This is a genomic window from Micromonospora sp. NPDC049679 (assembly GCF_040659735.1).
In the GTDB taxonomy this organism is placed as follows: Bacteria; Actinomycetota; Actinomycetes; order Mycobacteriales; family Micromonosporaceae; genus Micromonospora_I.
Window position 1 is genome coordinate 1 of the sequence record NZ_JBFANZ010000030.1, and the last position, 57,671, is coordinate 57,671.

General features: G+C 72.1%; 47 protein-coding genes, 1 tRNA gene and 2 pseudogenes (1 of these 50 running past the window's edge). 28 read left to right on the top strand and 22 right to left on the bottom strand.

Features of this window, described 5'->3' with window-relative positions; translation table 11 throughout:
• The 12 genes and pseudogenes from AB0J06_RS19175 to AB0J06_RS19230 all read left to right on the top strand — a co-directional run.
• Nucleotides 1-666, top strand: a 666-nt coding sequence (locus AB0J06_RS19175; protein ID WP_357430284.1) for a VWA domain-containing protein, incomplete at its 5' end; no start/stop codon positions are given.
• Nucleotides 666-1,268 carry a cob(I)yrinic acid a,c-diamide adenosyltransferase gene (gene cobO, locus AB0J06_RS19180; RefSeq protein ID WP_357430285.1) on the top strand — a complete coding sequence of 201 codons (603 nt, stop codon included), beginning with the start codon at nucleotides 666-668 and terminating at the stop codon, nucleotides 1,266-1,268. The genes AB0J06_RS19175 and cobO, both read left to right, overlap by 1 nt.
• 8 nt (nucleotides 1,269-1,276) lie before the next feature.
• A complete protein-coding gene (locus tag AB0J06_RS19185; RefSeq protein WP_357430286.1) occupies nucleotides 1,277-2,608 on the top strand; it encodes a cobyrinate a,c-diamide synthase in 1,332 nt (443 codons plus the stop codon).
• Nucleotides 2,599-3,315: a precorrin-2 C(20)-methyltransferase gene (cobI, locus tag AB0J06_RS19190; protein ID WP_357430287.1), complete on the top strand. Its 717-nt coding sequence runs from the start codon at nucleotides 2,599-2,601 to the stop codon at nucleotides 3,313-3,315. The genes AB0J06_RS19185 and cobI overlap by 10 nt, the downstream gene beginning before the upstream one ends.
• Entirely contained in the window at nucleotides 3,312-4,118 is an 807-nt protein-coding gene (gene cobM, locus AB0J06_RS19195) for a precorrin-4 C(11)-methyltransferase (RefSeq protein WP_357430288.1), read from the top strand. Before cobI ends, cobM begins: the two co-directional genes overlap by 4 nt.
• A gap of 70 nt (nucleotides 4,119-4,188) precedes the next feature.
• The gene (locus AB0J06_RS19200; protein ID WP_357430289.1) at nucleotides 4,189-5,340 is read left to right on the top strand and encodes a cobalt-precorrin-5B (C(1))-methyltransferase; all 1,152 of its coding nucleotides are present in this window, start codon (nucleotides 4,189-4,191) and stop codon (nucleotides 5,338-5,340) included.
• The gene (cbiE, locus tag AB0J06_RS19205; protein ID WP_357430290.1) at nucleotides 5,334-6,617 is read left to right on the top strand and encodes a precorrin-6y C5,15-methyltransferase (decarboxylating) subunit CbiE; all 1,284 of its coding nucleotides are present in this window, start codon (nucleotides 5,334-5,336) and stop codon (nucleotides 6,615-6,617) included. Before AB0J06_RS19200 ends, cbiE begins: the two co-directional genes overlap by 7 nt.
• Before the next feature lie 26 nt (nucleotides 6,618-6,643).
• Nucleotides 6,644-8,341 (top strand): precorrin-3B C(17)-methyltransferase, encoded by a 1,698-nt coding sequence (gene cobJ / locus AB0J06_RS19210; RefSeq protein ID WP_357430291.1) that lies wholly within the window; start codon nucleotides 6,644-6,646, stop codon nucleotides 8,339-8,341.
• Nucleotides 8,329-8,535, top strand: a complete 207-nt coding sequence (locus AB0J06_RS19215) for a 4Fe-4S binding protein (RefSeq protein ID WP_357430292.1) — start codon at nucleotides 8,329-8,331, stop codon at nucleotides 8,533-8,535. Before cobJ ends, AB0J06_RS19215 begins: the two co-directional genes overlap by 13 nt.
• A complete protein-coding gene (locus tag AB0J06_RS19220; RefSeq protein ID WP_357430293.1) occupies nucleotides 8,532-9,620 on the top strand; it encodes a HoxN/HupN/NixA family nickel/cobalt transporter in 1,089 nt (362 codons plus the stop codon). Before AB0J06_RS19215 ends, AB0J06_RS19220 begins: the two co-directional genes overlap by 4 nt.
• Nucleotides 9,617-10,219 (top strand): precorrin-8X methylmutase, encoded by a 603-nt coding sequence (locus AB0J06_RS19225; RefSeq protein WP_357430294.1) that lies wholly within the window; start codon nucleotides 9,617-9,619, stop codon nucleotides 10,217-10,219. Before AB0J06_RS19220 ends, AB0J06_RS19225 begins: the two co-directional genes overlap by 4 nt.
• A pseudogene (locus AB0J06_RS19230) lies at nucleotides 10,216-11,073 on the top strand (sirohydrochlorin chelatase); the annotation flags it as partial. The gene AB0J06_RS19225 and the pseudogene AB0J06_RS19230, both read left to right, overlap by 4 nt.
• Nucleotides 11,074-11,164: 91 nt before the next feature.
• Here the strand turns inward: AB0J06_RS19230 and AB0J06_RS19235 are convergent.
• Nucleotides 11,165-11,842, bottom strand: a complete 678-nt coding sequence (locus tag AB0J06_RS19235; RefSeq protein ID WP_357430295.1) for a lipase — start codon at nucleotides 11,840-11,842, stop codon at nucleotides 11,165-11,167.
• A 129-nt stretch (nucleotides 11,843-11,971) separates the two neighbouring features.
• Between AB0J06_RS19235 and AB0J06_RS19240 the strand changes: the two genes are divergently transcribed.
• On the top strand, nucleotides 11,972-14,743 hold the full coding sequence (locus AB0J06_RS19240) for a LuxR C-terminal-related transcriptional regulator (RefSeq protein ID WP_357430296.1): 2,772 nt from the start codon (nucleotides 11,972-11,974) through the stop codon (nucleotides 14,741-14,743).
• Between the two features lie 117 nt (nucleotides 14,744-14,860).
• On the opposite strand, the gene AB0J06_RS19245 is transcribed toward AB0J06_RS19240, so the two are convergent.
• Nucleotides 14,861-15,592, bottom strand: a complete 732-nt coding sequence (locus AB0J06_RS19245; RefSeq protein ID WP_357430297.1) for a DUF4142 domain-containing protein — start codon at nucleotides 15,590-15,592, stop codon at nucleotides 14,861-14,863.
• Nucleotides 15,593-15,959: 367 nt separating this feature from the next.
• On the opposite strand from AB0J06_RS19245, the gene AB0J06_RS19250 reads away from it, so the two are divergent.
• Nucleotides 15,960-17,390: an OFA family MFS transporter gene (locus AB0J06_RS19250; RefSeq protein ID WP_357430332.1), complete on the top strand. Its 1,431-nt coding sequence runs from the start codon at nucleotides 15,960-15,962 to the stop codon at nucleotides 17,388-17,390.
• Nucleotides 17,391-17,569: 179 nt separating this feature from the next.
• Here the strand turns inward: AB0J06_RS19250 and AB0J06_RS19255 are convergent, their stop codons facing one another.
• The 3 genes from AB0J06_RS19255 to AB0J06_RS19265 all read right to left on the bottom strand — a co-directional run bounded on the left by AB0J06_RS19255 (nucleotide 17,570) and on the right by AB0J06_RS19265 (nucleotide 18,844).
• Nucleotides 17,570-17,743, bottom strand: coding sequence for a hypothetical protein (locus tag AB0J06_RS19255; protein WP_357430298.1), 174 nt, complete (start codon nucleotides 17,741-17,743; stop codon nucleotides 17,570-17,572).
• Between the two features lie 21 nt (nucleotides 17,744-17,764).
• Nucleotides 17,765-17,995, bottom strand: a complete 231-nt coding sequence (locus AB0J06_RS19260) for a hypothetical protein (RefSeq protein ID WP_357430299.1) — start codon at nucleotides 17,993-17,995, stop codon at nucleotides 17,765-17,767.
• A 192-nt stretch (nucleotides 17,996-18,187) separates the two neighbouring features.
• Nucleotides 18,188-18,844 carry a class I SAM-dependent methyltransferase gene (locus AB0J06_RS19265; RefSeq protein ID WP_357430300.1) on the bottom strand — a complete coding sequence of 219 codons (657 nt, stop codon included), beginning with the start codon at nucleotides 18,842-18,844 and terminating at the stop codon, nucleotides 18,188-18,190.
• Nucleotides 18,845-18,998: 154 nt separating this feature from the next.
• On the opposite strand from AB0J06_RS19265, the gene AB0J06_RS19270 reads away from it, so the two are divergent.
• Together AB0J06_RS19270 and AB0J06_RS19275 are read left to right on the top strand one after the other, a co-directional pair.
• The gene (locus tag AB0J06_RS19270; protein WP_357430301.1) at nucleotides 18,999-20,642 is read left to right on the top strand and encodes a methyl-accepting chemotaxis protein; all 1,644 of its coding nucleotides are present in this window, start codon (nucleotides 18,999-19,001) and stop codon (nucleotides 20,640-20,642) included.
• A gap of 205 nt (nucleotides 20,643-20,847) precedes the next feature.
• Nucleotides 20,848-21,912 carry a maleylacetate reductase gene (locus tag AB0J06_RS19275; RefSeq protein WP_357430302.1) on the top strand — a complete coding sequence of 355 codons (1,065 nt, stop codon included), beginning with the start codon at nucleotides 20,848-20,850 and terminating at the stop codon, nucleotides 21,910-21,912.
• A gap of 9 nt (nucleotides 21,913-21,921) precedes the next feature.
• On the opposite strand, the gene AB0J06_RS19280 is transcribed toward AB0J06_RS19275, so the two are convergent.
• On the bottom strand, nucleotides 21,922-22,449 hold the full coding sequence (locus AB0J06_RS19280) for a VOC family protein (RefSeq protein WP_357430303.1): 528 nt from the start codon (nucleotides 22,447-22,449) through the stop codon (nucleotides 21,922-21,924).
• A 308-nt stretch (nucleotides 22,450-22,757) separates the two neighbouring features.
• Between AB0J06_RS19280 and AB0J06_RS19285 the strand changes: the two are divergent.
• Nucleotides 22,758-24,968: pseudogene (locus AB0J06_RS19285) on the top strand (AAA family ATPase); the annotation flags it as partial.
• Between the two features lie 157 nt (nucleotides 24,969-25,125).
• Here AB0J06_RS19285 and AB0J06_RS19290 read toward each other — a convergent pair.
• From AB0J06_RS19290 to AB0J06_RS19335, 10 genes are all read right to left on the bottom strand, one after another.
• Nucleotides 25,126-25,800 carry a response regulator transcription factor gene (locus AB0J06_RS19290; protein WP_357430304.1) on the bottom strand — a complete coding sequence of 225 codons (675 nt, stop codon included), beginning with the start codon at nucleotides 25,798-25,800 and terminating at the stop codon, nucleotides 25,126-25,128.
• Nucleotides 25,797-26,591, bottom strand: a complete 795-nt coding sequence (locus tag AB0J06_RS19295) for a sensor histidine kinase (protein WP_357430305.1) — start codon at nucleotides 26,589-26,591, stop codon at nucleotides 25,797-25,799. Before AB0J06_RS19295 ends, AB0J06_RS19290 begins: the two co-directional genes overlap by 4 nt.
• A gap of 325 nt (nucleotides 26,592-26,916) precedes the next feature.
• Entirely contained in the window at nucleotides 26,917-28,233 is a 1,317-nt protein-coding gene (locus AB0J06_RS19300) for a hypothetical protein (RefSeq protein ID WP_357430306.1), read from the bottom strand.
• A 53-nt stretch (nucleotides 28,234-28,286) separates the two neighbouring features.
• Nucleotides 28,287-29,387: a GNAT family N-acetyltransferase gene (locus tag AB0J06_RS19305; RefSeq protein ID WP_357430307.1), complete on the bottom strand. Its 1,101-nt coding sequence runs from the start codon at nucleotides 29,385-29,387 to the stop codon at nucleotides 28,287-28,289.
• Nucleotides 29,384-30,700, bottom strand: a complete 1,317-nt coding sequence (locus tag AB0J06_RS19310) for a hypothetical protein (protein WP_357430308.1) — start codon at nucleotides 30,698-30,700, stop codon at nucleotides 29,384-29,386. Before AB0J06_RS19310 ends, AB0J06_RS19305 begins: the two co-directional genes overlap by 4 nt.
• Nucleotides 30,697-31,539 (bottom strand): glycosyltransferase family 2 protein, encoded by an 843-nt coding sequence (locus AB0J06_RS19315; RefSeq protein WP_357430309.1) that lies wholly within the window; start codon nucleotides 31,537-31,539, stop codon nucleotides 30,697-30,699. Before AB0J06_RS19315 ends, AB0J06_RS19310 begins: the two co-directional genes overlap by 4 nt.
• Before the next feature lie 639 nt (nucleotides 31,540-32,178).
• The gene (locus tag AB0J06_RS19320; RefSeq protein ID WP_357430310.1) at nucleotides 32,179-32,910 is read right to left on the bottom strand and encodes a response regulator transcription factor; all 732 of its coding nucleotides are present in this window, start codon (nucleotides 32,908-32,910) and stop codon (nucleotides 32,179-32,181) included.
• Nucleotides 32,911-33,081: 171 nt separating this feature from the next.
• Nucleotides 33,082-34,419 carry an NADP-specific glutamate dehydrogenase gene (gdhA, locus tag AB0J06_RS19325; protein WP_357430333.1) on the bottom strand — a complete coding sequence of 446 codons (1,338 nt, stop codon included), beginning with the start codon at nucleotides 34,417-34,419 and terminating at the stop codon, nucleotides 33,082-33,084.
• A 379-nt stretch (nucleotides 34,420-34,798) separates the two neighbouring features.
• A complete protein-coding gene (locus AB0J06_RS19330; protein ID WP_357430311.1) occupies nucleotides 34,799-35,536 on the bottom strand; it encodes a lysophospholipid acyltransferase family protein in 738 nt (245 codons plus the stop codon).
• A 115-nt stretch (nucleotides 35,537-35,651) separates the two neighbouring features.
• Nucleotides 35,652-35,807, bottom strand: coding sequence for a hypothetical protein (locus AB0J06_RS19335; protein WP_357430312.1), 156 nt, complete (start codon nucleotides 35,805-35,807; stop codon nucleotides 35,652-35,654).
• Nucleotides 35,808-36,037: 230 nt separating this feature from the next.
• Between AB0J06_RS19335 and AB0J06_RS19340 the strand changes: the two genes are divergently transcribed.
• Nucleotides 36,038-36,943 (top strand): squalene/phytoene synthase family protein, encoded by a 906-nt coding sequence (locus AB0J06_RS19340; RefSeq protein ID WP_357430313.1) that lies wholly within the window; start codon nucleotides 36,038-36,040, stop codon nucleotides 36,941-36,943.
• On the top strand, nucleotides 36,940-38,454 hold the full coding sequence (gene ispH, locus AB0J06_RS19345; RefSeq protein WP_357430314.1) for a 4-hydroxy-3-methylbut-2-enyl diphosphate reductase: 1,515 nt from the start codon (nucleotides 36,940-36,942) through the stop codon (nucleotides 38,452-38,454). The genes AB0J06_RS19340 and ispH overlap by 4 nt, the downstream gene beginning before the upstream one ends.
• Before the next feature lie 58 nt (nucleotides 38,455-38,512).
• Here the strand turns inward: ispH and AB0J06_RS19350 are convergent, their stop codons facing one another.
• Together AB0J06_RS19350 and AB0J06_RS19355 are read right to left on the bottom strand one after the other, a co-directional pair.
• A complete protein-coding gene (locus tag AB0J06_RS19350) occupies nucleotides 38,513-39,334 on the bottom strand; it encodes an MOSC N-terminal beta barrel domain-containing protein (RefSeq protein WP_357430315.1) in 822 nt (273 codons plus the stop codon).
• Nucleotides 39,331-40,104 carry a polysaccharide deacetylase family protein gene (locus AB0J06_RS19355; RefSeq protein WP_357430316.1) on the bottom strand — a complete coding sequence of 258 codons (774 nt, stop codon included), beginning with the start codon at nucleotides 40,102-40,104 and terminating at the stop codon, nucleotides 39,331-39,333. Before AB0J06_RS19355 ends, AB0J06_RS19350 begins: the two co-directional genes overlap by 4 nt.
• Nucleotides 40,105-40,245: 141 nt before the next feature.
• Between AB0J06_RS19355 and fdh the strand changes: the two genes are divergently transcribed.
• From fdh to nrfD, 3 genes are read left to right on the top strand one after another with little or no spacing between them, the layout of a single operon-like run.
• A complete protein-coding gene (gene fdh, locus AB0J06_RS19360; protein WP_357430317.1) occupies nucleotides 40,246-43,524 on the top strand; it encodes a formate dehydrogenase in 3,279 nt (1,092 codons plus the stop codon).
• A gap of 2 nt (nucleotides 43,525-43,526) precedes the next feature.
• Complete coding sequence (locus AB0J06_RS19365; protein ID WP_357430318.1) at nucleotides 43,527-44,567, top strand: 4Fe-4S dicluster domain-containing protein; 1,041 nt, start codon at nucleotides 43,527-43,529, stop codon at nucleotides 44,565-44,567.
• Nucleotides 44,567-45,745, top strand: a complete 1,179-nt coding sequence (gene nrfD / locus AB0J06_RS19370) for an NrfD/PsrC family molybdoenzyme membrane anchor subunit (protein WP_357430319.1) — start codon at nucleotides 44,567-44,569, stop codon at nucleotides 45,743-45,745. The genes AB0J06_RS19365 and nrfD overlap by 1 nt, the downstream gene beginning before the upstream one ends.
• A gap of 41 nt (nucleotides 45,746-45,786) precedes the next feature.
• Here nrfD and AB0J06_RS19375 read toward each other — a convergent pair whose 3' ends face one another.
• The 4 genes from AB0J06_RS19375 to AB0J06_RS19390 form a co-directional block, all read right to left on the bottom strand.
• Nucleotides 45,787-47,334 carry an OFA family MFS transporter gene (locus AB0J06_RS19375; protein WP_357430320.1) on the bottom strand — a complete coding sequence of 516 codons (1,548 nt, stop codon included), beginning with the start codon at nucleotides 47,332-47,334 and terminating at the stop codon, nucleotides 45,787-45,789.
• A gap of 279 nt (nucleotides 47,335-47,613) precedes the next feature.
• Nucleotides 47,614-48,624, bottom strand: coding sequence for a selenide, water dikinase SelD (gene selD / locus AB0J06_RS19380; RefSeq protein WP_357430321.1), 1,011 nt, complete (start codon nucleotides 48,622-48,624; stop codon nucleotides 47,614-47,616).
• Between the two features lie 87 nt (nucleotides 48,625-48,711).
• Nucleotides 48,712-49,050 carry a hypothetical protein gene (locus tag AB0J06_RS19385; protein ID WP_357430322.1) on the bottom strand — a complete coding sequence of 113 codons (339 nt, stop codon included), beginning with the start codon at nucleotides 49,048-49,050 and terminating at the stop codon, nucleotides 48,712-48,714.
• A gap of 25 nt (nucleotides 49,051-49,075) precedes the next feature.
• On the bottom strand, nucleotides 49,076-49,354 hold the full coding sequence (locus AB0J06_RS19390; RefSeq protein ID WP_357430323.1) for a hypothetical protein: 279 nt from the start codon (nucleotides 49,352-49,354) through the stop codon (nucleotides 49,076-49,078).
• Between the two features lie 106 nt (nucleotides 49,355-49,460).
• Here AB0J06_RS19390 and AB0J06_RS19395 point away from each other — a divergent pair, with 106 nt between their 5' ends.
• From AB0J06_RS19395 to AB0J06_RS19420, 6 genes are all read left to right on the top strand, one after another.
• Nucleotides 49,461-51,611, top strand: a complete 2,151-nt coding sequence (locus AB0J06_RS19395; RefSeq protein ID WP_357430324.1) for a glycoside hydrolase domain-containing protein — start codon at nucleotides 49,461-49,463, stop codon at nucleotides 51,609-51,611.
• A gap of 14 nt (nucleotides 51,612-51,625) precedes the next feature.
• Nucleotides 51,626-52,285: a hypothetical protein gene (locus AB0J06_RS19400; RefSeq protein ID WP_357430325.1), complete on the top strand. Its 660-nt coding sequence runs from the start codon at nucleotides 51,626-51,628 to the stop codon at nucleotides 52,283-52,285.
• Nucleotides 52,286-52,888: 603 nt separating this feature from the next.
• Nucleotides 52,889-52,981 (top strand) — tRNA-Sec (locus AB0J06_RS19405).
• 24 nt (nucleotides 52,982-53,005) lie between these two features.
• Nucleotides 53,006-54,325, top strand: a complete 1,320-nt coding sequence (gene selA / locus AB0J06_RS19410; RefSeq protein WP_357430326.1) for an L-seryl-tRNA(Sec) selenium transferase — start codon at nucleotides 53,006-53,008, stop codon at nucleotides 54,323-54,325.
• A gap of 1 nt (nucleotide 54,326) precedes the next feature.
• A complete protein-coding gene (gene selB / locus AB0J06_RS19415; RefSeq protein WP_357430327.1) occupies nucleotides 54,327-56,117 on the top strand; it encodes a selenocysteine-specific translation elongation factor in 1,791 nt (596 codons plus the stop codon).
• Between the two features lie 171 nt (nucleotides 56,118-56,288).
• Nucleotides 56,289-57,671, top strand: the 5' portion of a protein-coding gene (locus AB0J06_RS19420; RefSeq protein ID WP_357430328.1) for an EAL domain-containing protein. It continues 927 nt past the right edge of the window; the window shows 1,383 of its 2,310 coding nt (coding positions 1-1,383); its start codon is at nucleotides 56,289-56,291; the stop codon falls past the right edge of the window.

Consider the following 57,671-nt stretch of genomic DNA (forward strand, 5'->3'; position numbering starts at 1 on the left):
GCCGTGCTGGGACGCGGGGGTCGCGCGCAGCACCGCGGTCGGGCGGTGGGCGCCCTGCACCTGCCGGCGACACTGCGCGCCGCCGCCGCGCGGGGCGCCCGCGGCGTCGACGCTGTCGACCTGCGGGAGGCGGTGCACGTGGGGCGGGAGGCGAACCTGGTCCTCTTCGTGGTCGACGCCTCCGGGTCGATGGCGGCCCGTGCCCGCATGCGCACGGTGAAGACCGCCGTGCTGTCACTGCTGCGCGACGCCTACCAACGCCGGGACCGGATCGGCATGATCACCTTCCGGGGCGCGGGCGCCGACGTCGTCCTGCCGCCCACCTCGAGCCACGAGGTCGGCGTGGCCCGCCTCGCCGCGCTGCGCACCGGTGGCCGTACGCCGCTCGCCGCCGGTCTGGCCACCGCCGCCCGTACGCTGCTCGCCGAGCGCCGCCGCGATCCGCGACGCCGTCCGCTCCTCGTCGTCGTCACCGACGGTCGGGCCACCGCCGGACCCGACCCGCGCACCGTCGCCCCGGCGCTGGCCGGTATCGCCACCGTGGTCATCGACTGCGAGTCCGGACCGGTCCGGCTCGGTCTCGCCCGAACCCTGGCCACCACCCTGCACGCCGACTGTCTGCCGTTGGCGCAGCTCTCGGCCGCCACCGTGAGGAGCGCCGCCTGATGCCCCAGGGCCGACCCGAAACCGTGCCCGATGACGGTCTGACCACCCGCGAGCGGCGTCGCCAGCCGATCCTCGCCGTCCACACCGGACAGGGCAAAGGCAAGTCGACCGCCGCCTTCGGGATGGCGCTGCGCGCCTGGAGCGCCGGCTGGCCGATCGCCGTCTTCCAGTTCGTGAAGAGCCCGAAGTGGCGGGTCGGCGAGGAGGGTGCGCTGCGCACCCTCGGCGAATCCGGCAAAGGCGCGTCGGTCACCTGGCACAAGATGGGGGAGGGCTGGTCGTGGATCCAGCGCCCCGGCACCGAGCGGGACCACGCGGCGGAGGCGGCCGAGGGCTGGGCGCAGATCAAGCGGGACCTGGCCGCGGAGCGTTACCGCTTCTACGTGCTCGACGAGTTCACCTACCCGATCACGTGGGGTTGGGTCGACATCGCCGACGTCGTCGCGACGCTGGCGGCGCGCCCGGGCAACCAGCACGTCGTGATCACCGGTCGGGACGCCCATCCCGACCTGGTCGCCGTCGCCGACCTCGTCACCGAGATGACGAAGGTCAAGCACCCGATGGACGCCGGCCGCAAGGGCCAGCAGGGCATCGAGTGGTAGCCGGTACGGTGGCCGTCCCGCGCGTCGTGGTCGGGGCGCCCGCCTCTGGACACGGCAAGACGACGGTCGCCACCGGTCTGCTCGCCGCGTTCGCGGCCCGCGGCACGACGGTGGCCGGCTTCAAGGTGGGACCCGACTACATCGACCCCGGCTACCACACCCTGGCCGCCGGACGACCCGGCCGTAACCTCGACCCCGTACTGGTCGGCGAGGAGCGGATCGCGCCGCTCTTCGCGCACGGCGCGGCGGGCGCCGAACTCGCCGTGGTCGAGGGCGTGATGGGGCTCTACGACGGCCGGGTCGGCGCCGGCGACGTCGGGTCCACCGCGCACGTCGCCGCCCTGCTCGCCGCCCCCGTCCTGCTCGTCGTGGACGTCGCCGCGCAGGGCCGGTCGGTCGCCGCGCTGGTGCACGGGTTCCGCTCCTTCGGCACCGTGCGTATCGGCGGCGTCATCCTCAACCGGGTCGGTTCCGACCGGCACGAGGCGCTGCTGCGTGACGCCTGCGAGGAGGTCGGCGCGCCCGTACTCGGGGTGCTCCGCCGGCACGACGCGGTCGCCGCGCCCGCGCGGCATCTCGGCCTGGTCCCGGTGGTCGAGCGGGCCGCCGAGGCGGCCGCGTCGGTGACCGCGCTCGCCGCGCTGATCGCCGGATCGGTCGACCTCGACGCGGTCCTGGCCGTCGCCCGGAGCGCGCCCGCCCTGGCCACGACGCCCTGGTCGCCGCAGAGCCCCGACCCGGTCACCGGCCGTCCGCTGGTCGCGGTCGCCGGCGGACCGGCCTTCAGCTTCGGGTACGCCGAGACCGTCGAGCTGCTGCGCGGCGCCGGCGCCGAGGTCGCCACCGTGGACCCGCTGCGCGACGAGGCGCTCCCCGCCGGCACCCGCGCCCTCGTCGTCGGCGGCGGTTTCCCCGAGGTGTACGCCGCCGAGCTCGGCGCGAACGCCCCGCTGCGCGCCGCGGTCGCCGCGCTGGCCCGCTCGGGCGCGCCGATCGCCGCCGAGTGCGCCGGGCTGCTCTGGCTCTGCCGGACCCTCGACGGCGCCCCGATGTGCGGGGTGCTGGACGCCGACGCCACCATGACCGATCAGCTCACCCTCGGCTACCGCGACGCCGTCGCGCTCACCGACAGCCCGCTGCACCCCGCAGGCAGCCGGGTGAGCGGACACGAGTTCCACCGCACCACCGTGACCCCGCGCGCCGGTGCGGCCCCCGCGTGGGGGTGGCGCGGCGCGCCGCCGGAGGGCTTCGCGGGCGACCGGGTGCACGCCTCCTACCTGCACCTGCACTGGGCCGGTCAGCCCGGTGTCGCGCGGCGGTTGGTGGCGGCATGCGGCTGATCGGAGTGGGGGTCGGCCCCGGAGACCCGGAGCTCGCCACCGTCAAGGCCGTCCGGGTGCTCGCCACCGCCGGCCGGGTCTTCGTGCCGGTCCTCGACCACCGCGACACCGGGCGGGCGGAGGCGACCGTGCGGGCGCACGCCGCGCACGAGCGGATCGAGCGGCTGGTCTTCGCGCTCAACGAGCGGGAGGACCGGCAGCGGCGCGAGCGTTACTGGGACGCGGCCGGGGCCCGGGTCGCCGGCTGGCTGCGCGAGAGCGGCGGAACCGCCGCCTTCGCCACCATCGGCGACCCCAACGTCTACTCCACCTTCGGCTACCTGGCCGAGACCGTCCGCGCCCTGCTACCGCAGGTCAGGGTCGACACGGTGCCCGGGATCACCGCCATGCAGGCGCTCGCCGCGGCCAGCGGAACCCCGCTGGTCGAGGGGAGTGAGGCGCTCACCCTGCTGCCGCTGGCCCGCGGTGTCGACGGCCTCGCCGAGGCGCTGCGCGGCGACGGGACCGTGGTGGTCTACAAGGGCGGGCGGCATCTGCAACAGGTCGCCGACACCGTCCACGCCGCCGGCCGGGCCGGCGTCTACGGCGAGCATCTCGGGCTCGCCGCGCAACGGGTCGAGCCGCTGTCCGACATGGAGGGCGCCGCCCCCTACCTGGCCACCGTGATCGTCCCGGCGCACCGGGACCGCCGAGGAGGAAAACTATGACCGGACGCGTGACGTTCGTCGGGGCGGGTCCGGGCGCGGCCGACCTCATCACCGTGCGCGGCGTACGGGCCATGGAATCCGCCGACATCGTGGTGTGGGCGGCGAGCCTCGTCGCGCCCGAGATGCTCGACCACGCCCGGGTCGGCGCGGAGATCGTCGACTCGGCCGCGCTGACCCTGGAGTCCACGGTCGAGATCTACCGCCGCGCCGCCGCCGAGGAGCTGCATGTCGTGCGGCTGCACTCCGGCGACCCGGCGCTGTGGGGCGCGATGCAGGAGCAGCTCGAACACTGTGCGGGGCTGGGCCTCGCCGTCGAGGTCGTGCCCGGCGTCTCCGCGTACGCGGCGCTCGCCGCGACCGTGGGGCGTGAGCTGACCGTGCCCGAGGTCGCCCAGTCGGTGATCCTCACCCGACTCGAGGGGGGCAAGACCCCGATGCCGGCGGGCGAGACGATCGCCGGGTTCGCCGCCCACGGCGCGACCATGGCGGTCTTCCTCTCCGCGGCCCGGGCCCGCCAGCTCGCCGACGAACTGCTCGCCGGTGGCTACGTCCCGCAGACGCCGGTCGTCGTCGGCTACCGGGTGACCTGGCCCGACGAGCTGGTGCTGCACTGCACGGTGGCGACCCTGGCCGCGACCGTCCGCGAGCACAAGCTCTGGAAGCACACTCTCTTCCTGGTCGGACCGGCACTGGCCGCCACCGGCACCCGCAGCCACCTCTACCACCCCGGCCACTTCCACGGCTTCCGCCGGGCCGACCCGGCCGCCCGGGTGGCGCTGCGCGGCGGCGGTCATGCCGGCTGACCACCCGCCCTCCCACATTGATCATGGGCAGACTCGCGACAATTCGGGCTCGGCTGCCGCGCGTATGCCCATGATCAACGGAAGTGGGGAGCTGCCGCCGTTGCGTGAGCCGGATCTGCCCCGCACCGCAAAGGACCGGCCGAAGGCCCTGCGGACGGGGTGGACCACCGGCACCTGCGCCTCGGCGGCGGCCAAGGCGGCCGCCCAACTCCTCACCACCGGCGTCGCGCCGCGTTGGGTCGAGGTCGGGCTCCCCTCCGGCCGCCGGGTCACCTTCGCGGTGCAGCGCGCGGAGCGGAGCGGGGCGACGGCCGAGGCAGTGGTCGTGAAGGATGCCGGCGACGACCCGGACGTGACGAACGGCGCGCACCTCACCGCGACGGTCGGCTGGCACGACGGGCCCGGTGTACGGCTCGCCGGCGGCGAGGGGGTCGGCACCGTCACCCGTCCCGGCCTCGGCCTCGACGTCGGCGGCCCCGCGATCAACCCGGTGCCCCGCGAGATGATCACGCAGGCCGTGACGGAAGTTGTCGGCGAACGCGGCGCCCACGTCGTGATCAGCGTGCCGGACGGGGAGCGGATGGCGCGCAAGACCACCAACCGCCGCCTCGGCATCCTCGGGGGCATCTCCATTCTCGGCACCACCGGCATCGTCCGACCCTTCTCCACCGCGTCATGGCGGGCGAGTGTGATGCAGGCGGTGCAGGTCGCGGCCGCCCAGGGCGAGTCGACGATCGTGCTCTGCACGGGCGGGCGCACCGAGAAGGGCGCGATAACGCTCCTGCCCGAACTGCCGGAGGTCTGTTTCGTCGAGGTGGGCGACTTCACCGGCGCGGCGCTGCGCACCGCGACGGAGCACGGCATGCGCCGCGTCGTCTTCGTCGGCATGGTCGGCAAGCTCACCAAGCTCGCCGCCGGGATCCTGATGACGCACTACACCCGGTCCAAGGTGGACACCGGCCTGCTCGGCCGGCTGACCCGCGAGGTCGGCGGCGACGCCGCGCTCGCCGCCGAGGTCGACGCCGCCAACACCGCCCGGCACGCGTACGAGCTGTGGGAGTCCGCCGGCCTTCTGTCCGCCGCCGGGCACACCCTCTGCGTCCGGGCCCGCGACGTGCTGACCGCGTTCACCCGCGGCGCGCTCGCAACCGACGTCGCCATGGTCGACTTCACCGGCCGTACGGTCGTCGCCGCCACCCGGCCGGAGTGGTTGCCGTGCTGACCGTCGTCGGCTGCGACGGCGGTCCCTTCCCGGCGGGCGCGGATGCCGCCCTGCGCGAGGCGACCCTGCTGGTCGGCGCAGCCCGGCACCTGGCGCGGGTCGAGAGCGCGGGCGAGCGGGTCGTCCTCGGCGACGTGCACGCGGCGGGTCCTCCCGGCCGGATTGAGACCGCCGCGGAGCGGGTCGTCCTCGGCGACGTGCACGCGGCGGGTCCCCCCGGCCGGATTGAGACCGCCGCGGAGCGGGTCGTCCTCGGCGACGTGCACGCGGCGGTCGCCCGGCTCGTCGCCCATCCGGGCCCCGCCGTCGTGCTGGCCAGCGGTGACCCCGGCTTCTTCGGCATCGTCCGGGCGCTGCGCCGCGCCGGCCTCAGCCCGGCGGTGCTCCCCGCCCCGTCCTCGGTGGCACACGCCTTCGCCCGCCTCGGCGAGCCGTGGGACGACGCGCTGGTGGTCTCCGCGCACGGGCGCGACCTGCGCCGCGCGGTCAACGCCTGCCGCGCCCACCGCAAGGTCGCCGTCCTCACCGCGCCGGGCGCCGGTCCGCGCGAGCTGGCCGCGGCGCTGCGCGGGTTGCCCCGGCGCATTGTGGTCGCCTCCCGGCTCGGCACCCCGGACGAGCGGATCACCGGCCCGGACGACGCGCGCGATCCCAACGTCGCGCTCGTTCTCGGTGACACCGCGCCGGACGGGGCGCCCCGGTGGCGCGCCGGTGGTGATCCGGGGGCGGCCGGGTGGGCGCTACCCGAATCCGCGTTCCAGCACCGGAACTCGATGATCACCAAAGCCGAGGTGCGTGCCCTGGTGCTCGCCCGGCTCGGTCCGCGCCTCGGCGACCTGGTCTGGGACGTCGGGGCGGGCAGCGGATCGGTCGCGGTGGAGTGTGTCCGGCTCGGCTCCGCGGCGATCGCGGTGGAACGGAACGCCGACGCCGCCGCGACCATCGCCGAGAACGCCGCGCGGCACGGGGTTGACGTCCAGGTCGTGCCGGGCGCCGCACCCGAGGCGCTCGCGGAGCTACCCGAGCCGGACGCGATCTTCGTCGGTGGGGGCGGCGTCGACGTGTTCGCCGCCTGCCTGCGGCACCGCCCGGCGCGACTGGTTGCGGCGTTCGCCGCGGTCGAGCGTGTCGGGCCCGCACTCGCGGCGCTCGCCGCGGCCGGCTACCGGGCGTCCGGGACCCAGCTGCAGGCCAACCGGCTCGTGCCGCTCCCCGGCGGAGCGCACCGGCTGGCGGCCACCAACCCCGTCCACGTCGTCTGGGGCGAACTCCCTTGACGCGATATCGAAAGGCAGTTCCGCCAGTGATCGGACTCGTCGCGGCCACCGTCGCCGGTCGGGCGGCCGCCCGGCGCCTCGCGGACGCGTGGCCCGGAGAGACCCGGGTCCACGAGGGGACGGTCGCCGAGCAGGTCCGCGCGGCGTGGACCGGCTCGGACGCCGTGGTCTGCTTTCTCGCCGTACCCGCCACCGTCCGGCTCACCGCGCCACTGTTGCGGGACAAGCACACCGACCCCGGCGTGGTCTGCGTCGACGAGGCGGGACGTTTCGCGGTGGCCCTGCTCGGTGGGCACGGTGGGGGCGCCAACGCGCTCGCCGTCCGGGTCGCCGAGGTGCTCGGCGCGGAGCCGGTGGTCACCACCGGCACCGACACGGCTGGGCTGACGCCGCTCGACACGTACGGCGCGGACCTCGGATTCCGCCTGGCCGAGCCGGGTCCGGTCGCCGCGGTGACCCGCGCGGTGCTCGACGGTGCCGCGCTGCGCGTCGACGCCGACGCGGTCTGGCCGGTGCCGCCGCTGGCCACCGCGGACAGCGGCGGCCACACGGTCGCGGTCAGCGACCGCCGGGACGCGGTCGGCGACCTCGTCTATCGGCCGCCGTCGCTGGTCGTCGGGGTGGGCGCCAGTCGGGGGGTACCGGCCGACGAGCTCGACGAGCTGATCGATTCCGGACTTGCCGACGCGGGTCTCGCCCGGGAGTCGGTACGCGCGCTGGCCACCGCGGACGTGAAGGCCGACGAGGCCGGCATCCTCGAGGTGGCGCGTCGGCGAGGCTGGCCGCTGCTGACCTATCCGGCAGCGGAACTCGCCGCCGAGGCGGTGCCCAATCCGTCCGAGGTCGTCCGCGCCGCAGTCGGGACGCCGAGCGTCGCGGAGGCCGCCGCGCTGCGGGCGGCCCGCGATGCCGGGCGCGCCGCCGACCTCGTGCTCGAGAAGCGGGCGAGCCCGATGGCGACGGTCGCGGTGGCCCGACTTTCCCCGCGCGGGCGGCTCACCATCGTCGGCCTCGGCCCCGGCGCGCCGGATCTGCGGACCCCGCGGGCCACCGCGGCACTGCGTCGCGCCTCGATCATCGTCGGCCTCGACCAGTACGTCGACCAGATCCGCCCGCTCCTCACGCCCGGCACCACGGTGATCGAGAGCGGACTCGGCGCGGAGGAAGAACGGGCCCGGACCGCGGTGGCGTTCGCCACGGAGGGGCACGCCGTCGCGCTCATCGGGTCCGGCGACGCCGGCGTCTACGCGATGGCCTCGCCGGCTCTGCAGGTCGCGGGCGCCGACATCGAGGTGGCCGTGGTGCCCGGCATCACCGCGGCGCTGGCCGCCGCGGCGCTGCTCGGCGCGCCGCTCGGTCACGACCACGTCTACCTGTCCCTGTCCGACCTGCACACCCCGTGGCCGGTCATCGCGGAGCGGGTGCGCGCCTGCGCCGCGGCCGATCTGGTCGTCTCCCTCTACAACCCGCGCAGCCGTCGCCGCACCGCGCAGTTCGACGAGGCGCTGGCCATTCTCGGCACGCACCGACCGGCCGGGACGCCCGTGGGCGTGGTCCGCGACGCGACCCGGCCGGGTCAGCGCATCGTCCGGACCACGCTGCAGGCCCTCGCGGCCGATCCATCCATCGTGGACATGCTCTCGATCGTCATCGTCGGCTCCAGCCGGACCGCGACGGTCGCCGGCCGGATGGTCACGCCGCGGGAATACCGATGGCTGACCTGAGCTTCACCGGCGCCTGCACCGGATGCGGCGCCTGCCTGCTGACCTGCCCCACCCACGCCATCCGACCCTCGGGCGGGCGGCTGCACGTCCGCGAGGAGCGCTGCACGGGCTGCGGCGAGTGCGTCGAGATCTGCCCCGTCGACGCGATCCGGCTCGACCGCGACCACCACAACCACAACGAGGAGGCCGGATGACGCAGTCAGCGATTCCCAGCGGAGCGTGGACACGGGCCGAACGGATACGCCTCTCCGGCATCGTTGCCGTCGTCGTCGCGCTGCATGTCGTCGGCTGGTCGCTCTACCTCTACTACACCTCCAGCCCCACCGCGGCGAGCACCTTCGCGAGCGCCGGTGCACTCGCCTATCTGCTCGGCATCCGGCACGCCTTCGACGCCGACCACATCGCGGCGATCGACGACACCACCCGGCTCATGCTGTTGCGCGGACGTCGCCCGGTCGGCGTCGGCTTCTTCTTCGCGATGGGGCACTCCGCGGTCGTCCTCGTGCTCTCGCTGCTCGTCGCCTTCGCCGCCCAGGCCGCGACCGAGGCGAACCTGGCGGCGGTGCAGGAGATCGGGGGGCTCGTCGCGCTCGTCGTCGCGGTCTGCTTCCTGCTGCTCGTCGGGGTCCTCAACGCTGTCGTGCTCACCGCGATGGTGCGGCTGTGGCGCCGGCTGCGGCGCGGCGAGGTCGACCAGGCGGCGATCGACCGGGAACTGGCCAACCGCGGGCTGATGAACCGGCTGCTCGGCGGCCGTGCCCGCGGCATGATCCGCAACAGTTGGCACATGTTCGCCGTCGGCCTTCTCTTCGGCCTCGGCCTGGAAACGGCCAGCGAGGTCACCCTGTTGTCCCTGCAGGCATCCGCGGCGAGTGCGGGGAGCATGCCGGCGCTCGCCGTGATCACCCTGCCGCTCCTCTTCGCCGCCGGGATGTCGGCGATGGACACCGCCGACTCGCTGCTGATGAGCCGCGCCTACTCGTGGGCCTACCGGCACCCCGCCCGCCGGCTGTACTACAACCTCGCCACCACCTCGATGACGGTGGCGGTCGCCTTCTTCGTCGCGTCGGTCTACCTCGCCGACCTGCTCGGTCGGGCGATCGATGGCGGGGGACCGCTCGCCGGCTACGCCGGGCTCGCGGGGCATTTCGAACTTCTCGGCTATTTCGTGGTCGGCGCGTTCGTGCTTGCCTGGGGCGGCGCCGGGATCGCGTGGCGGTTGGGCCGCTTCGACCAGCGTTTCACGGCCGCCGAGCCCGAGCCGGAGCGTGCGGTATGAGCCGGACCGTCCACCCGATCGAGGCCGAGTCCTACCGCATCATCCGCTCCGTCGTGGACACGACCGCCCTGCCGCGGCGCAGCCGGGACGTCGTCGAGCGGATCATCCACACCACCGCCGACCCGTCGTGGCGCGATGATCTCGTGCTCGACGAGGTGTCGCTCGACGCCGCGGCGCAATCCCTCGGCGGCGGTGCGCCCCTCGTCGTCGACGTGATGATGCTCGCGGCCGGCGTCACCACGTACCCGTCGATCTGCCTGGTCGGCACGAGGGAGGTGCGCGATCTCGCGGCGTCGGTCGGGCTCACCCGCTCCGCCGCAGCCGTGCGGCTCGCCGCCGAGCGGGTCGGCGACGGCGCGGTCTGGGCGATCGGCAACGCGCCGACCGCCCTGTTCGAACTGCTGCGCCTGGCCGAGACCGGCGCGGTGCGTCCGGCCCTGGTCGTCGGGCTGCCCGTCGGCTACGTCGGCGCGGCCGAATCCAAGGCCGCGCTCCGCGCCACCGCGCTGCCCCACCTGTCCAACGTCAGCGCCCGTGGCGGCTCCGCCGTCGCGGCCGCCGCCGTCAACGCCCTGCTGTATGGAGACCCGCTCGCATGACCACATCCCTGTTGATCGCCGGGCACGGCACCGCCGACGCCGAGGGCGCGGAGCAGTTCCGGCGCTTCGTCGCCCGGGTCGCCGCCCGGCACGCGGCCCCGGTCGCCGGCGGCTTCATCGAGCTCTCCCCGCCGCCGCTCGGCGAGGCCGTCGCCGCGCTGGTCGCCGCGGGGGAGCGGCGCATCGCCGCCGTGCCCCTGATGCTGGTCACCGCCGGGCACGCCAAGGGCGACATCCCGGCGGCGCTCGCCCGCGAGCGGGTCCGGCACCCGGGGCTGGCCATCGCGTACGGGCGGCCGCTCGGACCGCACCCGACGGTCCTGGCGCTGCTCCGCGAACGACTGTCCGACATGGGTGCCGGCCCGGAGACCACCGTCCTGCTCGTCGGGCGGGGCTCCACGGACCCCGACGCCAACGCCGACGTGGCGCGCGCCGCCCGGTTGCTGGCCGAGACGACACCGGTCGCCGGTGTCGAGTACGCCTTCGTCTCCCTCGCCGAGCCGGGCGTGCCCGCCGCGCTCGACCGCTGCCGCTTGCTGGGTGCGCGACGGATCGCGGTCCTGCCGTACTTCCTCTTCACCGGGGTGTTGCCGCGTCGGGTGGCGGCGCAGTCGCGCGCGTGGGCAGCCGGGGCGGACGTGCCGCTCGGCGTGGCCGAGGTGATCGGCGACTGTGACGGCCTCGCCGACCTGGTGCTGGAGCGCGCCGCCGAGGCGGTGCGGGGCGGTGTGCTGGCCAACTGCGACGCCTGTGTCTACCGGGTGGCGCTCCCCGGCCACGAGCACCGGCTCGGCGCTCCGCAGTTGCCGCACCACCACCCCGATGAGCCCGGTCAGCACCATCATCACCACCACGAGGTGCTGGGCGGCTGATGTCGGGGCGCGCCGGACGCGCTGCCGCGAGGACCCTTGCGTGGGCCCTCCCGGCAGCCGGTGTCGCGTGGCGTCAGTCGAGCCAGCCGATCACCTGCTCGCCGACGGTGCCGTTCGTGAGGAACGCGAGGTGGTTGACGCATCCCACGTTGGTGTTGACCGCGCCGTTGAGCTGGGTGCTCTGGTAGGGGTTGATGACCCCGTCGCAGGAGGAGTACCAGGTGCGGTACGCGACCGAGCCGGGTGTCTCGTCGCCGGAGTTGAGCTGCTGGAGGAAGGACGAGTTCGGGGCCATCTGCTGGCAGGACGCGAAGATGATGCAGGCGTACGCGCTGGTGGTGCCGTGGTTCGCCCCGGCCAGCGAGCCCCACTGGTCGACGGTCGAGGTGCCGCCCAGGTTCTTCACGTAGTAGCGGGTGACCAGCCCGCCCATGGAGTGGTTGACGAGGTCGACCTTGCTGGCGCCGGTGCGTGACCGGACACCGTCCACGTACGACTTGAGCTGGTTGGCCGAGGTGACCAGCGACTGGTTGATGTCGTACTCGAAGGCGTAGACCCGCGATGCGGGGTAGCCGGCCGCGAGGGCTCGCCCGACCATGGGCGCCCATACGAGTCCGTTGCTGGCGTAGCCGTGGACGAAGATGACCGGGTCGCGCGGAGCGGCGGCCTGCGCCGTGGTGGATGGTAGGAGCATCGAGCCCGCGACGGCGAGGAACCCGGTGATGGCGGCGGCGAGGACGGCACGGCGCATGAGACCTCCTGGGAGCGGTGGGGCCAGGCACCGGAAGTCTCGATCTGGGGCGTTTGCCGACGCATCGGCGAAGTTACCAGTTTCTACCGACCACTTTATATTCTGGTTACCAGCGCGTAACTTAAGCCCATGACGGCGGGGCCATGTCGCAGGCGCCCCGGGCTCTGCGGCCGGACGGATGAGCAGGTCAGGCTGGCCGCGATGATCTCCGCCGCACGTGATCGGCGGAGCGGCTCCGCGCTGCTGCTGGGGGAGCCGGGACTGGGCAAGACCGCGCTGCTCGACGAGGCGAGCGCGGCGGCCGCCGACTTCCTCGTGCTGACCACGAGTGGTGTGGAGTCCGAAAGCGGCATTTCCTTCGGCGGCCTGCACCGGCTGCTGCGACCCGTGGCCGATCGCCGGCGGTCGCTCCCGCCGTCCCAGGTCGTCGAGCTCGAGGCCGCGCTCGGGATGGGGGGCGGCGCCGGCGGGGACCGGTTCCTGCTCTGCGTGGCGGTGCTCAGCCTGCTCTCCGAGGTGGCCCGTGACGCGCCCGTCCTGTGCCGCGTGGACGACGCGCACTGGTTGGACGAACCTTCCCTCGACGCGCTCGCCTTCGCCGCGCGCCGGCTCGACGCGGAAGGGGTGGTGCTGCTTTTCGCCGCCCGCGAGCAGTACGGCGAGGACAATCAGCGGCCGATGCTGCCCGGCATTCCGCTGCTCCGGCTCGCGCCTCTCGACGAGCGGGCCGGCCGGGAACTGATCGACGCGTTCGCGCCGGACGGGTTGGCCGAGTCGGTGCGCGCGAGCGTGCTGCGGGGCGCGGCGGGCAACCCGCAGGCCATGATCGAGCTGGTCGAGGCGCTCGGCGCGACGCAGTCGGCGGAGGAGTCACTGCTCCCGGTGGCGCTTCCGGCCGACAGCACGCTGCTGCGTGCCTACCGTGACCAGCTCCGCCGCCTGCCCGAGGGGACCCAGCGGCTGTTGCAGGTGGTGGCCGCGGACGAGGAGATCGACACCGACACGTTGCTCCGGGCGGCGACCGCCGACGGGCTGGACGTCTCGGCGCTGGAACCCGCGGAGCGCAGTGGTCTGCTGCGCGTCCAGGGCAATACGGTCAGCTTCCGTCACCCGCTGATCCGCTCCGCGATCTACCAGAGCGCGTCGCTGGGGCGGCGACGGGCCGTGCACGCCGCGCTCGCCTGCGCCCTGACCGAGGACCGCCACCGGGTGCGGCGGGTGTGGCATCGGGCGGTCGCCGCGTCCGGCCCCGATGACGGGCTCGCCGATGAGCTGTGCGGGGCCGCCGCCGTCGCCCGGCGACGCGGTGAGTACGCGGCCTCCTCGTTGGCCTTCGAGCGGGCGGCGCAACTGCGGGTCACGGGCGACGCGAAGGCCGGTGATCTCATCGCCGGGGCACGCGACGCCTGGCTCGCCGGCGGTGCACAACGGGCGCGCGCCCTGCTGCGCCGGGCCGTGCCGATCGCGGCGAGCACCGAGGTGCGCGGCCGGGCCGAGTTTCTCCGCGGTGACATCGAGCTGCGCGACGGTGATGCGCTGGAGGCGCGTCGTACGCTGCTGGAGGCCGCGGAGAAGCTGGTGCCGCACGACCGGGAGCTGGCGCTGCGCGCGCTGATGCGGGCGGGGCAGGCCAGCTCCTTCGCCGGCGACCTGGCGACGTACGCCGAGATCGCGCGGCGTGCCGGGGAGTTGCGCGCCGGCACGGACCCGCCGCGGCTCGCGCTGATCTTCGAATACTTCACCGGGACGGTCGCGGCGTCCCGCGGTGATCACCAGACGGCGCGTACCGCGCTCGGCCGGGTCGTGCAGCTGGCCGGCGTACTCGACGAATCGTCCGTGCTGACCTGGGCGAGCATCGCGGCGTTACTGGGCGGGGACGCGGCGGCCGCGCGGGGGTTGGCCGCGCGGGCCGTCGCCCTGGCCCGCGACCGGGGCGGCGTCGCGTCGGTGCCCCAGGCGTTGGAGGCTCTTGTCTACGCGGAACTGTCCACCGCGCAGTATCTGTCGGCGTTGCCGAACGCCCTCGAAGGACTGCGACTGGCGGAGGAGACCGGCCAGGACAACTGCGCGACCGGCCATCTCGCGGCGCTGGCCCTGCTCGCCGCCGTGCTCGGCGATGAGGAGAGTTGCCGGAGCCGGGCGCGCGCGGCCGGCACCCGGGCGACGGCGCACGGGCTGGGGCTAGCCGCGTCGCTGAGCGTCTGGGCGGAAGCGTTCCTGGACCAGAGCGTCGGGCATTCGGCGAGCGCCGCTCAGCGGCTGCGCACGCTGACCCGACCCGGGGCCGGTCCGAGCCACTTCGTCGTGCGGGTGCTGACCATCCCGCACTTCGTCGAGGCGGCGGTGCGCAGCGGTGACGCGGCCGGCGCGCGCTGCGCGCTGGTGGCGTACGACCGGTTCGCGCACGCGAGCGGCAACCCGGAGTGGCTCGCCCTGTCGGCCCGCTCGCACGCGCTGCTCGCTGAGGGGGGTGCCGCCGAGGAGCACTTTCAGGAGGCGCTGCGTCTGCACGCCACCGGTCACTCCGACTTCGAGCGGGCCCGTACGGAACTGCTGCTCGGCAACGCGCTGCGTCGGCGACGCCGCCCGGCCCGGGCCCGTGAGCATCTGCACAGCGCTCTGGAGACCTTCCAGCGCTTCGCCGCGCGACTCTGGTGCGATCAGGTCCGCGCGGAGCTACGGGCCACGGGGGAGTCGCTGCGCCCGGCCGAACGGCCGGTCACCGACCAGCTCACCCCGCAGCAGCTGCAGATCGCGCGTTTCGTCGCGGAGGGGAAGACCAACCGGGAGGTCGCGGCGCACCTGTTCGTCAGCCCGCGCACGGTCGACCACCATCTGCGGAACATCTTCACCCGACTCGGCATCCGGTCGCGCTTCGAGCTCGTCCGGATGATGCGGTGACGTCGTCGGCGCTGCGACAACTGATGGCCAGGCCCGCGCTCCCGATGGGCGGCGCGAGCTTGGCCATCAGCTGGTCGTGCCGGCCGGAGGTGCGACCATCGTCTGTCGCCCGGCGTGTCAGCTCCGCTCCGGCTCCGGATTTTCGGAGTCCGGCTCTTCGGACTCTTCGGACTCTTCGGATTCCTCGGGCTCGGCCGACTCGGAACTCTCCTCCGGGCTCGGCGTTTGGGCGTGGCCACTGGCTCCGGGAGAGGCGCTGCCCCCGCCCGCCGGAAGACCCATGCTCTGCGCCAGGCCCTGCAGGGCTTCATGGTGTGCCTTGACGACCGGCGCGGCGTCCTTCGCCACCTTCTTGGCGTCCGGGTCGACGCCCTGCGCCATTTCCGTGTCGATCAGCTTCATCATCTGCTCGTGCCAGTTCATGTTCGTCTCGACGAACATCCGGTCGAACTCCTCACCGTCGATCCCCTGCAGTTTGGTCAGCGCCGACTGCTGCTCGCTGGTGGCTGAGCCCGGCAGCGTCACCTTGAGCTTCGACGCGGTCTGCGTCAGGGACTGGTCCAACCGGGTGTGGTCGCTGAGGAAGCGTGATCCCAGGTCCTTCACCTGTTGGCTCGCGTTCTTCTGCTGCGTCAGGTTGCCCTTCGCGATCTCGGCCATGTTTCCCTGGTGAGCGGCCTGCAGGAACGAAGTATCCTGTGCGGACGGCGCGGCGACCGCCTGCGCCGCCGCACCGGGCACCAGAGCGAGCGCGACGAGCCCGGCAACGAGTGCGGCGCGTTTGATGCTTGCCATGTTTCCCCCCTTGTCTCGTGCGGACAGGTGCACGGGTACCCCACGGATGCGCACCCATTCCACCTGCGATTAACCGGACGTGTCGCACGGTCCGGCCCGGCGCGGCCGGGTGACGGGCGCGGGGGCGGGGCCCGGGGGGCCGAGGGTGGCCGGCGGCAGCATCGGGTGGAACCGCTCCCACGCCAGCGCCGGCGGCTGCGTGTCACGGGGGGGGCATGGTTCTGTGTCGCACCGGGCCGGGGCCGCGCGCCGCTCGGCTCAGCCGATCGACCGTCCGGCGACAGGGGCTTTTCCGACGCTCGCGGGCGTCCCGCCCGCACGGTTAGATTCCGGCTTAGTGGAAGAAGCGCAACGACGCGGACAATTCGCGCCCGCCGACTCCTCCCATCCGCTGACCAGAGAGAGGAACGCCCCCGTGCCGATGCTCTCCGCGCTCGATCATCAGCACACCGTCGCGCCGGCGGGATACAGTCGCTGGCTGATCCCGCCCGCCGCGCTCTCCGTGCATTTGTGCATCGGCCAGGCCTACGCCACGAGCGTCTACAAGAACTCCCTCATCGCCCACTTCGGAGCGAGCCAGACCGCGATCGGCGTCATCTTCAGCATCGCGATCGTCATGTTGGGGCTCTCCGCGGCGGTCGGCGGCACGTGGGTGGAGGCGAACGGACCGCGCAAGGCGATGTTCGTGTCCGCGTGCTTCTGGGCCACCGGATTCCTGGTCGGCGCGCTCGGCATCGCCACCGGGCAGCTCTGGCTCGTCTATCTCGGATACGGCTTCCTCGGTGGCATCGGGCTCGGCATCGGCTACATCTCGCCGGTCTCGACGCTGATCAAATGGTTCCCGGACCGTCCCGGTCTCGCCACTGGGCTGGCCATCATGGGCTTCGGCGGCGGCGCGATGGTGGCCAGTCCGCTGTCGCGCCAACTGCTCTCCCTCTACGACCCCGGTTACAACCCGGCCAACGCCAGCTCCGTCGCCTCCGGCGGCGCGCTGGTCGGCCTCTTCGTCACGCTCGGCATCGGCTACTTCGTGATCATGATGTTCGGCGTGGTGAACGTGCGCGTGCCCGCGCCGGGCTGGCGCCCGGCCGGGTTCGACCCCGCCACGGTCGCCGCGAAGCCGATGGTGACGACGGCGAGCGTCTCGGCGGCGAACGCGATCCGGACACGTTCCTTCTGGCTGCTGTGGATCGTGCTGTTCTGCAACGTCACCGCGGGTATCGGGATCCTGGAACAGGCCAGCCCGATGATCCAGGACTTCTTCCGCGAGAACGGGACCTCGACGGTCGCGGCCGCGGCGGCGGGTGGTTTCGTCGGACTGCTCTCGCTGTTCAACATGGCCGGTCGGTTCGTCTGGTCGTCCACCTCCGACCTGATCGGCCGGAAACCGATCTACCTGATCTACCTCGGCGTCGGCATGGTGTTCTACGCGCTGCTCGCCCTGCTCGGGCATACCGCCACCGCGCTCTTCGTCCTGCTCACCTGCGTCATCCTCTCCTTCTACGGCGGCGGCTTCGCGACCATCCCCGCCTACCTGCGCGACCTTTTCGGCACCTTTCAGGTCGGCGCCATCCACGGCCGGCTGCTGACGGCCTGGTCCGCGGCGGGGATCGCCGGGCCGTTGATCATCAACGGTTTTCTCGACGCGCAGGGCAAGCCCGGGACCCTGACCGCGGCCGCGTACCGACCGGCGCTGTTCACCATGGTCGGCGTGCTCGCCGTCGGGTTCGTCGCGAACCTGCTGATCCGTCCCGTGCCGGCGCGCTTCCACGAACCCGCGCCCACCGCGCCGGCCCCATCCCGTGACATCCCGACCCCACCGGTCGCCGTCGAAAGGGGCAGTGCGCAATGACAGTGGGACCGGAAAATGAACGACCGGGCAGTGAGCAACCGGGGAAACAGGGGGTGCGGCTGTTGCTGTCGTGGCTGCTCGTCGCCGCGCTGCTCGGGTACGGCGTCGTCCAGACGGCGATCACGGCGGCGAAGCTCTTCGCCCGCTGAGCCGCCGCTCCGCCGCAAACTAGTGCCGCATCAGGCAACGTTTGCCCTGTTGACGACTTCGCGTAGACGCTCGTCTTGGGCGTGCTTGTTCCGCCAGATGATGTAGCGGCGGATCATGCTGCCCTGCTCGGTGTGGCTGGCGTGGTCGGTGCCGTCGAGGGTGAAGTAACGCAGGGCGGTGAACTGGGCCTCGATGCGCTTCAACCAGGATGAATTCGTTGGGGTTTAGGCGATCTCGACGTTGTTCTCCGCGGCCCAATCGCCGACCCGGGTGTCCTTCCTCGTGCTCAGGTGCGGGGAGTAGTTGTCGCACACGATTGCAACGCGCACGTCGAGCGGATGGAGGCTGCGCAGGTAGCGGCAGAACTCCAGAAATCTCGTCCGGTTCTTGGTGGGCTTGATGTGCCCGTAGAGCTTGTCCTTGCCCAAGTCGTAGGCGGCGAAAAGGTGACGCACTCCGTGCGGGCGGGTGTACGTCGCGCGGCGTCGGAGCCTCGGCTCGCGCTCGGGGTCCTTGTCCTTGCCACCGCGTTCGGCCCACTGCCGACCTGGATGGGGCTGGAGGTTCAGCGGGCCAAACTCGTCAACGCAGAAGTCTGATTCGCCCAGTCCGGCCGACCTGGCCACCACGCCGATGCGGCGGTGAGGTCACGGCTTGGACACCAACAGCTGGGTAGCCCGGGCCGGACGGCCGTTCATGGTTTCCACGGAGACCTCGCGGGTGGCGACCAGGTCGAAATCGACGAACAGGCCATCAAGCCAGTCCACCGTGTGGTGTCGGCACACCGCCCCGTCACCGGTTTCGAACACACCGTAGGTGCCGTACTTCGCAGCGAACTGCTGATACCGAGAACGGTTGCGTTGATCCTCTTGCAGGCACAGGTCACTGAGATAGAGGAGTCCACCGGGCCGCAGAACCCGACGCAGCTCCGTCACCAGTTCCCGCTGTCCAGCGTCGCCAGGCATGCACGTCAACACCGCGAACAGCAGCACCACGTCGACACTGACGTCGTGATGGTCCAGTTGAGGAGGACTGTCAAGAACCGTGAACCGTGCGCCCGGCTGCTGCTCACGCGCGCGGGCGATGAGATTGGGAGCGACATCCACCCCCTCAACATTCTCGAAACCCCACTCGACGAGCAGCCCCGCCAGCCGTCCGTAACCGCACCCGTAGTCGAGGACGCGTGCCCGATGATCGATGCCTTCCAGCCACGAAGGCTCAACTGGGTGGCCGAAGGTCTTCGACGTCCCCGTGGAGTTCCAGTACCCCAACTGGTTGTCAAGATCCGTCACGACGACGAGCATCCCACAGCAACCAACCGAAGACGCCACCCAGCGACAGTGCAAACGTTGCCTGCTGCGGCACTAGTTCACGCCTCAACTTCCCCTTCCTCCTGCCGATACCACTCGTGAGCGTTGCCTCCGGGTGGCGCGTCATGAGGCAGGGGGCGACCGGGACATGACGGCGAAGAAATCGTCGATGGAGATCACCATCGACCGGAATCGGATCAGCGGCTGGCTGGCCGATCGCGGCACCAGCACGAAGTCGGCTGCTTCCGTCATTGTGGTGGCACTCGTTGCGATCGGCGTGAGCGCGCTGTCGCTGAGCCGCATGGCGATCATCAACGACGACCTGACCGTGATGAAGAACGACCACCTGGAGAGCGTGCAGCTTCAGAACAAGCTGAGCGGCGGCTTCGGGATGATGTTCCGCGGCATGTTTCTGGTGACCAACAGCGACCCGGCCTACAAGCAGGAGGGTGTGACGAGTCTCGAATCCGCGGACGTGCAGGTGCGGGAGACCGTCGCGGCGTACCGCGTGGTGGAGAGCGATTCCAGCATCCTCGGCTCGGCGCTGACCGACTTCGAGCAGGCCTGGAACACGCACACCGGGCTGCGGGACGTGCTGATCCTGCGCAAGCCGCCGCCGGCCGGGTTCACCATGCCCGCGCCGGAGAAGGTCGGTGAGGCCTTCGTCGCCGCCGAGAAGACCATGCACGACGCGATGGCGACCATGGAGAAGGCTGAGAACGAGCAGGCCGACGCGTTGGCCGCACACGCCGCCGAGAACTACCGCGCCGCCCGGACGATCGCCGTGGTCGCGCTCGTCGTAGGCCTGCTGCTGGCGTTCGCGGTGAGCTTTTCGGTGGCGCGTGCCTTCCGCCGTCAGCTCGACAGTGTGGGCGCGGCGCTGGACGCGGTCGCCGACGGTGACCTGACGCGCAAGGCCGAGGTCCGGTCGCGCGACGAGCTCGGCCGGATGGCCGCCGCGGTCAACCGGGCCAACGAGGGCATCCGGGCGACGGTCGAGATTCTGACCGCGGGCGCCCGCACGCTCGGCGCCAACATGGAGAAGCTGGGCGGGGTGGCCGGTCGGATCGGCGTGAGCGCCGAGGAGGCCGCCGCCCAGGCCAACGTGGTGGCGGTGGCGGCCGGCGACGTTTCGCAGAACGTCCAGACGGTGGCCGCCGGGGCCGAGGAGATGGGCGCGTCAATCCGGGAGATCGCCCAGAACGCCAACGAGGCGGCCAGGGTCGCGGCCGACGCGGTGGGCGTGGCGGAGTCCACCAACCGGACGGTCTCGACGTTGGGCGAGTCGTCGGTGGAGATCGGCAACGTCATCAAGGTGATCACCTCGATCGCGCAGCAGACGAACCTGCTGGCGCTCAACGCCACCATCGAGGCGGCCCGGGCGGGCGAGGCGGGGAAGGGCTTCGCGGTGGTGGCGAGCGAGGTCAAGGATCTCGCGCAGGAGACGGCGCGGGCGACCGAGGACATCTCGCGACGGGTGGAGGCGATCCAGTCGGACACCGCCAACGCGGTGGACGCGATCGGCAACATCAGCAGGATCATTGGGAAGATCAACGACTACCAGGTGACGATCGCCTCGGCGGTGGAGGAGCAGACCGCGACCACCGGCGAGATGACCCGCAGCGTCGGCGACGCGGCCCAGGGCACGACCGAGATCGCCACCAACATCGCCGGCGTCGCCGCTGCGGCGCAGGCGACCACGTCGAACCTCATTGAGGCGAACCAGATCAGCGCAGAGCTGGCTGACCTGGCGAACGAACTCCAGACCGCGGTGGGACGATTCCGCATCTGACGGTATTCGGCGTCTGACGGTGTTCCGCGTCTGACGGTATTCGGCGTCTGACGGTGTCCAGTGTCTGACGGCCGCGCCGGGATCCTCCCGGGGCGGCCGTCGCGCTGTCGGCGCCGCCCGCGCTGGGGTCGGGTTCGACAGTATCCGCCGGTTTGGCGAGGGTGGAGGATGTCAGCCGGTCGACCATGACAGCCAGGGAGGGACCGTGCGGGAGTTCGACCACGAGGCGCTACCGGTGCGGGTGGTCTTCGGCGAGGGAACGGCGCGGACGCGTCTCGTGTCGGAGATCGAGCGGCTCGGCGCGACCCGCGTGCTCCTCGTCGTCGGTCGATCGGCGGAAGCCACAGCGCGGGAGTTGGTCGCCCCGCTCGGTGACCGGCTCGCCGCGACCTTCACCGGCGTCCGACCGCACGTTCCGGCCGAGGTCGCCGAGCAGGCGCGTGCGCTCGCCGCCGCGGCCGGCGCCGACGCGGTGTTGAGCGTCGGGGGCGGCTCGACCACCGGCACCGCCAAGGCGGTCGCGCTCACCGCCGACCTGCCGGTGATCGCCGTGCCGACCACGTACGCCGGATCGGAGGTGACCCCGGTGTGGGGGATCACCGACGGCGCCCGCAAGACGACCGGGGTGGACCGGCGCGTCCTGCCGCGGACCGTGATCTACGACCCGGAGCTGACCCACGCGCTGCCGGCGCGGCTCTCCGTCGTCAGTGGGCTCAACGCGCTGGCGCACTGCGTCGAGGCGTTCTGGGCGCCGGGCCGCAATCCCGTCACCGCGCTGCTGGCGGCGGAGGGGATCCGCGCGCTCGCGACCGGGCTGCCGGCGGTCGCCGCCGACGGCGCCGACCCGACGGGACGCGCCGACCTGCTCTACGGCGCCTACCTCGCCGGATCCGCCTTCGCGGTGGCCGGCTCCGGGCTGCACCACAAGATCTGCCACGCGCTCGGCGGCGCCTACGACCTGCCGCATCCGGAGACGCACGCCGTGCTGCTGCCGTACGTGCTCGCCTTCAACGCCCCGGCCGCACCGGACGCGGCGCGCCGGACCGCCGCGGCGCTCGGGGTGCGCGACGCGGTCGGCGGGCTCCGTGACCTCGCCAGCCGGCTCGGCGCCCCGATGGCCCTGCGTGAGCTCCACCTGCGCGAGGATCAGCTCGACGCCGCGGTCGGGCTGATCCTGCCGGTGGTGCCCGCCGACAATCCCCGCCCGGTCGATGCCGGCGGATTGCGTCGGCTGCTGGGTGCCGCGTGGGCCGGTGGCAACGCCCCCTGACCGTCGCGGTCAGGCAACCGGGTCGATCAGCTCCTCACCCTCGAACACTCCGATTTCCTCGCAGTACAGCTCGATCCCCACCCCGTTGGGATCGCGGATGTAGAGGCTGTCCTCGACCCCGCGGTCCGGCCCCAGATAATCCACGCCGTTGGCGTCGAACCGCGCCTTCGCCTCCTGGAACCGCTCGGCCGTCACCGAGATGGCGATGTGCTGGACCGCGCCGATGGTTTCCACGTACGGCTGGTGGTCGTGGCCCGGAAAGTCGAAGAAGCCGAGCAGGTTGCGGCTGCCGATGTCGAAGAAGAAATGGCTGGAGCCGGCGTAGTCCCGGTTCTCCACCAGCTCGACCAGGGGAAATCCGAGGAAATCCTGGTAGAAGCGGATGGTTTCCTCGACGTCGCGGCAGACCAGCGCGATGTGGTGCAGCCCGCGGCCGGTGCCGGCCGGGCGCTGCGCCGCCGGGCGCAGGTAGGTGTCGCGCAGCGTGCTGCGGCGGGCGCGGATGGTTTCCAGCTCCGCGCCTTCGGGCTGTGGCATGGCGTCTCCCTCGTCGGTGATCTGTTCCGATGCTAGGGGTGGGGACGCGGCGCGTCGCGATCAGCCAAGCCGGCGATGGCCGCCGTGGAGACCGGTAGCTGGGGGAGTGGCCGCCGCCGTGCGACGGAGATCCGTCGACGGGCGCGCCGATGCGCTATCTTCGACATTTCGAGCGCACAAAAAAGAACCGCTGAAGTCGCGGTTCTGTTGAGAAGGTTAGCAAACAGGGAGACGCATTGTCAAGCTCTGCCAGCGCACCAGGCGAGACGCGGACCGATGATCTCGGCCGCGAGCAGGGATATGTCGGGATGCTCTACGGTCGCCTCGACAACCTGCGCGAACACGCCGCCGAGCGGCTGAGGCGGGCACTGCGGGAAACCGGCGGCACCCTGCAGGACCGTTCCCAGCGGGAAAGCTCCGTCGCGCTCTACACCGAGCAGTTGGCCCAGTTCAGCGCCGTGGAGAACGGGCTCTGTTTCGGGCGGCTGGACTTTCACGACGCGACGCCCCGCTACGTCGGCCGGATCGGCATCTTCGACGACGACGGCGACCACGAACCGCTGCTGATCGACTGGCGCGCCCCCGCCGCCCGACCCTTCTACCTGGCGACCGCCGCCTCCCCCGAGGGCGTCGCGCGCCGCCGCTACATCCGTACCAGGAGTCGCAAGGTCGTCGGGTTGGACGACGAGGTACTCGACCTCACCGAGGCCCGCCGCGCCGGCCATGCCGGGCTCGCGGGCGAGGCCGCGCTGCTCGCCGCGGTCGGCGCCCGGCGCACCGGCCGGATGCGCGACATCGTCGAGACCATCCAGGCCGAGCAGGACCGCGTCATCCGCGCAGACCTGAGCGGGGTTCTCGTCGTGCAGGGCGGCCCCGGCACCGGAAAGACCGCGGTCGCGCTGCACCGCGCCGCGTACCTGCTCTACACCCACCGCCGGGAGCTCTCCACCCGCGGCGTGCTGATCGTCGGCCCCAACCCGACGTTCCTGCGCTACATCTCGCAGGTGCTCCCCTCGCTGGCCGAGACGGGCGTGCTGCTGCGCACGCTCGGCGACCTGTTCCCCGGCGTCACCGCCCGCCGCTCCGAGCCGGCGGCGGCGGCCGAGATCAAGGGCCGGCTGGCGATGGGCGACGTGCTCGCGGCGGCCATCCTCGATCGGCAACGCGTGCCGGACGAGGCGCTGGAGATCGTGGTCGAACGGGAGAGCCTGCTGCTCGATCCGGAGACATGCCGCCAGGCGCGGGCCTCCGCCCGCCGCTCCGGCAAGCTGCACAACCTGGCCCGGCCGATCTTCGACACGGAGATCATCCACGCGCTCGCCCGGCAGGTCGCCGACCGCATCGGCGCCGATCCGCTCGGCGGCGAGAACCTGCTCGACGAGGCCGACCTCGCCGAGATCCGTCGTGAGCTGCGGGAGGAGCCGGAGGTCAAGGCCGCCCTCGACTGGCTCTGGCCGGTACTCACCCCGCAGCGGCTGCTGGCTGACCTGTTCACCGATCCCGACCGGATCGCCTCCGCCGCACCGGGGCTCACCGCCGAGGAACGGCGAGCGCTGCTGCGCGGGCCGGCGCAGGGCTGGACCCCTGCGGACGTGCCGCTGCTGGACGAGGCGGCCGAGCTGCTCGGCGAGGACGACCGGGCCGCCGCGGTCCGGGTGGCGCAGCGTCGGCAGGCGCTCGCCGAGTACGCCGAGGGCGCGCTGGACATCATGATCGGCTCCCGCTCCATCGACCTCGAGGACGAGGAGGACCCCGAGATCCTGATGGCCACCGACCTGCTCACCGCCGGCGGCCTCGGCGAGCGGCACGAGGACGAGGACCGCCGGACCACGGCCGAGCGGGCCGCCGCGGACCGCACCTGGGCCTTCGGCCACGTGATCGTCGACGAGGCGCAGGAGTTGTCGCCGATGGCCTGGCGGTTGCTGATGCGCCGCTCCCCGAACCGCTCGATGACGATCGTGGGAGACGTGGCACAGACCGGCGACCTCTCCGGCACCTCCTCCTGGGGGCAGGTCCTCGAGCCGTACGTGGCCGACCGGTGGCGGCTGGCCGAGCTGGAGGTCAACTACCGCACTCCCGCGGAGATCATGGCCGTCGCCGCCGGCGTGCTCGCCGGCATCGACCCGTCGCTGCGGCCGCCGCGCTCCGTCCGTGAGTCCGGCGTCGCCCCGTGGACGCTGCGCGTGGAGCCCGACGGGCTCGCCGCACGACTCGTCGAGCGGGTACGCGGCGAGTCCACCCAGGTGGGGGAGGGGCGGCTCGGCGTGATCGTGCCGGAAGGACGGATCGAGGAGCTGGGCCGTGCGGTCACCGACGAGTTCCCGGAGGCGGCCGTCGGTGAGCATCCCGAGCTGGAGAGCCGGGTCGTGGTGCTGACCGTGCGCCAGGCCAAGGGGCTCGAGTTCGACGGGGTGCTCGTGGTCGACCCCGAGCGGATCGTGGCGGAGTCGCCGCGCGGGCACAGCGACCTCTACGTCGCGCTCACCCGGGCCACGCAACGGCTCGGCGTGCTGCATCCCGGCGAGTTGCCGGCCGTGCTGTCGGGCGGCGCGGCCACCGTGCTGGACGATGCCCGTCCCGTTGGTCCGGCGCCGGCGCCGGCAGCCCGTTAGCCGGAAGTGGTGTCGCGGGGGAGCGGCAGGCCGCCCCGGCTGCTGCCCACCGCTGATCGTGTGGTCAGTGGGTGGGCAGCAGCCACTCGCCGGTCTCCGGGCTGATCAGGCCGGAGCGCACCGCGGTCGCCGCCGCCTCCACGCGGGAGTGCGCGCCCATCTTCGTCAGCACCCGCTGAATGTGGCAGCGGGCGGTGGCCGGTGTCACCCCGAGGGTGATGGCGATCTGGCGCGTGTCGTCGCCGCCGACCAACGCGCTCAGCGTCTGCCGCTCGCGCGGGGTGAGGAAGTCGGCGAACCGCCGCGCCTGCTGGACCGGGTCGGAGCCGGTCGCCCGGGTGGGCGGTAGCGGCCCGGTGTTCTGGGGGAAGACGTGTTCGCCCGCGTGCACGCGGTCGAGCACCTGCACCATCTCCCGGGTCAGGTAGCGCTTGTCGGCGACACCGACCACCTGGGCTCTGCGCGCCACCGCGACGAGGTCGGTGTCGACGCGGCCGGTGAGCAGGACGATCTTCGGGCGGGGCGTGAGCTGCTGGAAATCGGCCAGCCGGGGCAGGACGGAGTCATGGCCGAACATCACGTCGAGCAGGCAGATGTCCACCGGTTCGCGGCGAAGTATGGTCACCGCCCGGTCGGGATGTGCCGCCACACCGGCGATGTGCATGCCGGACGCGCGCAGCAGTTCGGCGAGCGACTCGGCGAAGACGACGTGGTCGTCGCAGATGAGCACGCGGATCACGACCGCAGCCCTTCAATCCGCTGCTGCCCCGGTGGCGGCACGATGGGTATCCGCAGCCGGACGCAGCCGCCGCCGAGCCTGCCGCGCCGGATCTCCAGGCCGCCGCCCCATCCGCTGGCCAGATCCTGGACGATGTCGAGGCCGAGTGAGCCCGGCCGGGGTGGGACGGTGCTGAAACCGGGGCCGTCGTCCTCGACGTGGGTCACCGCCCCGTCGGTCTCGATACTGATCCGAACCCGCACCGTGCCGGACGGCCCGGCCGCCCGCACCGCGTTCAGCAGCACGTTGCGCAGCACGCGCCAGAAGGCCAGCCGGTCGGTGAAGGCGGTCAGCTCCTCGGCGCGGAACTCGATCAGCGTCGTGTGGGAGAGCCGGATCGCCTCGACCACCTCGGCCGCGACGAGATCCAGCCGGATGTTCTCGGGTGACGCCCGGCGGGCCGCTTCCGCCGGTGCGAGCAGACACTCCTCGTACTCGCGCTGCAGCCGGTCGAGCCAGCGGATCTCTTTCAATATGAGCAGTGCCCGCGCCCTGCTCTCCGCTCCGACGTCCGGTGCGGTGCTCAGCAGTGTCGCGAGCAGCGAGATCGTGCCCATCTCGTGGTGGATGTCGTGGCTGATCCGCCGGGACCGCAGCCGGGTGAGATCACGATGCCCGTTCTCGATGTCCGGGTGGGGTGCCGGGGCGGGGACCCGTGGCGAGCGCGGGTTGCTCACCAGCGCTCTCGCCGGACCACGCCCGCCCTCGCCACCCGGATCTTCGTGTCCCGGGTCGGTTCTCACCTCGTCCACGTTGGCACCTCCCCTGTCGGTCAGCACCAGGCATAACGCGACAAGCCCGTGGCTCGGTTTCACCCGAAGCGCCTGGGTTGTCCGCCATTCGTCGCACGCCGTCTACCGCTGCCGGGCGCCGGGGGATGCTAAGCGAGATCACGGAAGCGGACCAGAACGACGATGACGAAGACGACGAGCAGCGGTGCCACCGCCAACCCGACCCGTAGCAGCACCACGATCCCCGGGACCCGACGTTGCGCACGGGGGAAACCCGTTCGGGCCGGTGCCGCCACCGGGCGAGCCGCTCGCGCAACACCGCCCGCCGTACACACCGTCGCGACTCTCATCTGGCAGCCCGATCAACGTAGTGCTGCCAGATCCGCGCGAGTGCGTCGGCGAGCACGACCTCCCGCGGCCGGTGTGCGTCCACGCGTTCCAGGTGCGGGATCCGTCGCCGCAGGAGCCGGAACTGCGCCCGCTCGGCTTCGAGGTGCGCGGGGTCGTACTCGCCCGACCGCAGATGCATGACCGGTCCGGGCACGTCCAGCAGCAGAACCACGTCCGGCGCCGGGCACAGGCGGCTGAGCAGCTGGAAGTACGGCCGCTTGAGCCACCGAAGCGACCCCCGCGGGGGTAGGAGCGCGTCGTAGACGTAGCGATCGAAGACCACGAGGCGTCCGAGCGCGCGGTGGCGGACCGACGAGAGGTAGCGGCGCCACACCACGAAGGGGCGCAGCAGGATGCGCAGTCCCTGCCCGACCGGGTTGCGCGGCGGCTCGGCGGACGGCCACAGTCCCATGTAGATCCGGCGCACCGGGAAGTGGAACGCCGATTCGATGCCTTCGGCGAGGGTCGATTTGCCGGCACCGTCGGGGCCGATCAACGCGACGCTGGCACCGCGCCGACCCCACGCCTGGAGCGGCCGTTCGACGACCCGCAGTGCGGCCGAGACGATGCAGCGTCGGGTCGTGGCCACAGGATGGGCGAGCCGCCATGCCGCGAGGAAACCAACGCGCCGCGCCGCCAGCGCCGACCATTCCTCCGCGCGCGCGTGCGCCAGCAGCGTCGAGGGCGAGGCCTTCGGCGGCATCGCCCGCACGAGCGGACTGTCGGGCGACGGCGCCTCTCGCAGCTGCGCGAGCCGACGCACGTGGCGCTCCGGAAAGGCGCGCTTGTCCAGGAGACAGTGCAGCAGCAGCGCCCAGAACTCGTCGGAGGGGGCGAGCACCCACGCACCGTGCTCCCGTCGGCGCCGCGCCAGGCACTCTGCCGCGACCGCCGTGCGCACCTCGAAGTTTCGGCCGTAGGCGATCTCGGTCACCAGGTCCAGCTCGACCCACGAGTTGGCAGTGGGGTCGAGGCCGAGGAAGAACATGTGCGTCCCCCGACCGTAGGCCCGGAGCCGGACCAGCCCGTACGCCTCGATCACTGTCACCGCGCGCGCGAGGTCGGCCGCCGCGACGAGGACGTCGACGTCGTCCGCGGGGCTGCGTCCCACGCAGCCACTGCGCAGCAGGCACCATCGGACGCCAGCGCTGTCGAGGCCGGCCAGCACCGAGTGGGCGAGCCCTTGGTCGTCCGCCGTCCGCTGGCGGTCCATCCGGTGCCGGCCGGCCGCGGGTGCGGTCTGCGCGGGCAGCGTGACCTGGTCACTTCTCATCGGGTCGCCTCGATCGGCGGGTGCGGAGGCTGCGGCGATCTGCGGTCCATGCGCTACTCCCGTCCCCGCCTGCGCCGCAGACTCTCGCTGACCCGGCGGCGCGTGCGCTCGGTCAGTGCGCTGACCGGGAGCCGCTCGAGCCGGTAACTGGAGTAGTGCTGGTCAACGGCGCCGAAGCGGCTCTTGAAGAGCGCCAGCGGCGAGCCGGGGGCGGAGTCGCCCATGTGGTAGGCCGCGCACCCGGCGCCGGCCGCGTCCTCGATCGCGGTGCGGTGCAGCAGGTAGTTCGCGTAGGTGCGGCCGGCGACTTCCTCGTCCATCGCGCCCCGCCAGTAGGCCGCGGCCGCGGTTCCGAACAGCACGACGATCGCCGCCACCGGACGGCCGTCGACGAGCGCGCTGTACACCCTGCACCGGGTGCCGCAGACCGCGGCGACCGTACGCAGTTTGCGCTCCGGCTCGCGTCGCGCGGCACGCCAGCGGGCCAGCGCGACGGGCTCGCCCGCCCGGCGCGCCCAGCGGTCGACGGACTTCGCGTACAGCTCGTGGAAGAGCGGCACGAGCCCCCCGGAGTCATCGCGCTGCACGACGACGCCCGCCCGCTGCGCCCGGCGCACCCGGTTGCGGGTATCGCTGCGGAACCGGCTCCGCCAAACCTTCTCGAAGCCGCCGGCGAGGGAGAGCGTCTGGGCCATGAGTGGCTGGCGCACGACGCCGGATGGGCTCCCCTCCTCCCAGGACGTGGCCGTCATGGGGTCGGGGCGCAGCGCGACGCCCGCCGCGTGGTGGCCCGCGAGGTCGGCGAAGACCATCCGCACGTCCTCGGGCCGGACGACTCCGCCCTCGCCGAGCAGACCCGCCGGCCCCCACCCCATGGGCAGCGAGGCCTCGGTGCAGAACACCCGGCGCAGTACGGTGCGCCGCACCAGCGGGAGCACCAGCCGCCGGCCGTCGACGGTCTCGTAGAGCCGCGACACGTTCTCGTACCCGCCGACGGCGCAGACACAGTCGAGCCATCCGGGTGTCTGGCTCGGCAGGGCGCGTGGAGCGGAGGCGAGCACCTCCTCCCACGCGCGCCGCGGTGCCGGGCTGGCTACCGCGAACGGTCGGGCCTGCCGCACCTGCCGCTGGCGAGGGGCGAGTTCGGCGCTCACGGCTTCAGCGCCAGGTCGGCGTGCCAGTAGCGGCCGGTGTCGTTGTTGCTCGCCAGGATGACCAGCCCTGTCGCGCCGCTGACGCTCTGCTTGGTCGACGTCACATTGTTGAGGGTGGGCGACAGGGTGTCCCGGATGACCGGCGTGCCGCGGCCGGCCGGGAAGCTCATGGGCTTCATCGGCGAGCTCTTGTGGAAGATGGTTCCCGCGGATCCGGAGAACGGACACCCGCTGTCCGGCGCGGTCAGGAACACATGCAGCATCTGATGTTCGGCGTCGAGCATGAGGATCGGCCGCGTGTGGCAGTCGTCGAGCTCGCCGACGGTGGCCGTGGACCAGGTGCCGGTCGCCGGGTTGCTGGCGAGGAGCAGGATCTGCGGCGCCGTCGACAAGGACGGGTCGACGTCGTCGAGGCTCGTCTTGACGACGGCGAACACCCGGCCCGTCGGGTCGGCATCGAGTGACCTGAGGCTGATGTGGTCGTCGGCGAGGCCGGGATCGCCTACCGGCGTGTTACTGACGATCCACTCGGTCCGCGGCGCGCCGTCCGTGTGATTGACGAAGTAGACCGTGGATTCGGGCTGGTTGCTCCACATCACGCCGATCCGACCGCCGCGCGTGGCGACGACGGCCGAGATGTCGTCGCTGGACACCGTGCTGGCCCCGGCGACCGGGATGACGAACGGGCTGCCCCACCTCGCGTCCCCGGCCGTCGTGGAGTTCACGTAGATCTCCGAGTCCTGCGCCCACGTCGCCCACAGCACGCCCCTGGAGTCCTTGTCGATGGTCAGGGTCTCGCTGGAGACGTTGTTGATCCGCGCCGGGAAGCCGGCGTCGGGGGCGTACGTCTTCGTCGCCGGGTTGTAGCTGAAGCGGTAGAGCCGTGCGGGGTTGCCCCACGTGGCGTCCGCTGACGAAGTGGCCCCGACGTGCGAGGCGACGTAGAGCCGGGTGCCGTCCCACAGCGCGTCGGACCGGGTCCCCGGCCGATTGTCGATCATGGTGCCGGTGTCGACCCACCTGTGCGTCGAACGGTTCAACCGGAAGATGTGGTGCGTCCCGCTGGCCGTGTCGAACAACGCCGCCCACCAGAGGCCGTCGTTCCACCACAACTTGCTCTCCGGTTTCTCCCCGGTCGCGTCCTGCCCGTCTCCCGCGTACGACGGTCCGGCGTAGCCGATGTCGCCGGGGGCGGCGTTCGCAGTTGTCGGCAGGCGATCCGGTATCGGCGCGACGCCGAGCAGCACACCGAGCAGCACGGCGATCAGGGCACTGGCGTGTGTTCTGCCTTTTCGGCACCGCAGGACGTTCACCGCAGGCTTCCTTCGCTCAGTGCCTCCCGCGGCGCCTCGTCCCGTACGTCGACGACCGCAGGCCGCCACTGGTGAAGAACGCGCTGGTCGATCGGGTCCACCACCGGGCGTGGGCGTCGCACGAAACGCTCACGGATGAGCGTGCGGAGCACCCGCTTGCCGTCGCGGAACGCGTGGAGGTTGGACGTGCCGCAACGACGGGGGAGTTCGGTGCTCGGCACCTCGGCGATGCGCAGGTTCGCCTTCAGGGCGTGCACGACGAGTTCCGTCTCGATCTCGAAGCCGTGCGCGGTGAGGGCGAGGGCGGACAGGCATTCGCGGCGGAACGACAGGAAGCCGTAGCACAGGTCGGTGAAGCGGACGAGGAACATGGTGTTTGTCATCCGGACCAACATCTGGTTGCCGAGCTTGCGGAGGGCTGTCAGGTCCGTCGACCCGCCGCCGGTCAGCAACCGGGAACCCTTGACGAAGTCGTAGCCGTTCATCAGCGGCGTCACGAAGCGGTGGATCTCGGCGGGGTCCATGCTGCCATCGGCGTCGATCATCACGATCAGGTCGCACGTCGCGGCGCGAAGCGCGACCCGCACGGCGTCGCCCTTGCCCCGGAAGTGCTGCGGCACGACGACGACATCCGGGCGGACGGCGCGCGCCACCTCGATCGTGCGGTCCGATGAGTGCCCGTCGACGAGGACCACCTCGTCGACGATCGGTGGCATCCGCTCGAGCACCCACGGGATGTTGTGCTCCTCGTTGAGCGCGGGGATCACCACGCTCACGCTCTGCCGCTCCGGATGACCGTTGATCGGCAGTTCGTGCTTGTCCCCCCGTGGTTCTCGCATCTGCGGAAGGCTGCGCGCTACCACGCCCTCCTGCCCGGCCGGGCCCGTCGTGCCGTCCACCGGCGGCGGGGAGAGTGGGCCGGCCACCATGCTTGCGGGGGTGTCGATGTTCTGAGGCGTGGTTGTCACAGGTCCCCCCATCGGTCTGACGCTGCCCGACCGGTGCGTTCCTGGACGATGTGCGACGCGCTTCTTCCCATTCCGCCAGTAATGGGAATCGAATTACATTCCATCAAGTTTCCCTTCCCGAATGGACTTTCAACTTGACCCGAACTGCCATTTCCTGATGAGTCCGCCCCGCTGTGGCATCGGCTCCTGGTACCGCCGAGCCGATCAGAGTCGACCCTTCTGGGCTGCGATTCGGTCCTCCGCGAACCGCGTCGCGCGCCCCGTCGGGCGGGCGAGGTCACGGCCGGACGCCCGACCGGGGCGTGGGCCGATTGATGGTTGGGGCGATAGCCGCGAAGCGATTGGCGCCGCGGCGACTGCTCGGCTGTGTCGTCGATATGCAATGCGGCGACTCGCGTCCGCAGGCTGATTCATGAACAACGTGAATAGAACATTAGCGACAAGTCGGAATCATGAAATCTGGTGATTGCCGCAGATTTCGCTACGTCGTTTGCATGACGCTGCCCACGGTCAACCGCCAGTGGCCCGCAATCCGTGCCGCAGCGCCAGCGCCACCGACTCGAGCGTGGTGTGCACGCCGAGCTTGGCCAGGATGTTCTGGGTGTGGGTGCGCACGGTGTTGGTCGAGACGTGCAGCCGCTGCGCGATCCCGGCGCGCCCCAGCCCGTCGACCATGCCCTGCAGCACCTCACGCTCGCGCGGTGTCAGCGTGGCGAGCGGGTCCGCCGTCTCGGCATCACGTCGCATCAGGACGGTCAGCGCCTGACCGAGCAGGTCGGGGGAGAGCCAGGCCTCGCCCCGGTGAACGCCACGGATCGCGCGCACCAGCTGCTCCGGCTCGATCGTCTTGGGCAGCCAGCCGCGCACGCCGGACCGCAGCGCGGCGACCACCGAGCAGACCGCCGCCACCTCGGTGAGCATCAGCACCCGGCTGTCCGGCGAAGCGTCGCGCACGTACTCGGCGAGCGACAGCCCGCTCCCGTCGCCGAAGGCCACGTCGAGCACGACGACGCCGGGATGGTCCCGGACGAGTTGGGTGCGGGCCTGCTCGACGGTGTAGGCCACGTTGACCGGCCGCAGATCCGGCTCACGGGACAACCGGAGCTGCAGCGCCTCGGCGAAGAGCGCGTGATCGTCGGCGAGGAGCACCGGGATGCCGTGGAACCCGGGTACGGGCCGGCGCGTGCGTGGAAGGTCCGCGGTCATCCCGGCGACGCCCATAGGAATGGCGTACTCCTGCACCGGCGGTCTCCGCTGAACACCGGGCCGAACAGGGATGGATGGACGACCGGCGCTACGCGCAACGGATGAGGCCAGGCCGATCGCCCGCCGTCCCGGTCATCGGTGCTGTCCGTGGCCGACCGCCGGTTCGTCCCACTGCGCGCCGGTTGGCGCGCAGTGGGACGGGTGGGGTCAGATCAGACCGTGCGCGAGCATCGCCTCGGCGACCCGCCGGAAGCCGTCGATGTTCGCCCCGGCCACGTAGTTGCCCGGCATGCCGAACTCGTCCGCGGTGGTGAAGCAGCGGGCGTGGATGTCCCGCATGATCTCCCGCAACCGCTCCTCGGAGTGCCCGAAGCTCCACGAGTCGCGACTGGCGTTCTGCTGCATCTCCAACGCGCTCGCCGCGACGCCGCCGGCGTTGGCCGCCTTGCCCGGCGCGAAGCGGACGCCGGCCTGCTCGAAGGTGCGCACCGCCTCGGGGGTGGTCGGCATGTTCGCCCCCTCGACCACGGCGAGGCAGCCGCCGGCGACCAGCGAGGCGGCGTCCGCGCCGCTGATCTCGTTCTGGGTGGCGGACGGGATCGCGATCGCGCAGGGCACCTGCCACACCGTACCGCCGGTGACGAAGGTGGCGTGCGGCCGCGCCTGGGTGTATTCGCTCAGCCGGGCCCGCCGTACCTCCTTGATCTCCTTGAGCAGCTCGAGGTCGATGCCCTTCTCGTCGACCAGGTAGCCCGAGGAGTCGGAGCAGGCCACCACCGTCCCGCCGAGCTGGTGCACCTTCTCGATCGCGTAGATCGCCACGTTGCCGGAGCCGGAGACGACCACCCGCTTGCCTTCGAGCCCGTCGCCGGTGGCGCGCAGCATCTCCTCGGCGAAGAAGACGGCGCCGTAGCCGGTGGCCTCGCGCCGTACCTGCGCGCCGCCGTAGGTCAGCCCCTTGCCGGTCAGCACGCCCGACTCGTACCGGTTGGTGATCCGCTTGTACTGGCCGAACAGGTAGCCGATCTCCCGCCCGCCCACGCCGATGTCGCCGGCCGGCACGTCGGTGTGCTCACCGATGTGGCGGTAGAGCTCGGTCATGAAGCTCTGGCAGAAGCGCATCACCTCACGGTCCGAGCGCCCCTTCGGGTCGAAGTCGGAGCCGCCCTTGCCGCCGCCGATCGGCATGCCGGTGAGGGCGTTCTTGAAGATCTGCTCGAAGCCGAGGAACTTCACGATGCCGAGGTAGACCGAGGGGTGGAAGCGCAGACCCCCCTTGTACGGGCCGAGGGCGCTGTTGAACTCCACCCGGAACCCGCGGTTGATCTGCACCTCGCCCCGGTCGTCCTCCCAGGGGACGCGGAAGATGACCTGCCGCTCCGGCTCGCAGATCCGTTCGATGATCTTCGCTTCGGCGTACTCGGGGTGCTTGGTCAGCGCCGGTCCGATGCTCTCGAGCACCTCGCGCACGGCCTGGTGGAACTCCTCTTCCCCAGGGTTGCGCCGGACCACGTTGGCGAAAATCGTGTCAAGCTTCTTGTTCATCTTCGACCGGTCCTCCGGGCGCACGATCACATCAACCAGTAGGAGCGGGATGGTCTCCCGCCATGTGCCGCCCACGCCGTTGTGGACCTCCGCCGCCGATCCGGCCACCGGCCGAATCACAGCTGATCAGTCGCCAGGTTAGCGGGCGTTCATACCCGATGGTCACGGTGCCCGGCGCGGGGGTGATCCTCCGCTCCTACCCAGCCCCGCCTGACCCATGCGCCGCGCCTGCTCACGTACGCGACAATCCTTGTCACGCGTGTTACGTGCGTGTCCGCTCGCGCGAACCCAGGGCGTATGTGATGCGCAGTCGTGTTCCGGCCGCTGCGACGGCGGCGTGCTGCGCTTCCCCCGGCTGCCCGACCGCGCGGTCAGTGGATCACTCGGGCGTCTTCGCGTCCATCGCCGCCGCCGTCTCGGGCGTCGGTGCCCCGCCGCCCAGATGCGCGGGCTGCCACCAGGCGTCCTGCGGCCCGGCCGGAGTGTCGGGATAGTCGCGCTGAGCCCGATCGAGCAGCGTGGAGAGCCGCTCCCGGAGGTCGCCGGTGACCGCGTCGTAGTCATCGCGACGTTGCGGGGCGAGCGGCTCGCCGATCAGGATGGAGATCGGGACGTGTCGCCGGGTCAGCGTGCGGGGGCGGCCCTTGGTCCAGAGACGCTGCGAACCCCACACGGCCATCGGGATCAGCGGCACCTGTGCGGCGGCGGCGAGCCGTACCGCCCCGCTCTTGAGATCCTTGATCGTGAACGACCTGCTGATGGTGGCCTCGGGGAAGACGCCGACGACCTCCCCCTCCTGCAGCGCCGCGAGCGCCTGGCGGTAGGAGCCGAGTCCGGCGCTGCGGTCAACCGGGATGTGGTGCATGCCCCGCATCAGGGGCCCGGAGACGCGATTGTCGAAGACCTCTTTCTTGGCCATGAACCGGACCAGCCGACGGGCCGGCTGGGCGCCGAGTCCGCAGAAGATGAAGTCCAGGTAGCTGACGTGGTTGCAGGCGATCACCGCGCCGCCGGAGGCGGGGATGTGCTCGGCCCCCTCCACCTGAATCCGTAGATCGAGTACCCGAAACATGGCCTTGGCCGCCGCGATGACCGGCGGATAAACGATCTCCGACATGTCCCAACCGTAGCCGCATTCCGTCCGGACGCAATCGTCCCGGTCGTCGCCGGGCCCGGGAGGTCATTGCTGAGCGGCGGATCAGGAACGAGCGCCGGCCGCAGCAGGGGCGGCGCTACTCGTAGGGCTGATCCTCCGCCTGCTGCCCGCCGCTCTCGTCGGCATCCGTGCCGACCTCGCTCGCGCCATCGTCGTCATCCTCGCCCGCGGTCGTGTCGTCGTCCGGGCCGCCGGCCGCGTCGCCGCCGCCCGCCTCGTCCTGGTCGCTCATGTCCCTCATCCTGCGCCGCCGCGCCCTGCGGCCACCGCCGTTCGCGATGATTGGCGCGACAGCCGGCACGGTGGGCGGGAACAGGTGATCGCGATCGCTCGCAACTTCCGCTGGCCGACGGGGGTTACCGGTCGGATTCAGGGGTAAGGGCCGCGGACGCGGCGACGGCGCACCGTGATTGCTGTTTCCGGAGCCGATCGGCGCGTGCCTGGACCCGTACGGGAGGCGCCGTGACACTGCTCGATTGGACCGCCGGGCCGCCGGGCCACCGCGCGGTCGGGCGTCGGTCGACACACGCCCCCCGGGCCCGCGAGAACGTTCCGCTCGCGCTCGCGGTCCTGCCCCAACGGATCCGTCGGCACCTGCTCGCCCTCGACGCCTACGCCCGGTTCGTCGGTGAACTCGGCGACCACCCGGCGACCGCCGACGGGCCGGGGATGGCCGGTGCCCCGACGGATCGGACGGCCACCCTGCGTCGGCTGGAGGCGGAGCTCTACGGGCTGTACGACGGCCGGGCGCCGACGCATCCCGCCCTGGCCGGGCTCGCCCCGACGGTGGCCGCCTGCGGGTTGCCGATCGAACCGCTGCTGCGGTTGATCGCCGCGAACCGGGTCGACCGGGTCGTCGTCCGGCACGCCTCCTTCGCCGGTCTCGTCGAGTGCTGCCACCTCTGCGCCGATCCGGTCGGCGAACTCGTTCTGCACGTCTTCGGCGTCGCGACTCCCGAACGGATCGCCCTCTCCGACCGGATCTGCACCGCGCTGCGCCTCGTCGAGCACCTGCGGGACGTCGGCGAGGACCGTCGCCGCGGCCGGGTCCACCTGCCGACCGAGGACCTCGCGCGGTTCGGGGTGACCGAGCGGGACCTGGACGCACCGCGGGCGCGCGCTCCGCTGCGCAACGTGATCCGGCTCGAGGCGTCCCGGGCCGCCACCTGGCTGGACGCGGGCGCCCCGCTCGTCGCGACGCTGCGCGGGTGGGCCCGGCTGACGGTCGCGGCGCAGGTCGCCGGTGGCCGGGCCGCCCTCGCCGCTCTGGCCCGCAGCGGCTACGACCCGCTGCCCGGGCCGCCCCGCCCGACCCGCTCCGGGATCACCCGGCACTGGCTCACCTCGCTGGTCGGGAGCGCGGGATGACCGGGCCGAGCGATGAGTGGGTCCTCTTCGCCGTGCTGCGGGCCGAGGCGCGCGCGCTGGGTCGGGGTCTGCCCCCGGGCACGCCGCTGCACCGCACCGGCACCGGGACGGCGCGTGCGGCGGACGCCGCGAGCCGGCACCGCAGCACCTCGGCGCTGGCCGTGGCCGGGATCGCGGGCGGGCTCTCCGCGGCGCTGCGCCCCGGTGACCTGGTCGTCGCGAGCGAGGTGCGGCGCGACAACGCGCCGTGGGACACCCTGCCATGCCCGACCGCGCCGATGATCGCGGCGAGTCTGCGCCGTCGCGGCCTGACCGTCCACATCGGACCCGTCGTCACCGCCGCGCGGCTGCCGGACGCGGCGACGCGGCTGCGGTTGGCGTGCACCGGCGCCCTGGCCGTCGACACCGAGTCGGCCGCGCTGCTCGCCGACGCCCGGGGGCGCCCCGTCGCCTGCGTCCGGGTGATCGCCGACCTGCCGCCGCGACCCCGGTTGCACCCGTTCGCGCTGGGCCGGCTCGCGACGGCGTTGCGCGCGCTGCCACCGGCGGCGCCGGCGCTCGTCGAGTGGGCCGCGGCGACCACCGTACGCCAGGTGCAGCTGGCCGAGCCCCGGTCGTTCTGCGCGGGCGTCGAGCGGGCCATCGCGATGGTGCAGCGGGCGCTGGATCAGCACGGCCCACCGGTCTACGTCCGCCGGCGGATTGTGCACAACGCGCACGTCGTCGCGGCCCTGGGTCGGCGCGGGGCGGTCTTCGTCGACGATCTGGACGAGATCCCCGACGGCGCGCCCACCGTCTTCTCCGCGCACGGGGTTCCGCCCGCGGTCCGTGCCACCGCCGCCCGCCGGGGGTTGCCGGTGATCGACGCGACCTGCCCGTTGGTGACGAAGGCGCACAGTGCGGCGCGCCGGGTCGCCGGGCGGGGGGACACGGTGCTGCTGATCGGCCACGCCGGACATGAGGAGACCGAGGGCACGCTCGGCGAGGCGCCCGAGCGGATCACGCTGGTCCAGAGCGCGCAGGACGCCGAGCGGGTGGAGGTCGCCGACCCCGCGCGGGTCTCGTACCTCGTGCAGACCACGCTCGCGATGGACGAGGTGAGCGACGTGCTGGAGGTCCTGCGTCGTCGGTTCCCGGGCCTGACCGGTCCATCGACGGACGACACCTGCTACGCCGCCACCAACCGGCAAGCGGCGCTGCGGGCGGTAGCCGCCCGCTCCGACGTGGTGCTGGTCCTCGGATCGGGCAGGTCCGCCAACTCCCGCCGCCTGGTCGAGATCGCCCTCCGCGGCGGCACTCCGGCGTACCTCGTCGAGGACGTCGACGCGGTCGACCTGCGCTGGCTGGCCGGCGCACGCGCGGTCGGGGTGACCGCTGGCTCCGCCGCCCCGCCGCGACTGGTCGACGAGACGATGGCGGCGTTGGCCGGGCTCGGTCCGCTGGCCCCTGGTAACCGCATCACCACCGACGACGCGGGGGTCACCCGGGGGACGGAGACGCGCGCGCGATGACCGCTCCCGCGCGACGCCTCCGGTCATCCGGAGAGTCGTCCGGGTCGGACCCGCGAGCTCACAGCACGGCGATGTCGTCGTCGACGCGGACGCGTCCCGGCGTCACGACGGCGGCGTAGACGCCGAAACAGGTCGCCCGGCCGAAGGGGGCGATCTCCGTGCGGTGGTAGCGGGCCAGCGTGCGCAACAGCCCGTCATCCGCCCCGCCGCCGTGGTCCAACGCCGGTACGGCGCAGCGCGGCGTCGGCAGCGTCACCTCGATGACCACGTCCGTGCCGATGCGCATCCGCTGGCCGGGCGCGGGATCGGCGGGGAGTTCGGCGACGATGTTGGGGCGGAACCGACCGTGGTCGACGGGCCGCCCGTGCCGTCGGGCCAGCGTGGCCAGGGCGGCGGTGGTGACCAGGTGGACGGTGCCGCCGTCGAAGAACCGGCCCTCCGGGTGCGGCGGCAGCGGAGTCCTCGTGGCGGTGCCGGGGACGGCGCCGGTCACCCACTCCGGGATCAGGCCGGGTTCCTCCGGCCACCACCGGTGCAGCACCGGATCCGGTGGCGGGCTGCGGGTGAGCGTGACGTGGCGACCGAGCCACCTCGACAGCGCGCCGTTCGCCTCCGGGCTGCCCGCGGGGGTGACCGCGACGTCCGGCACGGCGACGGTGACCTCGTCGGAGAGCGCCTGCACCCGGGCGGTCACGTCGAGCAGTCGCCCCCACGGACGCGGATGCTTCGCGCTGACCACGACCCCGTCGTCGTCCACGAGCGCCCAGATCCGGTCGCCGACGAGACCGTCGGTCCCCACCCGCGCCGTGCGCAGCGCCTCGCCGCCGGCCGATTTCACCGGGTAGCGGTGCAGCGCCCGCACCCGCCCGGCGTCGCTCATGCCATCAGCTCACGCATCGTCACCGGTCGCAGACCGCGTCCGCGCAGCAGCTCCAACAGCGCCGGCATGGCCGCCACCGTCCCCGGATGACCGCAGTGCAGGCTGATGATCGACCCGTTGCGGACGGCGGCGCCGACCGTGCCGACGATCGCCGCCGCGCCCGGGTCGGTGTGGTCCAGGGAGTCGACGTCGTACGAGAGGCAGCTCGGGTAGCCGACCCGCTGCGCCTGTGCCCGGAGCGGCGCGGCGCAGCGCCTCGTCTGGGACGGGCGGAACCAGGTGCCGATCGAGCCGGTCAGCCGCTGCAGCAGCTGCGCGCAGCCGGTGATCTCGGCGAGGGCGTCGGCCGGGCCGAGGCCGGAGATGTCGAGGTGGTTCTGCGTGTGGTTGCCCAGCTCGTGACCCCCGTCGAGGATGCGCCGCGCGATCGCCGGCTGTTCCTGCAGCCAGCTGCCGACCGCGAGTACGGTGACCCGGGCGCCGCCCCGCTCCAGCTCGCCGAGGAGGGCACGCGTCGTATGTGCCTCGCCCTGCCCGTGGAAGGTGAGCGCGACGGCGGGGCGGTCGCGCGGACCGTGGGTGACCTCGGCGGGCACTGGCCGGGAGAGGCCGTGCGGCGGGCTCGCCGTCGACGGCGCGGCGGTCGCGTTGCCCGCGATGGCCCCGGTCGGACCCGCGCCGTGCGGCGCGCCGCGGGCGGTGCAACCGGTGGCGGGAACTGCGCCGACGGCGAGCGCGGCCGCGGCGCGCAGGGCATGTCGACGGTCCATCACGGCAGAGCGTAGTGGCGTACCGGCCGCGACCGAGGGGGAATTCGACAAGCCGGGCGCGGTGCGCTGCGGATCCCGGCGGCGTGATCTATCGTCGGAACCGTTGCGTCCGACCATCCCGGGTGGGGGAGTGGTGATGGCATGGGTGTTCGCACCTGGATCGAGGGCTGGCCGGTCTACCGGCAGCTGACCGGCACCGACCCGCTCGGTCGGGGCGCGGCGGCCAAGTCCGCGCGCTCGAAGGCGCTCACCGCCCGCACCGAGACCGCCGATTCGATGGCCCGCTCCGTCTGCCCCTACTGCGCGGTCGGTTGCGGCCAGCGCGTCTTCGTCAAGGACGGCCGGGTCACCCAGATCGAGGGTGACCCGGACAGTCCGATCTCGCGCGGCCGGCTCTGCCCGAAGGGCTCGGCGAGCAAGAACCTGGTCACCAGCGAGCTGCGTCAGCAGAAGGTGCTCTACCGCCGGCCGTACGCGACGGACTGGGAGGAGCTCGACCTCGACACGGCGATGGACATGATCTCCGATCGGGTGATCGCGGCCCGGGAGGCGACCTGGGAGGACGCCGACGACCAGGGGCGGCCCCTCAACCGCACCCTCGGCATTTCCAGCCTCGGCGGCGCGACGCTGGACAACGAGGAGAACTACCTCATCAAGAAGCTGTTCACGGCGATGGGGGCGCTACAGATCGAAAACCAGGCGCGCATTTGACACTCCGCCACCGTCCCCGGTCTGGGGACCAGCTTCGGGCGCGGCGGCGCCACCAATCCGCAGCAGGATCTGCAGAACGCCGACTGCATCATCATCCAGGGCTCCAACATGGCCGAGTGTCACCCGGTCGGGTTCCAGTGGGTCATGGAGGCCAAGCGGCGTGGCGCGAAGGTGTTCCACATCGATCCGCGCTTCACCCGCACCAGCGCCGTCGCCGACACCTACGTGCCGATCCGCGCCGGCTCCGACATCGCGTTGCTGGGCGGCATCGTCCGCTACATCCTGGAGAATGAGCTCGACTTCCGGGAGTACGTGGTCGCCTACACCAACGCGGCCACGATCGTGAGCGAGGACTACCAGGACACGGAGGATCTCGACGGGCTCTTCTCCGGCTACGACCCGGAGACCGGCACGTACGACCCGACAAGCTGGCAGTACGACGGTCACGAGCCGCACGGGCAGATGGGCGACGCGCCGGTTCAGCGGGAGACGGCGTCGGCGATGCAGCACGAGTCGCACGGGCCGCCGGTGCCGGGGGAGACCGAGCGCGACGAGACGCTGCAGCACCCGCGCTGCGTCTACCAGATCCTCAAGCGGCACTTCTCCCGCTACACCCCCGAGGTGGTGGAGCGGGTCTGCGGGATTCCGCAGGAGAAGTTCGAGGAGGTGGCGCGCGCCTGGACGGAAAACTCCGGGAGGGAGCGCACGACCACCCTGGTGTACTCGGTGGGCTGGACGCAGCACAGCGTCGGCGTGCAGTACATCCGCACCGGGGCGATCATTCAGTTGCTGCTGGGCAACGTCGGCCGACCCGGTGGTGGGGTGCTGGCGCTGCGCGGGCACGCCAGCATCCAGGGCTCGACCGACATCCCGACCCTGTTCAACCTGCTCCCCGGCTACCTGCCGATGCCGCATCACGCGCAGCACGCCAGCTTCCAGGACTGGGTCGACTCGATCGCGCACCCCGGTCAGAAGGGCTTCTGGGGCAACGCCAAGGCCTACGCGACGAGCCTGCTGAAGGCGTACTGGGGCGACGCGGCGACGCCGGAAAACGACTTCGGCTACGACTACATGCCCCGGTTGACCGGCGACCACGGCACCTATCAGCAGGTGCTGGCCATGATCGACGGCAAGATCAAGGGCTACTTCCTGCTCGGGCAGAACCCGGCGGTCGGCTCCGCCCACGGTCGGGCCCAGCGCCTCGGCATGGCCAACCTCGACTGGGTGGTCGTCCGTGACCTGTTCCTGATCGAGAGCGCCACGTTCTGGAAGAACAGCCCGGAGGTGGAGACGGGCGAGATCGTGCCAGAGGAGTGCCGCACCGAGGTGTTCTTCATGCCGGCGGCGTCGCACGTGGAGAAGGAGGGCACCTTCACCCAGACGCAGCGGCTGCTGCAGTGGCGGGAGAAGGCGGTCGATCCGCCGGGCGACTGCCGTTCGGAGCTCTGGTTCTTCTACCATCTCGGCCGCATGATCCGGGAGAAGCTGGCCGGCTCCACCCTGCGCCGCGACCGCGCCCTGCTCGACCTGTTGTGGGACTACCCGACGCACGGCCCCGACCAGGAGCCGGACGCGGAGGCGGTGCTGCGCGAGATCAACGGGTACGAGGTGGCAACCGGCCGACCGGTGTCGCACTTCGTCGAGTTGAAGGACGACGGCTCCACCGCTGGGGGCTGCTGGATCTACAGTGGCGTCTTCGCCGACGGGGTCAACCAGGCCGCGCGGCGCAAGTCGCGGCTGGAGCAGAGCTGGGTCGCCCCGGAGTGGGGCTGGGCGTGGCCGGCCAACCGGCGCATCCTCTACAACCGTGCCTCGGCCGACCCCGAGGGACGCCCGTGGAGCGAGCGCAAGGCCTACATCTCCTGGGATCCCGAGAAGGGGGAGTGGACCGGCCCTGACGTGCCGGACTTCGAGAAGACCAAGCCGCCGTCCTACCGGCCGCCCCGCGACGCGTCGGGGGTGGCGGGGATCGCGGGCGATGATCCGTTCATCATGCAGGGTGACGGGAAGGGCTGGCTCTTCGCGCCGGCCGGGCTGGTCGACGGCCCGATGCCGACACACTACGAGCCGGCGGAGTCACCGGTGCGCAACCCGATCTACGGCCAGCAGGCCAACCCGACGCGCAAGGTCTACCGTCGGTCGGAGAACCCGATCAACCCGAGTCCGCCGGAGCCGCACAGCGACGTCTTCCCGTACATCTTCACGGTCGCGCGGCTCACCGAGCACCACACGGCGGGCGGGATGAGCCGCATGCTGCGCTACCTGTCGGAGTTGCAGCCGGAGATGTTCGTCGAGGTGTCCCCGGAGCTCGCGGCCGAACGCGGGTTGGAGCACCTGGGCTGGGCGCACGTGATCACCGCGCGGTCGGCGATCGACGCCCGGGTGATGGTGACCGACCGGATGAGCCCGCTGCGCATCGAGGACCGGGTGATCCACCAGGTCTGGCTCCCCTACCACTGGGGCAGCGAGGGCTATTCCCGGGGCGAGTCGGCCAACGACTTGTTCGGCATCACCCTCGATCCGAACACCCTGATCCAGGAGAGCAAGGTCGGCACCTGTGACGTGCAGCCCGGGCGGCGCCCGCGCGGCCCGGCGCTGCTCGACTACATCGGCGAGTATCTGGGCCGGGCCGGGGTGACGCCCGACCACTACCCTCCGATCCTCACCACCGACGCGGTGACGAAGAGCGCCCGGAAGAAGGAGGACTGACCGTGGTCAGCGCGGACAGCCTGTTCGGTCCGATCGACCCCGCGCCGGACGCGGGATACGTCGACGCGCCGCCGCGGATGGGGTTCTTCACCGACACCAGCGTCTGCATCGGCTGCAAGGCGTGTGAGGTGGCCTGCAAGGAGTGGAATCTGGTCCCGGACCACGGTCTGGACCTGCTCGGCATGTCCTATGACAACACCGGGGCGCTGACCGCCAACTCGTGGCGCCATGTCGCCTTCATCGAGCAGCCCCGCCCGCTCGGGCGGCAGACCCCGGCGCTGGCCGGCACCCCGACCGGCCCGTCGGGCAGCGCGCACATGGCCGAGATCGCCTCGACCACGCCGGGCGTGCCCGACACCGACCCCGGCCTGCCGCCCGCGCCGCATCCGGAGCCGGCGGGCCGGATGGCGGCCGGCCCGGAGTTCCTCGGCATGCCCGGCACCGATCTGCCCGGCCGGCAGGGCGGCGGGGAGCGTACCGACCTGCGCTGGCTGATGTCGTCGGATGTGTGCAAGCACTGCACCCACGCCGCCTGCCTGGACGTCTGCCCCACCGGGTCGTTGTTCCGCACCGAGTTCGGCACGGTCGTCGTGCAGGAGGACATCTGCAACGGCTGCGGATACTGCATCCCGGCCTGCCCGTACGGCGTCATCGACCAGCGCAAGGGCGACGGACGGGCGTGGAAGTGCACGCTCTGCTACGACCGCATCGGTGAGGGCATGACGCCGGCGTGTGCCCAGGCCTGCCCGACCGAGTCGATCCAGTACGGCGTCCTCGACGAGTTGCGCGAGCGCGCGCAGCAGCGGGTCGAGCGGCTGCACGCCGACGGGGTGCCCGAGGCGCGGTTGTACGGCCACGACCCCAATGACGGCGTCGGCGGTGACGGCGCGTTCTTCCTTCTCCTGGATGAGCCGGAGGTCTACGGCCTGCCGCCGGACCCGATCGTGACCACCCGCGACCTGCCGGACATGTGGCGGAGGGCCGGTGTCGCGGCGCTCACCATGGCGGCAGCGGTGGCCGTCGCGTTCGTCGGGCGGTCCTGATGAGCGACGGCGAGGAGATCGGCGCGCGGTTCCGGCGGTTTCAGGAGCGACTCGCTGACGGGAGCGTCGGGGCCGGCGGGCCCGAGCGGCCGCTCGAGCGCGGTGTCGGCACCCCCGGCCTGGACGTTCCGGGACGGGACTGGTCGCCGAAGACGCAGCGGCGTGAACCCGGCGGCGGGGGAGAAGGAGGACGGCGGGGAGGCGGCCGGGGGAGAGGCGAACGGGAGGGCATCACCGTCCCGCCGGTCGAGTTCAGCTCCTATTACGGCCGTCCGATCCTCAAGGCCCCGGTCTGGAAGCACGACATCCCGGCCTACCTGTTCACCGGGGGTCTCGCGGCCGGCACCTCGCTGATCGCGGCCGGCGCCGACCTGACCGGACGACCGGCGCTGCGCCGGGCCGCCCGGGTGACGTCCCTCGCCGCGCTGGGCGCCAGCACCTACTTCCTGATCAACGACCTCGGCCGTCCCGAGCGCTTCCACCACATGCTGCGGGTGGCGAAGCTGACCTCGCCGATGTCGGTCGGGACGTGGATTCTCGCCATGCTCGGGCCGGCGGCCGGGGTCGCGGCCGTCAGCGAGGTCGGGCCGTTGCTGCCCTCCCGCGGCCTGCTGGGCTTCGCCCGCCGGATCGCGCCCCCTACCGGGCGGGTTGCCGGGCTGGCCGCGGCGGCGCTCGCGCCGGCGCTCGCCACCTACACCGGCGTGCTGCTCGCCGACACCGCCGTGCCGTCATGGCATGACGCCTACCCGGAGTTGCCGTTCGTCTTCGCGGGCAGCGCACTCCTCAGTTCAACCGGCGCCGCGATGATCACCGCGCCGACTGCCGAGACCGGCCCGGTCCGCCGCCTCGCGCTCGCCGGCGCGGCGATCGAACTGACCGCGTCGCACCGCATCGAGACCAGGCTGGGGCTGACCGGTGAGCCCTACCGGGAGGGGCGGGGCGGCCGCCTGTTGCGGCTGAGCCGTTCGCTGGTGCTGGCCGGCGCGGCCGGGGCGCTGCTCGGCGGCCGGAGCCGGCTGCTGTCGGTGCTCTCCGGCGCGGCGCTGGTCGGATCCGCGGTGGCGACCCGGTTCGGGGTCTACCACGCCGGCGTCGACTCGGCGAAGGATCCGAAGTACACCGTGGTGCCGCAACGGGCCCGACTCGAACAGGCGGAGTCGGACACCGACCGGTAGCGGCGAGCGCCCCCGCCAACCGGCGGGCGGGGTCACCGACGTCAGCCCGCGAACAGCTTCGCGGCGGTGATGGCCGTCTGCACGACGCCGTACCCGAGCAGTGCGATGACCAGCAGCCACGAGATCAAGAGCCGTGCCCCCTGCGGACCCACCTCGGCCGGTGGGTGACTCTCCGGCCGGAGCGCGACGGGGTCGGTCCGCTCGGCGGGCGCTATCGGACGGGCTCCACCGGTGCCCGGTTCGTGGAAGCGTTCCGGGATCGGTCGGACCAGCAGGTTCGCGATGAACCCCGCGGCGAGGATGGCGACCATGGTGAACAGGGCCGGCCGGTACGCCGACGCGGTGAGCGTGCCGGGCTTGCCCTGGGTGTCGAGGACGCCGTTGACGATCAACGGCCCGGCGACCCCCGCCGCGGACCAGGCGGTCAGCACCCGGCCGTGGATGGCGCCGACCTGGTAGGTGCCGAAGAGGTCGCGCAGGTAGGCGGGCAACGTGGCGAAGCCGCCGCCGTAGAAGGAGATGATGGCGCAGGCGAGCACCACGAAGAACGCTGTCGAGGCGTGCCCGACCACCGCGAGCAGCGCGTAGAGCACCATGCCGAGGCCGAGGTAGAGCATGTAGATCGGCTTGCGGCCGATGATGTCCGACGCCGACGACCAGACGAATCGCCCGGCCATGTTGAACAGCGACAGCACCCCCACGAAGCCGGCCGCGGCGGCGATCGAGATGGGGGACACCCCGTCGCGGAAGAAGTCCTGGATCATCGGGCTGGCCTGCTCCAGGATGCCGATGCCCGCGGTGACGTTGCAGAACAGCACGATCCACAGCAGCCAGAACGACCGGGTACGGATGGCGTTCGCCGCGGAGACGCTCGCCGAGGTCACCAGGGGTTTCGCGGTCACCGTCGCGGGGTCGAAGCCGGCCGGGCGCCAGCCCGGCGGGGGGACCCGGACGTTGAACACGCCGAACATCATGATCAGGAAGTAGGCGATGCCGAGCGTGACGAACAGACCCACCAACGCCCCGCCCGAGGCGACGGCGCGGGAGTTGGCGGGGTTGTAGCCGGCGTCGTAGAGGGAGAGCAGTTGGCGCGAGACCGGGCTGGCGAGCATCGCTCCGCCGCCGAAGCCCATGATCGCCATACCGGTGGCGAGACCGGGTCGGTCCGGGAACCATTTGATCAGTGTGGAGACCGGCGAGATGTAGCCGATGCCCAGGCCGATACCGCCGATGACGCCGTACCCGAGATAGAGAAGCCAGAGCTGCCGGGTGGCGATGCCGAGTGCCCCGATCAGGAACCCGGCGGCCCAGAAGCACGCGGAGACGAACATCGTCTTGCGCGGTCCGCTCCGCTCCGCCCACGTGCCGCCGATCGCGGCGGAGAGCCCCAGCATCCCGATGGCGATGCTGAAGATGACGCCGATCGCGGTCTGGCTGGTGTTGAAGTGCGCGATGAGCGAGGTCTTGTAGACGCTCGTGGCGTAGACCTGCCCGATGCACAGGTGCACCGCCAGCGCCGCCGGCGGAATGAGCCAGCGAGTGTATCCGGGGGGAGCGACGGTGTGCCGAGGGTCGAGTAGCGACAACATGGGCAACATCCACCTCCTGCGGATAAGAGGGGCGTCGGCGGGTTGTCGACATGTCGCACCGTCGCAACTGCCCCCACCGGCGGAGAAACTTCGGCGTACCCGGATCACGTCGGATCATCCCGGCACGCGGGCGAAGGGCGGTGGGTAAGCATCAGCAGCCTCATGCGCCGCGTCGCCCATCAGGACAGCGGCGTCCTCATCAGCCCATGCGGGAACAGCGCGGTCAAACGTGGCCGCCGCCGACGGTTCTCCACCGCTTCCGCATCGTGCTGGGCGAACTCACCGGACGAGGAGCGTGATGCCGTCGCCGTGGGCGGGCAGCAGTTCGCCGATGACGGGATAGCCGGGCACCTCGCCGGCGACCAGCAGCCCGCCCGAGGTCTGCGCGTCGGCGAGGAGCAGCAGCTCATCCTCGGCGACCCCGGCCGTGTCGGCGTGCGGACGCACCCACTCCAGGTTGCGCCGCGTGCCGCCGCTGACATAGCCCTCGGCGAGCGCCGCACGGGCCCCGTCGAGGTACGGCACCGCCGCCGCGTCGATCCGCGCCGTCACGCCGCTGGCGCGGGCCAGCTTGTGCAGGTGGCCGAGGAGCCCGAACCCCGTCACGTCGGTGGCGCAGACCGCGCCGGCCGCCAGCGCGGCGACGGCGGCGTCCCGGTTGAGTTGCGTCATCGTCGCCACGGCCTGCGGAAAAGTCTCGCCGGTCGCCTTGTGCCGGCTGTTGAGCACGCCGACCCCGAGCGGCTTGGTCAGGGTGAGCGGGATCCCGGCCCGCCCGGCGTCGTTGCGCATCAGACGCGCCGGGTCGGCGATGCCGGTGACGGCCATCCCGTACTTGGGTTCCGGATCGTCCACGCTGTGCCCGCCCGCCACGTGGCAGCCGGCGGCGCGGGCCACGTCGAGGCCGCCGCGCAGCACCTCGGCGGCGAGTTCGAGCGGCAGCGTCTCGCGGGGCCACGCCAACAGGTTCACCGCGACCACCGGGGTGCCGCCCATCGCGTACACGTCGGAGAGGGCGTTGGCGGCGGCGATGCGTCCCCAGTCGTACGCGTCGTCGACGACGGGGGTGAAGAAGTCGGCGGTGGCGACGATCGCCGTACCCGATTCGAGCCGGACCACCGCGGCGTCGTCGCCGTCGTCGAGCCCGACGATCAGCTCGCCGGGTCCCTGCGGCGCCGCGTCGCCGACCAGGCCGGCCACCACCGCCTCCAGCTCACCGGGAGGAATCTTGCAGGCACAGCCGCCGCCGTGCGCGTACTGCGTCAGTCGAATCAGCTCGGCAGTGGTCATAACGGTCACTCTGCCACGCACCTGAGATCCGACGCCACGCGGGCGAATGGAGATCGTCTGTGGTGAGGTGCTCAATGGAGGCGTTCATCAGGACTTCCCGCGTCGCCGCGCCCGCATGCCGAGGAAGGCAACGGCCAGCAAGATCACCGACCCCGCCGCGACGGCCTGGGTGGTTCGGTCGGCGCGCTTGCCGCTGCAGGAGCGCCACGCCTGGTCGTAGTAGTCGCCGTCCGGGGTGTTGCGCCACTGCGTCACGTTGATGCTCCATGCGGTGCCGCAGCTCTTGTTAGCCTCGTGGTCGCCGGGCCCGATGCGGATCGGCCACGACAGCAGCAGCAGCACGACGATGGCCCCCAACAGCGCGGTCAGGAACGGCGCCACGCTCGTGGCGGAACCCCGCATGGTCGGCTCAGCTCCGGTCGTCATCCGCACGATGATAGAGCAGCGGCACTCAGCTCCGGAGTGCGTCGTGGACGGCAGGGTTCTCGGGCGAGCTGACCGCCGGCGGTCGGCGCCGCACCGCGTCCCACAGAGCTTTCCCGCTCGCGAAGTAGTCGCGGACCGACTTCGTGCAGGTAGCCCCGCGCGCGGAGCGGGTCGTCCACAACCACGGGACGCTCAGCAGGATCACCGCGGCGAGAGCGGACACGGCGAGCCGGCGCAGATTGATCGCCTTGGGTACCGGGCCATGGTAGTGGCGCCCGTCGAACAGCGCCCTCCATGAACCCAACTCATCAGTTACGATTCCTCGTTCACGTGATGACGGTCTATATCTGAGCGTCGTGCGGCCGTCCGACGCGGACACTCGAGTGAGACGGGGGACCATGGTCACCATCTTGAAGCGTGCGACCTGGGCGCGGTACGTCGGCGAGGAGGACCGGGCTCACGCCGCCGCGGACCCGGTGCCGACGGCCGGACGGGAGTGGAACCCTGCCGCGGGCGGGGTGATGATCCACCACCGGGGTCCGGACCGGCCGTTCGGTGGTGAGTACGCGACGGAGGAAGACTGCCTCAAGGACATCGCCGGCGTCTACGAGGATCACAAGCACAGCCCCGACTTCGACGGCGACATCGGCTACAACTTCCTCGTCTGCCAGCACGGCAACATCTACGAGGGCCGTGGATACGAGCGGGGCGAGGCCAACACCGGCACGGAGCCCCCCATCGACGGCGTGGGGCGCAACACCGGGTTCTACTCCATCTGCGCCCTCATGCGCCTCAACCACACCGCTAACGAGACGCTGCTGCGCTCATACCGGGCGCTCATCCAGCACCTGCGCGAGCAAGCGCCCAAGAAGGCCGGTCCCCGGATCCTGCCGCACTCGTTCAACTATCCCGGCACCGAATGTCCCGGCAACCTCACGATGTACGCGCAGCAGGGCTCGACGATCGATCCGGCCGCGCCGTGGACCGGCCTCGCGGACATCTACATCTTCGCCGCCCAGAAGTGGGTGAACGCCGCTTACAAGAATGCGCCGGGATACATCAAGTGTCCCGAGAACGGGCGCACCGGGTGGTCCACGGTCCTCTCCTTCACGCAGGGACTGCAGCACGAACTCGGCATCTCGCCCACAGTCCAGAACTTCGGTCCCGGCACCTTCGACGCCGTCAAGCGACGCGGCACGTTGCCGTCCGAAGAGTTCAATGCGAACCTGATCCGTCTGTACAACGGCGCACTGTGGTGCAAGGGCTACTGGACGTCGACCAACCAGGGGATCTGGAATGACGATTCGCAGGCTGCCCTGGAGAGGCTCTACAGCGACACCGGCCTGTCGTACTCGAACAACACGCAGCGCTACGCCATGTGGCCGCACATCGTCAAAGCGCTGATGCGCATGGACCAGTTCCGTCTCGTGCCCCGCGGCGACATCAACATCCAGCGCGTCCAGCAGCGGCTGAACTCTCGCTACGTTTCCGGCATCCGTATACCCGCGATGGCCCTGGTGCCGTGCGACGGCATCTACTCGCGGGACGTGCAGCAGGGCTTCATGATGGCGGTCCAGTACGAGCTCGGCATCGAACTGAACTCCATCAATGGCTACTTCGGCCCTGGCACGCAGGCCGCGTTGCGGGGGAAGGGCTCCCAGCGGCTCACCGGCGATCTGCGCTACTTGTTCCGCGCGGCCTGTTACTTCAACTCCCCCGTGATGGTGCCGGACGGCTCCGTGCAGGTCCCCCTCATGTACGCGCCGAGCGACATCGATACCGACACGGAGACCAGCACCCACCTGAACTGGGTACGCGCCTTCCAACGGTTCTCGCAGATCCCTGTGACGGCCACCAACGACTACACGACCTGGGCGCAGCTGCTCGTCTCCTCCGGGGACACCACCCGGCCAGCCACCGGCTGCGACTGCATCACCGAGATCACCGCCGCACGCGGCAAGCAGCTGCGCGACGCCGGCTACCGGATCGTCGGCCGCTACCTCGACGAGCACCTGCCGCCCACCGATCCGTACTACCTGGGCAAGGCCCTCAAGCCAGGCGAGCCGCAGACCATCATCAACGCCGGCCTGCGGTTCTTCCCACTCTTCCAGTACAACGGCACGCAGCTCGCCAACTTCACCTACGACAAGGGCTACGACCAGGGCACGAAGGGACATGACAAGGCCGTTGAGCACCGCATCCCCGCGGGCACCTGCATCTATTTCGCGGTCGACTACGATGCTCTGGACATCGACATCGACAGCAACATCAAGCCGTACTTCGAGGGCGTCAAAGCGGCCCTGGCCGCCAAGGGCGGCCGCTACATCTTCGGCGTCTACGGATCCCGCAACGTGTGCAGCCGTGTCTTCCACGAGGTAGGCGCCCGGTGGTCGCTGGTTTCGGGCATGTCGTGGGGCTACTCCGGAAACCTCGGCTTCCCCCTGCCCGAGAACTGGTCGTTCAACCAGATCCGCGAGTTCGAGTTCCAGCCGGGCTGGGGCCTGGACCACAACGTCTGGCGCGACGGCGCCGACCCCGGTGTATCCGCCCTCGACGCGTGAGTGAGGAATTCCCGATGATCACACGACGCACTTTCCTGGGGACGGCGGCCGGCGTCGGCGTGCTCTCCCTCGTCCCCGGCACCGCGGCCGAGGCAGCCGGTAAGGGTACTAAGTGGACCGGCGCCAAGTCCGCCAACGGCTGGCGGATCACGCCGTCGGCCATCTCCACTTATCGCATCGAGGGGTCCCGTGCGTCGGTGGCGCTGCGGCAGGGGGTGGCCGCCGCTGTGCTGCTGCACATCGCACGCCGCTGGCACTACGAGATCGCCCCCGTGGACACCGGCGACGGCGGCGGCATCACCGGCCACACCACCGACCGCGAGATCCAGGCGAAGTTCCAGTCCAACTACCTTTCCGGGACGGCTCTGGCCGTGCAGTCCACCGCTTTCCCCTTGGGCGGCAGCGAGAAGCTCTGGCCCTACCAGGAGGAGATCGTGCGCGACATCCTGCTCGACTGCGAGGGCACGGTCGCGTGGGGCGGCGACCTCAACCCGGCGCAGGCCTCCCACTTCCACCTCGCGGTCGCTCCCGGCGACAAGACCCTGGCCGGCGTTGCCGCCCGACTGGACACCAGCGTGCAGCTGGAGTTCCGGGCCCAGACCGCCGGCGTCGTCGCCGACCCGGCAACACCTTCGCGCCGCGATCGGGCTCGCAGGCTCCCCCGCCGGCGCTGACGCCGGTGCCGGCAGCGGCCGCCGGATCCGTCCGGCGGCCGCTGCTGTTCGGCGGTACCCGGCTACCGTCCACGTCGAAGTCGTCGAGGACGCGCTCGACACCCGCCACCGTGAGCTCCGCGACGAACTCCGAGTGGGCGTGAAGCCACTCACCGGCGGCGAGTACCTCGGCACCGGGCAGTCGCAGCCCGGGCCGAGCGAACGCGGTGCCGTCCCTACCAGAGTCCGGACCACGTGACGAAGCGCCTCATGCCGCGCCTCGCGGGTCTTGGCGTGCCTGTGCGTGAGCGCCATTTCGTCGGCGTGGTAGGACACGTAGTCCACCCACCGAACCCGATCGTCGGCCGAGGCCTCGTCCGCGCGGGGAAGGGAGAGGGGTCACGCCGTGCGGCTCAAACGAGCTCGCTTGTTGGTCATGGCCGGGACGGTTCGAACCTCGTGGAGAACGGCACGCATCTGCGCCGCTCGGGGCAGAAACTGTGGGGAACAGCGGAGAACCGTGGATGGTGATCCACCAACGGCCGGGCATACGCCGGTTGATGTTGATAGGGTGGCTGGCAATGGCTTCGTTCCCGCGAGAGTTTTCGCAGGTCAGAGGCTGTTGGAGGCGTTCAGGCGGCTGGTGCCCCTCCCGGTCTTCAAAACCGGTGTGGCCCGGGATCCGGGCCGGGCGGGTTCGATTCCCGTCCGCCTCCGCGAAACGGCAGCGGAAGGTGACGCATGGCGGTCGGATCGGCGGATCCCCGTCGGCGCGTGCCCCGCACCGACGTGGTGCTTTCCGACCCCCGCCTGGCCACCGCGGCGCGGACGTTGGGGCGCGCGCGGGTCAAGACAGCGGTGGGTTCGGCGCAGGAGCTCGCGCGGCGCGGCGAGATCGCGCCGGAGGAGGTCGTGGCACACGCCGTCGCGGCGTTGCCGGCGCGCCCGGGCGGGCTGCGCCCGGTGGTCAACGCCACCGGGGTCGTGCTGCACACCAATCTCGGCCGCGCGCCGCTGTCGCCCGCCGCGGTCGATGCGGTGGTCGCGGCCGCCGGGCACACCGACGTCGAGTTGGATCTCGTGACCGGTCGGCGGGCGCGGCGCGGCCGGGGCACGATGGAGGCGCTCGCCGCGGCGGTCCCGGACGCCGGGGCGGTGCACGTGGTCAACAACGGCGCCGCCGCGCTCGTCCTCGCCGCGACCGCGCTCGCCGCCGACCGGGAGATCATCGTCAGTCGCGGGGAGCTGGTCGAGATCGGCGACGGCTTCCGCCTCCCCGACCTGCTGGAGTCCACCGGCGCACGGCTGCGCGAGGTCGGCACCACCAACCGGACCGCGCTCGCCGACTACGCGACGGCGATCGGACCACGGACCGGCTTCGTACTCAAGGTCCACCCGTCCAACTTCGTGGTCCACGGCTTCACCTCGGCCGTGCCGGTCGCGGAGTTGGCGACCCTGGACGTGCCGGTCGTCGTCGACATCGGCTCCGGGCTGCTCGCCCCCGATCCGCTCCTGCCCGACGAGCCCGACGCGGCGTCCACCCTGCGGGCCGGCGCCGCGCTGGTCACGGCGAGCGGCGACAAGCTTCTCGGCGGCCCGCAGGCGGGGCTGCTCCTCGGCCGGGCCGAGCTGGTCGAGCGGCTGCGCCGGCACCCGCTCGCCCGCGCGCTGCGGGTCGACAAGCTGACCCTCGCCGCGCTCGACGCCACGCTGCAGGGGCCGGAGACGCCGACGTGGCGGGCGTTGCGCGCGTCGCCCGGGGCGCTGCGGGACCGGGCCGAACGGCTGCGCGACGAGGTTTCGGCCGCCGGGCACAAGGCCGAGGTCGTCGCCGCCGCGGCCGTGGTCGGTGGCGGCGGCGCGCCCGGCGTGGAGCTGGCGTCGTGGGCGGTCGCGCTCCCCGAGCGGTACGCGACGGCGCTGCGCCTCGGCGAGCCGCCGGTGCTCGGGCGGGTGGAGCGGGGCCGCTGCCTGCTGGACCTGCGGTGTGTTCCGCCCACCATGGACGACCTGGTGCGCGACGCCGTCCTGCGGCTCGCGCCCTGCGCGCCGGCGGTCTGACGTGCACGTCATCGCCACCGCCGGCCACGTCGACCACGGTAAGTCGACGCTGGTGCGCGCGCTCACCGGAATGGAACCCGACCGGTGGGCGGAGGAGCGGCGCCGGGGGATGACCATCGACCTCGGGTTCGCCTGGACCGCCCTGCCGACCGGCGAGGCCGTCGCGTTCGTCGACGTCCCCGGCCACGAAAGGTTCGTGCCGAACATGCTGGCCGGGGTCGGTTCCGTCCCCGCCGCGCTGATCGTCGTCGCCGCCGACGGTGGCTGGATGCCGCAGTCCGCCGAGCACCTCGCCGCCCTCGACGCGCTCGACGTCCGACACGGGCTGCTCGCGGTGACCCGCGCCGACCTCGCCGATCCCGGCCCGGCGGCCGAGCAGGCCCGGGCGGAGATCGCGAAGACCTCGCTCGGCGACGTCGAGGTGGTGGCGGTCAGCGGCGCGACCGGGGACGGGCTGCCGGAGCTGCGCGCGGCGTTGCACCGGCTGGTGACCCGGCTGCCCGCGCCCGACCCGTCGGCGCCGGTGCGGATGTGGGTCGACCGCTCGTTCACGATCCGGGGCAGCGGCACCGTGGTCACCGGCACGCTCGGCGCCGGGGAGCTGCGGGTCGGCGACGAGTTGGAGCTCGCGGGGACGCAGCGGCGGGTGCGGGTGCGGGGGCTGCAGTCGCTGGGCGCGACCGCCGCTGCGGTGCCGGCGGTGGCGCGCGTCGCGGTCAACCTGCGCGGCGTCGAGCGCGACCAGGTACGCCGCGGCGACGCCCTGCTGACGCCGGGCCGGTTCCACACCACCGACCTGCTCGACGTCCGGCTGCACGGCGACCCGGTGGCCGACCTGCCGGCCGAGGTCACGCTGCATCTCGGGTCGGCCGCGGTCACCGCGCGGGTGCGGCCGCTCGGCGTGGACACCGCCCGGCTACGGCTGTCGAGGCCGCTGCCGTTGCGCGTCGGCGACCGGGCGCTGCTGCGCGACCCGGGCCGCCATCACGTGGCCGGCGGCGTGACCGTGCTCGACGTCGTACCCCCGCCGTTGGGGCGGCGCGGCGCGGCCGCGAGCCGCGCCCTGACCCTGGCCACGATGGACGGTCGTCCGGACGAGCGTGACGAACTGCGTCGCCGGGGTCTGGCCCGCCGTGCCGATCTCGCCCGGATGGGCGTGCCGGTCTCGGCGGCGCCCGTGGCCGGTGACTGGCTGGCCGACCCGGAACACTGGCGCGCGCTGCGTCGCCGGCTGCTCGGCGAGGTGGCCCGGTACGGCCGCGAGCATCCGCTCGAGCCGGGGATGCCGGTGGACGCGCTGCGGCAGCTTCTCGACCTGCCGGAGCGGTCCCTCGTCGAGGCGCTCGTGGCCCCGCCGCTGGTGACCCGGGCGGGCCGGGTCGCCGTGGCCGGGACCGCCACCGCGCTGCCCGACGGGGTGGTCCGGGCGGTCGAGCGGGTCCGCGCCGACCTCGCGGACCGGCCGTTCCTGGCGCCGGAGGCGGCCCGGCTCGCCGAGCTCGGCCTCGGTCAGCGGGAGATCGGCGCGGCCGTGCGGGCCGGCGCGCTGCTGCGCCTGGCCGACGGCATCGTGCTGCTGCCGGGGGCGGTGGACGAGGCGCTGCGTGTGCTGGCGCGGTTGCCGCAGCCGTTCACGCTCAGCCAGGCCCGGCAGGCGCTGGGCACCACCCGGCGGGTCGCCGTGCCGCTGCTCGAACTTCTCGACCGGCAGGGGGCGACGCGCCGCCAGGCCGACGACGGCCGGGTGGTGGCGACAAAGGAGCCGGGCGTGGCGTCTCAGCGCCGCACGTAGGCGCCGAGACCGCCCAACGACTCGTCGGCCACGAACACGGACGAGACGAATTCCGAGGTGGAAGACTCGGGCAATATGCCCGAAATCGTCGATTTATGGCGATGATTGTGTCTCGCGATAACTCCTCAGCTGTTCGCCGGATATACCGATGAGGTGACCGGAGGTGTGCGAATGGCGAGGACCGGACGACGGGTGGCGGCGATAATCATCATCGCGGCCGCCGGGCAGGCGGCCCTCCTCTGGCTGCCGTCCTGGGTCGGCACCATCGGCGTCAACGGGCTGACCGTCGCGGTCGCCGCCTACGGCGTGGTGGGCTTCGCGCGGCAGGCGCGGGGCCGACGGGGCCGCGAATGGCTCGGCCGCAGCCTCGCCGCCGCCTCGGTGGCCGCGTGGAGCCTCAACCTCGCCCTGTACGTGCTCGACGAGCTGCTCAGCTCCTGGACCTTGCCGCTCTGGGCCAACGCGCTCTGCGGCGTGGTGGCGCTCGTCGCCGCCCCCACCGCCCTGCTGCTCTGCTCCCCGGCCGCCGGGGATCCGGCCGTGCGGATGCGCCGCCTGCTCGACGGCGCCATCATCGTCGGCTCACTCTTCTTCGTCGCGTGGCACTTCTGTCTCGCCCCGCTCGTCGCCCGGGCCGAACCGGGCGAGTTGTGGCTCATCGTGCTCCTGCCGGGCCTGGAGATCGTGACCGCGGCGATCGCCGTCGTGCTGCTCTCGCGCAGCGTGCCCCGTGGCTCGCACGCGCTGACGCTGCTCGCCTCCGCGATGCTCGTGTTGGCCGCGAGCACCCTGCTGGACCTGGCGAACGACGCCGCCGGACGACCCTGGTACGCGTGGGGCGTCGGCGCCGGCTTCCTCAGCGCCACCATGCTGATCGCGCTCGCCAGCCGCTACCCGCTGCCGCCGGTCGCCTCGATCGAGTCCGAGCAGGCATCGACGCGCTGGGCGCTTCTGCCCTACGTGCCACTGGCGCTCGGCTTCGGCGTCGCGATCGGCTTGCTGGCCCGGGTCGGTTCGCTCGGGCCGGTGCTGCTCTGGGTGCTGCTCGGCACCGGGGGACTGGTGCTGCTGCGGCAGTTCCTCAGCCTGCGGACCAACCAGGTCCTCCTGCGGGACCTGGGTGAGCAGCGGGAACGTCTGACCCATCAGGCGTACCACGACGCGCTGACCGGGCTGGCCAACCGTCCCATGTTCATCGAGCGTGCCACCGCGGCGCTCGCGACCGCGGCCGACGACGCGTTCACCGCGGTGATCCTGATCGACCTCGACGGGTTCAAGGACGTCAACGACACGCTCGGCCACGCCGCCGGCGACGAACTGCTGGTGGCGATGGCGGACCGGCTCCGCGCCGGCGCGCACGGCGATGATCTGGTGGCGCGGCTCGGCGGGGACGAGTTGGTCGTCCTCCTGACGAATCGCACCGACCCCGGGGAGAGCGAGTCGACCGCGGCGCGCATGCTGCGCGAACTCGCCGTGCCGCTGCCGGTCGCCGGCACCCCGCTGACCATGCACGCGAGCGCCGGTGTCGCGGTGACCCGTGGCCGTACGGAGGAC

Bases quoted from the DNA above. Each gene is read 5' to 3' on its own strand.
- AB0J06_RS19280 (WP_357430303.1), bottom strand. From the start codon at position 22,449: ATGCCACAGCCCGAAGGCGCGGAGCTGGAAACCATCCGCGCCCGCCGC.
- AB0J06_RS19385 (WP_357430322.1), bottom strand. From the start codon at position 49,050: ATGACGACCGGAGCTGAGCCGACCATGCGGGGTTCCGCCACGAGCGTG.
- AB0J06_RS19270 (WP_357430301.1), top strand. From the start codon at position 18,999: ATGACGGCGAAGAAATCGTCGATGGAGATCACCATCGACCGGAATCGG.
- AB0J06_RS19250 (WP_357430332.1), top strand. From the start codon at position 15,960: ATGCTCTCCGCGCTCGATCATCAGCACACCGTCGCGCCGGCGGGATAC.
- AB0J06_RS19215 (WP_357430292.1), top strand. From the start codon at position 8,329: ATGGCTGACCTGAGCTTCACCGGCGCCTGCACCGGATGCGGCGCCTGC.
- AB0J06_RS19315 (WP_357430309.1), bottom strand. From the start codon at position 31,539: ATGCGAGAACCACGGGGGGACAAGCACGAACTGCCGATCAACGGTCAT.
- AB0J06_RS19220 (WP_357430293.1), top strand. From the start codon at position 8,532: ATGACGCAGTCAGCGATTCCCAGCGGAGCGTGGACACGGGCCGAACGG.
- AB0J06_RS19240 (WP_357430296.1), top strand. From the start codon at position 11,972: ATGACGGCGGGGCCATGTCGCAGGCGCCCCGGGCTCTGCGGCCGGACG.
- AB0J06_RS19300 (WP_357430306.1), bottom strand. From the start codon at position 28,233: ATGAGAAGTGACCAGGTCACGCTGCCCGCGCAGACCGCACCCGCGGCC.
- selD (WP_357430321.1), bottom strand. From the start codon at position 48,624: ATGACCACTGCCGAGCTGATTCGACTGACGCAGTACGCGCACGGCGGC.
- AB0J06_RS19225 (WP_357430294.1), top strand. From the start codon at position 9,617: ATGAGCCGGACCGTCCACCCGATCGAGGCCGAGTCCTACCGCATCATC.
- selA (WP_357430326.1), top strand. From the start codon at position 53,006: ATGGCGGTCGGATCGGCGGATCCCCGTCGGCGCGTGCCCCGCACCGAC.
- ispH (WP_357430314.1), top strand. From the start codon at position 36,940: ATGACCGGGCCGAGCGATGAGTGGGTCCTCTTCGCCGTGCTGCGGGCC.
- AB0J06_RS19235 (WP_357430295.1), bottom strand. From the start codon at position 11,842: ATGCGCCGTGCCGTCCTCGCCGCCGCCATCACCGGGTTCCTCGCCGTC.
- gdhA (WP_357430333.1), bottom strand. From the start codon at position 34,419: ATGAACAAGAAGCTTGACACGATTTTCGCCAACGTGGTCCGGCGCAAC.
- AB0J06_RS19375 (WP_357430320.1), bottom strand. From the start codon at position 47,334: ATGTTGTCGCTACTCGACCCTCGGCACACCGTCGCTCCCCCCGGATAC.
- AB0J06_RS19265 (WP_357430300.1), bottom strand. From the start codon at position 18,844: ATGCTCGTCGTCGTGACGGATCTTGACAACCAGTTGGGGTACTGGAAC.
- AB0J06_RS19400 (WP_357430325.1), top strand. From the start codon at position 51,626: ATGATCACACGACGCACTTTCCTGGGGACGGCGGCCGGCGTCGGCGTG.
- AB0J06_RS19330 (WP_357430311.1), bottom strand. From the start codon at position 35,536: ATGTCGGAGATCGTTTATCCGCCGGTCATCGCGGCGGCCAAGGCCATG.
- AB0J06_RS19200 (WP_357430289.1), top strand. From the start codon at position 4,189: ATGATCAACGGAAGTGGGGAGCTGCCGCCGTTGCGTGAGCCGGATCTG.
- nrfD (WP_357430319.1), top strand. From the start codon at position 44,567: ATGAGCGACGGCGAGGAGATCGGCGCGCGGTTCCGGCGGTTTCAGGAG.
- AB0J06_RS19350 (WP_357430315.1), bottom strand. From the start codon at position 39,334: ATGAGCGACGCCGGGCGGGTGCGGGCGCTGCACCGCTACCCGGTGAAA.
- cobM (WP_357430288.1), top strand. From the start codon at position 3,312: ATGACCGGACGCGTGACGTTCGTCGGGGCGGGTCCGGGCGCGGCCGAC.
- cobI (WP_357430287.1), top strand. From the start codon at position 2,599: ATGCGGCTGATCGGAGTGGGGGTCGGCCCCGGAGACCCGGAGCTCGCC.
- AB0J06_RS19355 (WP_357430316.1), bottom strand. From the start codon at position 40,104: ATGGACCGTCGACATGCCCTGCGCGCCGCGGCCGCGCTCGCCGTCGGC.
- cobO (WP_357430285.1), top strand. From the start codon at position 666: ATGCCCCAGGGCCGACCCGAAACCGTGCCCGATGACGGTCTGACCACC.
- AB0J06_RS19335 (WP_357430312.1), bottom strand. From the start codon at position 35,807: ATGAGCGACCAGGACGAGGCGGGCGGCGGCGACGCGGCCGGCGGCCCG.